The following is a 57,391-nucleotide window of genomic DNA, read 5'->3' on the forward strand; positions in this document are numbered from 1 at the left end:
CCCGGGCCTTGACGTCTCCTTCACCCTGCCCGTGATGCCCGAGGGCCTCACCCAGCCCGGGGTGGACCTGCTCGCCGACGCGCGGCGCAACGGCGTCAAGGTCGGCGCGGTCAACATCATGGCGATGGACTACGGGCCCGCGTACAGCGGTGACATGGGCCAGTACGCCATCCAGGCCGCGACCTCCACCCAGGCCCAGGTCAAGGGCGTGCTCGGCCTCTCCGACGCCGCCGCGTGGAAGGCCGTCGCGGTCACCCCGATGATCGGCGTCAACGACGTCAGCACGGAGATCTTCCGGGTCGACGACGCCACCCAGCTGGTCGACTTCGCCCGCGCCAAGGGCCTGGCCGGGCTGGCGATGTGGTCCTCCACCCGCGACAAGCAGTGCGCGGGCGGGGCGAAGAACACGGCCGACGCGTCGTGCAGCTCGATCGTCCAGCAGCCGCTGGCCTTCACGAAGGCGTTCGCCGCCTTCAAGTAGGCGACACCTGCAAGTACGCCTCGCCCCTGCGTAACCCCCCTCGACCATCCCCCAAGGCTGCCCCACCAGCCGCCCCGCGCGTCCCGGCCGGATCCCCGACACCCCCCCACCCGGCCGGGGCGCGCTGAGTTGTACCGCCCGGCCTTCTCTCTCCCCCCGAGCCCCCGCCCCCCCTCGTCAGCCCTTGACCGCGCCCTGCATGATCCCGCCCACGATCTGCCGGCCGAAGACCACGAACGCCAGCAGCAGCGGCAGGGTGCCGAGCAGCGCGCCCGCCATGATCACCGACTGGTCGGGGACGTAGCCGCGCCCGAGGCCCGTCAGCGCCACCTGCACGGTCGGGTTGCCGCTCTGGGTCAGCGCGATGATCGGCCAGAAGAAGTCGTTCCAGGCCATCACGAAGGTCAGCATCCCCAGCACCGCCATCGCGGGCCGCGCGGCCGGGAACACGACGTGCCACATCACACGCCAACTGCCCGCGCCGTCCACCCGCGCCGCTTCGATCAGCTCGGTGGGCAGCGCGCCCGTCAGGTACTGCCGCATGAAGAACACCCCGAACGCGCTGACCAGACCGGGCAGGACCACCGACTGGAGCCGGTCCGTCCAGGACAGTTCGGCGATCAGCAGGTAGAGCGGGACGACGCTGAGCTGCGGCGGCACCATCATCGTGCCGATCACCAGCGCCAGCAGCGCGTTCCGGAAGCGGAAGCGCAGCTTGGCGAAGGCGAACCCGGCCAGCGTCGAGAAGAACACCGTCCCCGCCGCGACGCTGCCCGCGACGACGGTCGTGTTGATCAGGGCCGTACCGAGGTTCGCGTCCGTCCAGGCGATCTCCAGGTTCTCGAGCAGATGCCCGCCGAACCAGAACGGGGGTGGCGTCCTCGCCAGCCGCCCACTGGTCCCGGAGGCCGCGACCGCCGTCCAGACGAGCGGGAAGAGCGAGCCGGCCGCGAAGAGGATCAGCACGGCGTGCGCGACCCGGCCGCCGGTCAACTGCCGCTTCCCCTCGGTCGTACGGCTCATCGTTCCCCGCCCCCTCCGGTCAACCGCCGCGCGACGAGCCAGTTCACCGCGCCGACCACCAGCAGGATCAGGAACATCGCCCAGGCGATCGCCGAGGCCCGGCCGAGGTGGAGGTTCACCCAGCCCTGCTCGTACAGGTAGAGCCCGAGGGTCTGGTACTGGTGGTTCACCCCGCCCGTCGCGCCCGCGCCGCCGTTGAAGAGCAGCGGCTCGCCGAACAACTGGGTGGCGCCGATCGTCGAGACCACACACGTGAAGAGGATGGTCGGCCGCAGCGACGGCACGGTGACGTGCACGAACTGCTGCCACCGCGACGCCCCGTCCAGGGCCGCCGACTCGTACAGGTCACCGGGGACGGACTGCATGGCCGCCAGGTAGATCAGCGCGTTGTAGCCGGTCCACCGCCAGACGACGATCGTGGAGACGGCGATACGGGAGGTCCAGTCGCCGTTCTGCCAGTCGACCGCGTCGAGACCGGCCAGCCCCAGCGCCCAGTTGATCAGCCCGTGGTCGCGGCCGAAGAGCAGCACGAAGACGAGGGTCGCGGCGGCGACCGAGGTGGCGTACGGCGTGAGCACGGCGACCCGGAAGAACGCGGAGCCGCGCAGGCGGTGATCGAGCAGGTGCGCGAGGCCGAGCGCGATCAGCAGTTGGGGGACGGTGGAGAGCAGCCCGATGGTGACGGTGTTGGCCAGCGCGTTCCAGAAGAAGTCGTCGTCGAGCAGCCGGGAGAAGTTGCGCAGCCCCACCCACTCCCGCCGGCCGGGCGCGGTGAGTTCGACGCGGTGGAGCGCGGCCCAGCCGGTGTAGAGCAGGGGGAAGAGGCCGAAGACGGCGAAGAAGGTGAAGAACGGGGCGACGAAGACGTACGGGCTCCAGCGCAGGTCGCGGCGGTGCCGACGGCTGCGGCGCGCGCGCCGCCGTTCGTCCCGGAGGGACGCGTACCCCGCCCCGGGGGGAGCGGCGACGGACACCTCCCCGGCCACCGGGGCCACGTCACCCGGCGCCCCACCGGCCACCGGCGCCTCGCTCGTCACAGGTCCAGCGCGTTGTCGATGGCCTTCACGGCGGCCTCCCAGCCGTCGTCCGGGGACGTGCCCTTCTGGTCGACCTGGAGCATCCCGACGTCGGACAGGTTCTGGGCGATGAGCAGATCCTTCGGTCCGACGATCTGTACGGGGACGTTCCGCGCGGCGTCGGCGAAGATCCGCCCGATGGGCGCGTCGCCGAAGTACGGGTGCCGGGCGCCGGACACCACGGGCAGCGCGTACGCGGCCCGCGCGCTCGGGAAACTGCCCCGTTCGGCGAAGAGCGTCGCCTGCTGGGCGGGGGCCGTCAGCCAGGCGGCCAGCGCCGCGGCCTCCTTCGTGTGGCGCCCGGTCCTCGGCACCACGAGGAACGAGCCGCCCCAGTTGCCGGGACGCGGCGCGGCGGCCACGTCCCACCGGTCCCGGCCCGCCGCCCCGGCCTTGTCCTGGATGTAGCCGAGCATCCAGGCGGGGCAGGAGACGGTGGCGAAGGACGCGTTGGCGAAGCCCTGGTCCCACGCGGGCGTGAACTGCTGGAGCTTGGCGGTCAGCCCCGAGGCCGCGAAACGGGCGGCGGTGCGCCAGGCGTTCCGTACCGTCGTACTCGTGCGGTAGACGACCTTGCCGCGCCGGTCGTAGAAGCGGTACCGCTCGCTGCCGGTCACCGCGGCCATCACACCGCTCGCCGAGTCCACGAAGGCCGTGCCCCGGGGCGCCTTCGCCCGGTAGCGCTTCCCCGCGGCCAGGTACTTCCCCCAGTCGCCCGCCCACAGCCGCCCCACGGCCGCGCGGTCGGTGGGCAGGCCGGCGCGGGCGAACAGGTCCTTGCGGTAGCAGATGGCCTGCGGCCCGATGTCGGTGCCGAGGCCGAGGGTCCTGCCGTCGCGGTCGGTGGCCTGCGCCCACTTCCACGGCAGGAAGGCGCCCCGGTCCACCCCGGGGGTGGCGCCGAGGTCGACCAGCTTGCCGGCCTGCGTGGCGGTGACCTCGGCGATGTTGCTGACCTCGACGGCCTGGACGTCGGCGAGTCCGCTGCCGCTGCCGAGGTGGGTGAGGAGTTGCGGGTAGTAGTTCTCGTTGCGCTGGATGGACGTCTGCCGGACGGCGATGTCCGGATGGAGCGTCATGTACCGCTCGTAGAGGCCGGCTTCCTCGAACCCGAAGGACCCGAAGACCCCGACGGTGAGGGTCGTCCGCCCGTCGGAGGCCCCGCTCCCGCAGCCGGCCGCCGCCCCGGCCCCGAGGACGCAGGTGATCCCGAGGGCCGCCGCCCGACGGGACGTACGGCTGATCCGGATGCCCTTGCCGAGCCGGCGCACACGATCCTCCCGCGGCCATGGAGGTACGGGTACGGGGGAGCCCGCACCTTGCGCGCAGCGTCGCGGCTGCCCACCGGCCAGTCAAGGAACCGGGCGGGGGCAGCCGCGAAGATCACCCCTGCCCCCGCGCCTACACGGGCGGCGTGCCCGGCGGGGACGGGGCCGGAGGCGGGCTGGGCAGGGCGGGCCCGGGGTTCGGCGGGGTCTGCGGGGTGCCGCCGCCGTGCTTGCCGTCGTTCATCCCGACCAGCCGGGTCGTCAGCTTGTAGACCCCGAACGGCGGGAACAGGTCGACGCGGCGCGGATAGCCGCCCTGCGCGCACGGCACGCACAGCAGGGCGCGGCCGTCGGCATCCGTACGGACGGCGCCGACGGGGGCCCGCCAGCAGGCCTCGCAGGTACGGACATCCGTCTCCGACAGGGACGCCGGTAACGCGACGGTGACAGTCATGGGTGGTGCCTCCCGTTCTCGTGGATGGTCTCGTGGGTGGGGGAGCGCGGTCACAGGTCGGCCTCACGGCCCGGATCGGCGTCACGCTCCCGCTCGGCCCCCCGACGCGGCTCGCCCCCGGCCTGAGCCCCGAGCCCGGCGGCCTCCGCCCCCTCCGCCGTCCTCTCCGCCCCCGCCGCGCCTTCGCTCGCCGCGGCCCCGGCCTCGTCCGCCGTAGAACCGCGCTCGCCCGCGGTCGCCGCCCCGGCCTCCCCCCGTCCGTCCAGCTCGGCCCAGACGGTGTCGCCCCGGTCGGTGTGGGTGTGTCCGTACCGGTCCGCCGTCGCGAGCGCGGTGAGGATCGCGTTCCGCGTGGTCGGGCTCACCTGCACGGGGAGGTCGGCCTCGATCCGTACGGCACCGCCCTCGGTGCCCGTGATCCGCGGCTCGCCGCCGGTCGCGGCGGCGAGCATGCCGACCAGCGCGGCCGCCAGGATGTCCACAGTGGGCACAGCCCTCCCCTCGTGAGCGCTCGATCACGCCTCGTAATGCTGAGTATTCAGCTTTACCTGATGGGTTAGCTTTGTCAATGTCGACGCACACCACCCGGAGCCGCCCAAATGCCACGTGAGACGCCGTACTTGCAGGTCGCCGACGCGCTGCGGACCCGCATCAGGGCCGGCGAGTGGGCGCTGGGCGAGAAGCTGCCCAGCCGGGCCCGCTTCGCCGAGGAGTACGGGGTCGGCCAGTCCGTCGCGCAGCGCGCCATGGAGCGCCTCATCATCGAGGGCCTCCTCGAAGGCCGCGCCGGATCGGGTACGTACGTCAGGCGCCCGCGCGAGCGCCTGCGCATGGTCCGCTCCCGCCGCCGCGAACGCCGCGGCGGCAGCCCCTTCCTCGCGGACATGGAGGAGCGGCGCCGGGCCGGGTCGTGGGAGTCCCGCAGCAACGCCCGCGTACCGGCGCCCGAGCACATCGCGGAACGCCTCGCCATCGAGCCCGGGGACCCCTGCGTCCACACCATGTACGAGTTCCTGGGCGACGGCCTGCCCGTCCAGCTGTCCCAGTCCTGGGAGCCGATGGCCATCACCGACGGAACGCCGATCGTGCTCCCCGAGATGGGCCCGCACGCGGGCGCCGGGGTCGTCGAGCGGATGCGCTCCATCGGCGTCGACATCGACACGGCCGTGGAACTCCCGCGCCCGGCCCGCGCGACCCAGGAGCAGGCCAACCTCCTCGGCATCTCGGTGGGCGACCTCATCACGGAGATCGAGCGCACCTACTACGACACCGAAGGCCGCCCGGTCGAAACCGCGGACATCACCGTCGCGGACGTCCGCTGGGAGATCGCCTACGAAATCCCCATCGACCCTGCCACCTGAGCCCCCACGGGCCCGGTGACGCCGGCGCCCCGAAAGCCGGAAACGGCGAAGGCCCGGCCTGTTCTCACAGGTCGGGCCTTCGTCTTACAAGGGTGAGTAACGGGACTCGAACCCGCGACATCCTGGACCACAACCAGGTGCTCTACCAGCTGAGCTATACCCACCACGCCCGGTCTTCTTCCCTGACCGGCCGAGAAAAAGTGTACAGGGTCCGCGAGGGTGCTCGCGCCCGCTTTTCCGCGAGGTCGGCGGTGGGGTCAGTCCGCCTTGAGGACGTGCTTCGCCGCGATGTGCTTGGCCGTTTCCGAGTCCGGGCCCGGCTGCGGGACGAAGACCGCCTCGCGGTAGTAGCGCAGCTCCGCGATGGACTCGCGGATGTCCGCCAGGGCGCGGTGGTTGCCGTTCTTCTCCGGGCTGTTGAAGTACGCCCGGGGGTACCAGCGCCGCGCCAGCTCCTTCACCGACGACACGTCCACGATCCGGTAGTGGAGGTAGCCCTCCAGCGTCGGCATGTCCCGCAGGAGGAACCCGCGGTCGGTGCCGACCGTGTTCCCGCACAGCGGCGCCTTGCCGGGCTCCTTGACCTGCTCGCGGACGTACGCCAGCACCTGTTCCTCGGCCGCCGCCAGCGTCGTACCCGCCGCCAGCTCGTCGAGCAGGCCCGAGGTGGTGTGCATCTGCCGCACCACCTCGGGCATGGTCTCCAGCGCCTCGTCCGGCGGGCGGATCACGATGTCCACGCCGTCGCCGAGCACGTTCAGTTCCGAGTCGGTGACCAGCGCGGCCACCTCGATGAGTGCGTCTTCCGTCAACGAGAGCCCGGTCATCTCGCAGTCGATCCACACCATGCGGTCGTTCATGGGCCTTACCCTACGGGGCGCTCCGCTGGCCGGGCAGACTCGGACGTGCCGGACCTGCCGCGTACAGGTCCGAACCGGGCTTCCCCGGGTCCGGCACCGGTGCCGACGCCGACGCGTGACCCGGTGCGCCGGCCGCCGCCGCGGTCCGCCGGGACTGCACGGACGCCTGCGCCGGTACGACCGTCTCCGTGACCCCGTGGGACACGGGTTCGCCCTGTGGGCGGCGCGCCCGGTAGGCGGAGCGGTAGGCCGCCGGGGAGGACCCCAGCTGCCGCCGGAAGTGGCCGCGCAGCGCGACGGGGGAGCGGAAGCCGCAGCGGCCCGCCACCTCGTCGACCGAGTAGTCCGAGGTCTCCAGCAGCCGCTGTGCCTGGAGCACCCGCTGGGTGATCAGCCACTGGAGCGGCGCGCTGCCGGTCAGCGAGCGGAACCGCCGGTCGAAGGTCCGCCGGCTCATGTACGCGCGGGCCGCGAGCGTCTCCACGTCGAACTGCTCGTGCAGATGCTCCAGCGCCCAGGCCACCACCTCGGCCAGCGGGTCCGAGCCGATCTCCTCCGGCAGCGACCGGTCGAGATAGCGCTCCTGGCCACCACTGCGCCGCGGCGGCACCACCAGCCGGCGGGCGAGCGCGCCCGCGGCCTCGGCGCCGTGGTCCGTCCGGACTATGTGCAGGCACAGATCGATTCCGGCCGCCGTGCCGGCGGACGTCAGCACGTCCCCGTCGTCGACGAACAGCTCGCGCGGATCCACATGGACGGACGGGTAGCGCTTCGCCAGCGTCGGCGCGTACATCCAGTGCGTGGTCGCCGGCCGGCCGTCCAGCAGGCCCGCCGCGGCGAGCACGAACGCGCCGGTGCACAAGCCCACGATCCGCGCGCCCTCCTCGTGCGCCCGGCGTAGCGCGTCGAGCGCTTCCGGGGGCGGCGGCGAGGTGATGGACCGCCACGCCGGTACGACGACCGTGCCGGCTCTGCTGATGGCCTCCAGGCCGTACGGCGCGCTCAGTTCGAGTCCGCCGGTGGTCCGCAGCGGTCCTTCCTCCCCGGCACAGACCAACAGGCGGTAGCGCGGAACCCCGGCGTCCTGGCGGTCGATTCCGAACACGGAGAGGGGGATGGAACTCTCGAAGATGGGCCCCCCGCTGAAAAGCAGCACGGCGACAACTTCCCGGCGCCTGCGCCCGGAAAGCTTCCGTGCCGACTCCGGCGCGGCAGTGGAGTCCTGGCTCATGTCGCTAAGCCCCCCTCGGTGTTCGCGTCTCCCCGTTCTTGTCGGGCCTCTCGCTCCTGCACGATTCCCCTCGGTTCTGCACGGGTCCCCAGCCTTGGATCCTCATGATCGAATCTACTGTGTCCCGTGGTGCCGGCGTGACAAGTTCTCCCACCGGCGCTATGTCGACAAGGCAACTTGGCGCGAAGCATTCGATCACGAAGCGTTCCACTCGTGGGCCGCCCAGGGAAGTGGGCGTCGCGCGCATGGCCCGTCCCCGTAGGGTGCGGAGGACCGGTTCAGTCCTTTCTTCCCAGGTGGCAAGGGGGTTGACAGGCCATTTCGCCAAGAGTTCGGTTCATGCGCAAAGTTGGCCGAAAAGCGATGGGTGTGTCTGTACGAAGACCATCAGTCTCCCGGCGCACTCCCCTCACGCCCGCGCGACCCCCGGTGCGCCCCCTGTCGGCCACGCGCTCGGCCGCACGACCGACCGTACGCCCGCCGGTTTCCGGCCGTTCCGTACATTCCGGGCGCATGTGCCGCGACCGCTTCCCGGACGGTACGGGCCTCCCCTCCCCGTACGGTTGCCGCCTCCCCGTCCCGTACACCCGCCGCCCGCGCCTCCTCGGCGCGCAGCCGCGCCGCCGTCCGCTCGGAGCGGCGCAGCAGGAGCCGGCACGCGGCGGTCACCGCGGCGAGGCCGAACGCCGCGGAGGCGGTCCCTCCGAACGACGTTCCGTACACGCCGAGCACGACAGGGACCAGGAGGCAACTGAACGCCGCCCAGCGGAGAAGATCGTCCGCCGGCTCGGCGGGCGGCCGGGCGGCGGCCCGGGAGCGCGGCGGGCGCACGGTGCGGTCGCGGGTCCCGGCGGACGGGTCGGCGCGGTCCGGCCCCGCGGTGCCGGCGGGCGCCCCGGCGGACACCCGGAGGGACTGCGTGACGGTCGACGGTGCGGGCACGGGGGCTCCTTGGGGGCGGCGGCGTGGCCGATGGCCAACGAGGAGCGCGCCCGTCCGGTCACTCCGCGGCGCCCTTCCGCGGAAGGCTGTAGATGCCATCCGGCGTTGCGATCCTGGGCGCCCTCGTGCATGCTCCCTGAAACGCCGCGTAAGGGGCGGTGGACTCTGGGCACGAGAGGAGTGTCGCCGTACCCTTGGGGGTATGGAGTTGGGAAGATGATTCCCGGACACAGGTCCACCCGGACATCGGTCCACCCGGACCCAGCACCCGTCACAGCTCCGCGCGCCACGCCACTTGTTGATCCTTTCCCAAGAGGACCTCTTTCGCCGAGACACCAATGGCCGGTCACGAAATCCCTGAACCCGCGGACCGCAAGCAGGTAGCCGACCCCGTGTCGGACCCGCTGGCGGTGGAACAGACGCGCGCCTCCTGCGATCCCGCCTTCCGGCACGGAGTGGTCGTCGGCTTCGACGGCTCCACCTCCAGCGAGCGGGCGCTCGCGTACGCCATCGGCATGGCCCGGCGGCTCGGCTCCGGACTGATCATCGTCCATGTCGCCAACAGGCTCCCGACCACGGTGTGGGCGGGCTGTGAGCCCCCTGTGTTCGTGGACGTCCCCGACCACCGCACCGAGGTGCTCGGCCTCGAACTGGCCTGCGCGGACTACCTCGCCGAGGTGCCCTGGATCCTGGTCGAGCGCGGCGGTGACATCTGCCACGAACTCGAAGAGGTCGGCCAGGAGTACTCCGCCGACGCGATCGTCGTCGGCTCGACCCACGGCATCGTCGGCCGCATCTTCGGCTCGGTGGCCGGCCGCCTCGCACGCCGCGCGCAGCGGCCCGTGGTGGTCATTCCGTAAGCCCGCCGCCCCTTCCCCTCCGGTGGCCCGCGGAAACGCTGATCGATCGTCAACTACCTTCCCCCCGCCGTGAATTAAGTCACGCCCGAAGGTGAATTGTGCCCTTGTGAAGGGTACATAAAGGTCGCTGGGACCACAGCACCCGCACTTCGTGAAGGGAGCCCGCCGTGGACAATGACGTCTCCGCGGGAAGCGCAACTTCGACTTCGGTTCTCGGCCATCTCGCGCTGGGACTGACCCTGCTGGCCTTCGGAATCGGCCTCACCGACGTGGTCGACGGGGTGACGGCGGCGGACGCCGTCACCCTCGCCCTGTACGTCGGCGGGGTCGCGCTCTTCGTCGCGGGTCTGCTCGCCTTCCGGGCGGGCGACTCGTTCACCGGTACGGCCTTCGCGGGCCTCGGCGCCTTCTGGTTCACCTGGGGCATCGGCTCCGGCACCCAGGTCTCCGCCGACGCGGCCGGACTCTTCCTGATCCTGTGGGCGCTCCTGGCCCTCAGCCTCACCATAGGGGCCGCGGGCTCGGGCCCCCTCGTCCAGGGCACGTACGGGCTGCTGACCCTCGCGCTGCTGCTGCTCGGGGTCGCCCAGTTCGCGGACAGCGGGGGCCTGGGCAAGGTCGGCGGCTGGGTCGCCGCCCTCGCGGGCCTGGCATCCTGGTACGGCGCGACGGCCGCGCTCGCCAAGTGGCCGACCGCTCTGCCGCGTCGACGCGCTGCCGGCCGCGGTGTGACGGCCGCGGGCTGACGACCTGACGGTCCTCGGGCAGCGTACGGGGGGCCGGCGCCGGGCGTCGCCGACCCCCCACTCCACCGCGACCTGGGACTCCGTACGTCACCGGAGACCCCGCAGGCGTGACCCCGCAACCGGGACCCGCGGGCGTGTCCCCCCGAGGCGCGACTACTCCACCGTCACCGACTTCGCCAGGTTCCGGGGCTTGTCGATGTCCCGGCCCAGCGCCAGCGCCGTGTGGTACGCCAGCAACTGGAGCGGGATGCCCAGCAGGATCGGGTCGAGCTCCGTCTCGTTCTTCGGTACGACGATCGTGTGGTCGGCCTTCTCCTGCGGCTGGTGCGCCACCGCCAGGATCCGCCCGTCGCGCGCCTTGATCTCCTCCAGCGCCGCGCGGTTCTTCTCCAGCAGGTCGTCGTCCGGGACCACCGCCACCGTCGGCATCGCCGGCTCGATCAGCGCGAGCGGACCGTGCTTGAGCTCGGAGGCCGGATACGCCTCGGCGTGGATGTACGACACCTCCTTGAGCTTCAGCGACGCCTCGCGCGCCACGGGATAGCCCCGTACCCGCCCGATGAACATCATCGACTTCGCGTGCGCGTACTCGCCCGCCAGCTTCTCGATGTCGCCCTCCGTCGCGAGGATCTCGGCGATCTGGGCGGGCAGCTTCCGCAGCCCCGCGATGATCCGCTTGCCGTCGGCCACCGACAGGTCGCGGATCCGGCCCAGGTGCAGCGCCAGCAGCGCGAAGGACACGACGGTGTTGGTGAAGCACTTGGTGGAGACGACGCAGACCTCGGGGCCCGCGTGCACGTACACCCCGCCGTCGGTCTCCCGGGCGATCGCGGAACCGACCACGTTCACGACCCCCAGCACCCGCGCGCCCTTGCGCTTCAGCTCCTGGACGGCGGCCAGTACGTCGTACGTCTCGCCGGACTGGGACACCGCGACGTAGAGGGTGTCGGGGTCCACGACCGGGTTGCGGTAGCGGAACTCGGACGCCGGCTCCGCGTCCGCCGGGATCCGGGCCAGCTCCTCGATCAACTGCGCCCCGATCATGCCCGCGTGGTACGACGTGCCGCAGCCCAGGATCTTGATCCGGCGCACCCCGCGCGCCTCACGGGCGTCGAGGTTGAGCCCGCCCAGGTGGACCGTGGAGAAGCGGTCGTCGATCCGCCCGCGCAGCACCCGGTCCACCGCCTCGGGCTGCTCCGAGATCTCCTTGTGCATGTACGTGTCGTGGCCGCCCATGTCGTACGACTCGGCCTCCCACTCCACGGTGGTCGGCGTCGCCGACGTACGGGAGCCCTCGGTCGTGTACGTACGGAAGTCGTCGGCCTTGAGGGTGGCCATCTCGCCGTCGTCGAGGGTGACGACCTGGCGGGTGTGGGAGACGAGCGCGGCGACGTCGGACGCGACGAACATCTCCTTCTCGCCGATGCCGAGGACGACGGGGGAGCCGTTGCGGGCGACCACGATGCGGTCCGGGAAGTCGGCGTGCAGCACGGCGATGCCGTACGTGCCCTCGATCAGCCGGAGAGCCTGGCGGACCTTCTCCTCCAGCGTCTCGGCCGGCGAGCGGGCGATCAGGTGCGTCAGCACCTCGGTGTCGGTCTCGGAGGCGAACACCACCCCGTCGGCCTCCAGCTTCACGCGCAGCTCGGAGGCGTTGTCGATGATGCCGTTGTGGACGAGCGCGACCTTGCCCTCGCCGTCCAGGTGGGGGTGCGCGTTGTGGTCGCTGGGGGCGCCGTGCGTGGCCCAGCGGGTGTGCGCGATGCCGGTCGTACCGGCGAACCGCTTGGGGACCCGGGCCTCCAGCTCGCGGACGCGGCCCTTGGCCTTGACCATCCTGAGCGTGGCGGCCTTGCCCGCGGCGGGCTTGCCGGTGATGACGATGCCGGCCGAGTCGTACCCCCGGTACTCCAGTCGCTGCAAGCCCTCCAGCAGCAGTGGCGCGACGTCCCGCTTTCCGATGTAACCGACGATTCCGCACATGACAGTCTCTGCCCCTCCTGATCGTGTGGTCCGCCCGGCCGCCGAGTCGTACCGGCCCGCCTCAGCCGTAGACGATGCGGCGCAGCTGGCGGAGCGACAGCTCCGGAGGTGCCACCGCGCGGTACGGCAGCTCGGCCGCGATCCGCTCGAAGATCTCCGTGTTCACCGCGCCGCCGGCCTGGAGCTCCCGGTGGCGGCGGCGGACGTAGTCCTCGGTCGTCTCGTCGAAGTAGGCCAGCACGTCGAGGATCACCCTGGCGGCCTCGCCGCGCTGGAGCGCGGTGCTGCGGATCAGGTGGTCGATGAGGTCGTCGTGCGACGGGCGTCGTTCGAGCACCCGTTGATACTGCTGGTGCGGGCCGCCGTACGCAACATTTCTGCCCGGAATCGGGCAGGATGAGGCCGGAGTCTCGCTGTGGGTGATCCCCGGGGTAGTGATTCCGGCGGCGATGATCCCCGGGGGCGGGGGTGGTGATCAGAGTCTCTTGAGGACGGCCTGCTTGGCGGTGGCGAACTCTTCGGCGGTGAGAATCCCGGCCTGGTGCAGATCGCCCAGCTCACGGAGCCGGCGCAGCAGGACGTCATGATCGTCGCCGGTCGTCTCCGCCGCTTCCCCGGCCGGTCCCCCCGGCCCGGTCGCGGCCGTCGCCGCCGTCGCCGCCAGGGGGAGACCCGTGGCCTCTGCGGGCGACGGCTCCCGCTCCGTCCCCTTCGCCCCCTCCAGGGTCTTCTTCGCCCCGGCCCCCGCCGGCCGGTTCGGGTGCGGCAGCCTCGCCACCACCGCGGCCCCGACCAGGGCCATCAGTGGGTCCTTCCGGAACCCCCACAGCTCCACCGCGTACGGGTCGTACTTGGGCGGGGTGGCCGGGGACGACCCGGCCGTACGGAACCGCAGGTAGCCGTTCTCCAGGCCGGCGCTCGGCCGCCACTCCACCGACTCGACCTCGCCCAGCGCGAGCGTGCGGGTGCCGCCGGACGACTTGGACTCCTCCGTCTTCCAGTTCCACTCCAGCCGGATCCGCTCGCCGTCGAAGGTGACCGTCGCGTCGCCCGCGCCGACGGTGATCGGCAGGGCGGGGCCCGGCAGGAGGTAGCGCTCGACGGGACCGGTGGGGACCTGGTCCAGGAGGAGGGCGTTGCGCACCTCGTCCACCAGGTACTCCGCGACACCCGCGCGGTCGCCCTCCACGCTCAGTTGGAACGGGTCGGCCGCGTCGCCCAGCTTGCCGCCGCCGATCCGCAGCAGCGGGTCCGCGCCGTCCCGCAGCCGCAGTCTCAACCGCCCCGACTTACGGCCCGCTTCGAACGACACACCGGCCAACGCCCCCAGCGGGACGGCGACTTCGCCGAGGGTCTTGCGGAGCAGACTCACGCCCTTGTCCGTGCCGGGCACGATGCGGACCGTGTCGCCGTCGAAGGTCCAGGTGCCGTCCTTCTGGATGATTTCCGCCATGCCGTGATTGTTCCATCACGGTCCGGCACGGGCACTACGTCTTGACCGCCGCCGTTATGGGCGGTTCCCATGGAGGAGTTCGGCCGTCCGCACCCCCACAGGTGAGTACCTCGTCGCCCTGTCGAAGGGACACCTTTGTGAGACAGCACAGAACGTTGCCCCGGTTGTTCGGATCGCTCCTCCTTGTCGTGGCCGCCGGGATCTCCTCCGTCGCCGCCGCGCCGGCGCCCTCCGAACGGTCCGCCACTCCTCCTCCCGCCCCCCGGGCTCCCACCATCCGCCCGCTGGGTGACGTCGTCCCCGTACCGGCGTCCGTCCGGCCGGGCGGCTCGCCGTACACCATCACCCCCTTCACCTGGATCGGGGTGGTCGCCTCCCCGGGGCAGGCCCGGGCGGCGCGCTCGGTCGGCACGTACCTGGCCGGTGTGCTGCGCCCCTCCACCGGATACGCGCTGCCGGTCGTCCCCGACCCGGGGATCGGCCCCGGAGGCGGCATCCGCCTGCGTCTGGCCACCGGCTCGGGACCCGACTCCCGCTCCGCTGACCGGGACCTCGGGGAGGAGGGCTACCGCCTGGAGTCCGGGCGCGGCGGCGTCACGATCACCGCGTACCGCCCCGCCGGCCTCTTCCACGGCGTGCAGACCCTGCGCCAACTGCTCCCCGCCGCCGTCGAGAAGAGCAGCCGGCAGAGCGGCCCGTGGAAGGTCGCGGGCGGCACGATCACGGACACCCCGCGGTACGCGTACCGCGGCGCGATGCTCGACGTCTCGCGGCACTTCTTCACAGTCGCCCAAGTGAAGCGCTACATCGACCAGTTGGCGCTCTACAAGGTCAACACCCTGCATCTGCACCTCTCCGACGACCAGGGGTGGCGCATCGCGATCGACTCCTGGCCGCGCCTGGCGACGTACGGCGGTTCCACCCAGGTCGGCGGCGGCCCGGGCGGCTACTACACCAAGGCGCAGTACCGGGAGTTGGTCTCCTACGCGGCCTCGCGCCACCTGGAGGTCGTCCCCGAGGTCGACATGCCGGGCCACACGAACGCGGCGCTCGCCTCGTACGCGCAACTGAACTGCGACGGCGTCGCCCCGCCGCTCTACACCGGCATCCAGGTCGGGTTCAGCTCGCTGTGCGTGCCGAAGGAGGTGACGTACGACTTCGTGGACGACGTGGTCCGCGAACTGGCCGCGCTCACGCCCGGCCGGTACCTCCACATCGGCGGCGACGAGACGCACGCCACCAGCCACGCGGACTACGTGACCTTCATGGAGCGGGCGCAGGCCGTCGTGGCGAAGTACGGGAAGACGGTGATGGGTTGGCACGAGCTGACCGGCGCCCACCCCGTCGAGGGGGCCGTCGCGCAGTACTGGGGCCGCGACCGTACGAGTGCCTCCGTGCGCGAACAGGTCGCGGCGGCGGCGAAGGCCGGCACGCGGCTGGTGCTCTCGCCGGCGGACCGGGTCTACCTGGACATGAAGTACGACCCGTCGACCGTGCTCGGCCAGACCTGGGCCGGGTACATCGAGGTGGACCGGGCGTACGACTGGGACCCGGCGACGTACCTCGCCGCCTCGGGGGTGCCGTCGGACGCGATCCTCGGTGTGGAGGCGCCCGTATGGACGGAGACGCTCTCGACGAGCGACCACCTGGAGACCATGACGTTCCCGAGGCTCCAGGGGGTGGCCGAACTGGGCTGGTCCCCGGCGTCCACGCACGACTGGTCGGCCTTCAAGGCCCGACTGGCGTCCCAGGGCCCCCGGATGGAGGCACTGGGCATCGACTACTACCGCTCCCCGCAGGTGCCGTGGTCGGCGGAGTGAGTTCCGCGTCCTGAGCTGAGGAGGAACAGGGTGACGGGGGCAAAGCGCCACACCCCCCGTCACCCACTCCGCCCCTCCACCACGAGCCGACCGGTGAACCCCGCACGACACAGCCGCTCGTACGCACCCGTCACCTCCCCGGGGACAACCTGAGGCGTCATGAACCCCCGCCCCGGATAGACCAACAACCGCTGCAACGCCCCGACGAGCATGTCGATCACCAACCGCTCGTCCCCGATCGAGGCCACGTACTCCTCGAAGGACAGAGGACTCGACGCACTCACGAGGTCCACCCCGGGCCACAACTTGCTCGCAGTGGCATACACGCGCCGCTCCTCGTACGGCTTGCTGACCAACAGCACGGACGAAACCTCAACGCCCGCCTCCTCCAACAGAGCCCGCGAGAAGCGGATGTTCTCCCCCGTGTTACGCGCACGGTTCTCCACCAACACGTCCGCCCCGGCCACCCCGAGCGCAAGCGCCCGCTCCCGATAGTGGACGGCTTCACCACGAGGCATGCGCTCCCGCGTGGTCGGACTCGTCGCACCGGTGAACACGATGAGCGGCGCCATCCCCCGCCGATAGAGCCCCACAGCGGCATCGGCCACCCCCAGGTCATGGCTCCCCAGCCCCACGACCACCGAACAGGCCCGCGGCTCATGCCCCATGAGGTGATAACCCCACACGCACCGCGCATCCGCCCAGTCCTGCGCCGAGATCAATTCGCCTCCTGACAGCGGGGGTTGCGTGCCATGATCGGGTGGGTACGGAGCCCGACCGACTGGAAGGACGCCATGCCCGCCTATGCCATAGCTCACCTGCAAGAGGCCGCACCCGTGCCTGAGATTCTCGAGTACATCGAGCGTGTCGCCGGCACCTTCGAGCCGTACGGTGGGCGATTCCTTGTGCACGCCGCGCAGCACGAGGTGAAGGAGGGGAGCTGGCCCGGGCACGTCGTGGTCATCGGCTTTCCCGGGATCGCGGAGGCGCGGGACTGGTGGGACTCGGCCGCGTACCAGGAGATCGCGCCCCTGCGCTCGCGGCACATCAAGGGCGACATCATCCTGGTCGAGGGCGTTCCCGAGGGGTACGACCCGGCTGTCACCGCCCGCGCCATGCGGGAAGCGTTGCCTGCCGAGTAGGTCGCGGGGATGGGGCCAGTTTGGGGTGCTCTAGTGGTGCCAGGCCTTGGCGCCCACGTTGTGGATCATGCGTTGGAGCACCTTGAGGGTGACCACGTACTCCTCGTTGGTGATGTCCTTGTGCACCCGTTCCCGCATCGACCTCTGGAACGACGCGCACTTCTGGAAGAGCTCGTCTCCCTCCGCCGTCAGGTGCAGGCGCCCCTCCGCGTCCGGGGTGATCAGGCCTCGGTCGAGGAGGGCGTCCATCTCCGGTACGAGGGCTTCGCCCACGTCCAGGTAGCCCCACAGGACCGACAGCACCTCGTCGCGGGAGCGGCCGTTCTCGCCGGTTGCCAGTTGGCCCAAGATCCACCACTGGGGCTGGGTGACGCCGAACGGCGCCAGGCCTTCGCGGATGGCGGTCACGACCGCGTTCCCGGCGGTCGTGCTCCAGTAGCCGATCGGTTGGGTGAGCAGCTCTTCGTCGCTGTGCGAGTACTCCATGGTCGTTCGTCCTCACCGTCGGAAGATCCGGATGCCGGTGACGTCCCGGCCGGTGAGGACGAACGTAGAACCTCAGCCTCGCTTGAGGTCAAGAGGACGTGGGGTCAGGACGGGAGGCCCAACTCCCGGGCGATCAGCATGCGCTGGACCTCGCTCGTGCCCTCGCCGATCTCCAGGATCTTGGAGTCGCGCCACATGCGGGCCACCGGGTACTCGTTCATGAAGCCGTACCCGCCGAAGATCTGCGTGGCATCCCGGGCGTTGTCGACGGCGACCGTCGAGGAGTAGAGCTTCGCCACCGCCGCCTCCTTCTTGAACGGCTCGCCCTGCACCAGGCGGGACGCCGCGTCGCGCCAGCCGATCCGCGCCATGTGCGCGCGTGTCTCCATGTCCGCGATCTTGAACTGGATGGCCTGGTTGGCGCCGATCGGGCGCCCGAAGGCGTGGCGCTCCTTCGCGTACGTCACCGACTCGTCCACGCAGCCCTGCGCCAGGCCCGTCGCGAGGGCCGAGATCGCGATCCGGCCCTCGTCGAGGATGCGGAGGAACTGCGCGTACCCCCGGCCCTCCTCGCCGAGCAGGTTCGCCACCGGGACCCGGACGTCCGCGAAGGACAGCTCGCGGGTGTCGGACGCGTTCCACCCGACCTTGGAGTAGGGGGCGGCGACCGTGAAGCCGGGGGTGCCGGACGGGACGATGATCGAGGAGATCAGCGGGCGGCCGTCCTCCTTGCGGCTGGTGACGGCCGTGACCGTGACCAGCCCGGTGATGTCCGTGCCGGAGTTGGTGATGAAGCACTTCGTGCCGTTGATCACCCACTCGTCGCCGTCCCGGACGGCCGTGGTGCGCGTCCCGCCCGCGTCCGACCCGCAGTCGGGCTCGGTCAGGCCGAACGCGCCGAGCAGCTCGCCCGAGCACAGCCGCGGCAGCCACTCCCGCTTCTGCTCGTCCGTGCCGAACCGGAAGACCGGCATCGCGCCGAGGGAGACGCCCGCCTCCAGGGTGATCGCCACGGAGGAGTCCACCCGGGCCAGCTCCTCCAGGGCGATGCCGAGGGCGAGGTAGTCGCCGCCCATGCCGCCGTACTCCTCCGGGAAGGGCAGCCCGAACAGGCCCATGCGCCCCATCTCGCGGACGATCTCGTACGGGAACTCGTGCCGCTCGTAGAAGTCGCCGATCTTGGGCGCGACGACGTCGTGCGCGAACTGCTCGACGGTGCGGCGCAGTTCCTCGTGTTCGGCGGAGAGCCGGTGGTCCAGGGACATCGGGGCAGTCACTCCTTGTGGGAGAGGGCGCGGACGGTACGGGAAGGGCTGGGGCGGCCCAGCCGTTCGGCCAGCCACACACTGGTGGCGGTGAGCCGGCCGAGATCGACGCCGGTTTCCACACCGAGGCCGTCGAGCATCCACACGAGGTCTTCGGTGGCGAGGTTTCCGGTGGCGCTCTTCGCGTACGGGCAGCCGCCCAGGCCGCCCGCCGAGGCGTCCACGGTGGTCACCCCGAGCTGGAGCGCGGCCAGGGTGTTCGAGAGCGCCTGGCCGTACGTGTCGTGGAAGTGCACCCCGATGGCGTCGGTCGGCACACCTTCCTCGTCGAGCTGGGCGAGGAGGGCCTGGACGTGGCCGGGCGTGGCGACGCCGATGGTGTCGCCGAGGCTCAGCTCGTCGCAGCCGAGGTCCATCAACGCCTTGGCCACGCGCACCACTTGGCGCACGGGGACGGGACCCTCCCAGGGGTCGCCGAAGCACATCGACAGATACCCGCGGACGTGGACCTTCTCCTCGCGGGCGCGGGCCACGACGGGGGCGAACATCGCCAGGGACTCGTCGACCGTGCGGTTGAGGTTGGCCCGGGCGAAGGATTCGGTGGCGCTGCCGAACACGGCGATCCGGCGGGCGCCGAGGGCGAGCGCGCGGTCGAGGCCGCGTTCGTTCGGTACGAGGACGGGGAGCGCGACGCCGTCGAGGTCGGCGAGCTGGGGGAACAGCTCCTCGGCGTCGGCCAGTTGGGGCACCCACTTGGGGTGCACGAAGCTGGTGGCCTCGATGGTGGTCAGCCCGGCGTCGGCGAGGCGGTGGACGAACTCCGCCTTGAGCGCGGTCGGGACGACCGTCTTCTCGTTCTGGAGGCCGTCGCGCGCGCCGACCTCGTGGATCCGGACCCGGGCCGGCAACCCCGGCGCGGGAACGGCCATGGGCAGTCCTTCGGTCATGACTCCTCCTGCGGGGTGGCACCGGACGTCGGGACGGCGCCGGACGTCGAGGTGGCACCGGACGGGACCTCGGGCGGAGCGGCCTCCGGCGGCGTCACCACCGCCAGCACCTGGTCCATCGCGACCGTCGCCCCCGGCGTCACGTCCAGCTCGGTGACCGTGCCGTCGTGCGGGGCGGAGATGACGTGCTCCATCTTCATCGCCTCGACCACCAGGAGGCTCTGCCCCGTGGTGACCTCGTCCCCGACCGCCACCTTCACCACCGTGACCGTCCCGGGCATCGGCGCCGTGAGCGAGTGCGTCCCGCCCGCCCCGGCGGCGCCCAGGAGCGCGGCCGTGACGGGGTCGTGGTCCGTCACGTTCCAGCTGTCGCCGTCGCGCCCGAGCCACGTACCCGCCCGGTGGAAGGTGTGGGTCACGCTGTCGACGGTGACCGTGACCCGGTCCGGCTCCACCCGGAAGCGGTCCGCGGGGAGCGCCTCGTGCAGCGCCGGTTCGAGCCCGGCGACCCGCAGCGGATGGACGACCGGGGCCGGTGTGCCGCCCAGGCGCCAGCCGCTCGGTACGGAGAAGGGGTCCACCCATCCTCCGGACGCGGGCGGTTCCAGCCCGGCCTGGCGTACGGCGGCCGCCGCCGCGTACACCTCCGCAGGGACCCCGGCCGGCAGCAGGCCCGCCACCTCCCGCTCCACCAGGCCCGTGTCCAGGTCGCCCGCCACCACCGACGGGTGGGCCAACAGGCGCCTGAGGAAACCGGCGTTGGTCGTCACACCCAGCGTGACCGTGTCGGCGAGGGCCGCGCGCAGCCGCCGCAGGGCCGTGGCCCGGTCGGGGCCGTACGCGATGACCTTGGAGAGCATCGGGTCGTACGCGCTGCCGACGTCCGTGCCCTCGCTCAGCCCCGAGTCCGTGCGGACGCCGTCGCCCGCCGGCTCGCGCAGCGACAGGACCGTACCCCCGGTGGGGAGGAAGCCGCGCGACGGGTCCTCGGCGCAGATACGGGCCTCCACCGCGTGCCCGGTGAGCGTGATGTCCTCCTGCGCGAAGGGCAGTGCCTCGCCGGCCGCGACCCGCAGTTGCCACTCCACCAGGTCCAGGCCCGTGACCAGCTCCGTCACCGGGTGCTCGACCTGGAGGCGGGTGTTCATCTCCATGAAGAAGTACGACCCCGGGTCGCCGCCCGGCACGATGAACTCGACCGTGCCCGCGCCCGCGTACCCGCACGAGCGGGCCGCCTGGACCGCCGCCTCGCCCATCGCCGCGCGCGTCCCCGCGTCCAGCAGGACCGAGGGCGCCTCCTCGATGACCTTCTGGTGGCGGCGCTGGAGCGAGCACTCGCGCTCGCCGAGATGGATCACGTTCCCGTGCCCGTCCGCGAGGACCTGGATCTCGATGTGGCGCGGGCGGTCCACCCACCGCTCCACCAGCAGCGTGTCGTCCCCGAAGGACGAGCGGGCCTCGCGCCGCGCCGCCGCGATCTCCTCCGCCAGCGCGGCTTCCGCCCGCACCAGCCGCATGCCCTTGCCGCCCCCGCCCGCCGAGGGCTTGAGCAGCACCGGCATGCCGATCTCAAGGGCGGCGGAGGCCAGCTCGTCGTCCGTCAGCCCGCTGCCCGACGACCCCGGAACGACCGGGACGCCCGCCGCCCGTACCGTCTCCTTCGCCCGGATCTTGTCGCCCATCAGCGCGATCGCGTCGGCGGGCGGCCCGATGAAGACCAGGCCCGCGGCCGTGCACGCCCGCGCGAACTCCGCGTTCTCCGCGAGGAAGCCGTATCCCGGGTGGACCGCCTGCGCGCCCGTGCGCGCCGCAGCCTCCAGCAGCCGGTCCACGGACAGGTAGCTCTCCGCGGCCGCGGCGGGGCCGATCCGGACGGCCGTGTCGGCCTCCCGCACATGCCGCGCGTCCGCGTCGGCGTCGCTGAACACCGCGACCGAGCGCACCCCGAGCCGGCGCAGCGTGCGGATGACGCGCACCGCGATCTCGCCGCGGTTGGCGATCAGAACCGTGTCGAACATTCCCACCCTCACATCCGGAAGACGCCGAAGCCGGGCTCACCCAGCGGGGCGTTGGCACACGCGGTCAGGGCAAGACCCACCACCTGGCGGGTCTCCATCGGGTCGATCACGCCGTCGTCCCAGAGGCGGGCCGTCGCGTAGTAGGCGCTGCCCTGGGTCTCGTACTGGGCGCGGATCGGGTCCTTGAAGGCCTCCTCCTCGGCGGCCGGCCACTCCTCGCCGCGGCCCTCCAGCTGGTCGCGCTTGACTGTCGCCAGCACGGAGGCCGCCTGCTCGCCGCCCATCACGGAGATCTTGGCGTTGGGCCACATCCACAGGAAGCGGGGGGAGTACGCCCGGCCGCACATCGAGTAGTTGCCCGCCCCGTACGACCCGCCGACCACGACCGTCAGCTTCGGCACGCGGGTGCTCGCCACGGCCGTGACCATCTTCGCGCCGTGCTTGGCGATGCCGCCGGCCTCGTACGCCCGGCCGACCATGAACCCCGAGATGTTCTGGAGGAAGAGCAGCGGGATGCCGCGCTGGTCGCACAGCTCGATGAAGTGCGCGCCCTTCTGGGCCGATTCGGAGAAGAGGATGCCGTTGTTGGCGACGATCCCGACCGGATGCCCGTGGATCCGCGCGAAGCCCGTCACCAGCGTCGTACCGAACTCGGCCTTGAACTCCGCGAACCGCGAGCCGTCCGTGATCCGCGCGATGACCTCGCGGACGTCGTAGGGCGTACGGGAGTCGACCGGCACCGCGCCGTACAGCCCCGCCGGGTCCACCTTGGGCTCCTCGACCGGCTCGACGTCCCAGGGGAACGCGCCGCGCGCGGGGAGCGTCGAGACGATCGTCCTGACGATGCGCAGCGCGTGCGCGTCGTCCTCCGCGAGATGGTCCGTGACCCCCGACGTACGGGAATGGACCTCGCCGCCGCCCAGCTCCTCGGCCGTCACGACCTCGCCCGTCGCCGCCTTCACCAGCGGGGGGCCGCCGAGGAAGATCGTGCCCTGGCCGCGGACGATGACCGCCTCGTCGCTCATCGCCGGTACGTACGCCCCGCCGGCCGTGCACGAGCCGAGCACGGCGGCGATCTGCGGGATCCCCGCGGCGGACATCCGCGCCTGGTTGTAGAAGATCCGCCCGAAGTGGTCCCGGTCGGGGAAGACCTCGTCCTGCATCGGGAGGAAGGCGCCGCCCGAATCCACCAGGTACAGGCACGGCAGCCGGTTCTCGAGCGCGATCTCCTGGGCGCGCAGGTGCTTCTTCACCGTCATCGGGTAGTACGTGCCGCCCTTGACCGTGGCGTCGTTGGCGACGATCACCGCCTCACGGCCGCTGACCCGCCCGATCCCGGCGATCACCCCGGCGGCCGGCGCCGCGCCCCCGTACATCCCCTCCGCCGCCAGCGGCGCCAGCTCCAGGAAGGGTGAACCGGGGTCCAGCAGCGTGTCCACGCGGTCGCGCGGCAGCAGCTTGCCGCGCGCCGTGTGCCGCGCGCGGGCCTTCTCGCCGCCGCCGAGCCGGGCCGCCGCCAGCCGGGCGCGCAGGCCGTCGGCCAGCTCTTCGTGGGCGCTCTCGTTGGCCCGCCAGGCCTCGGCGGACGGATCCGCCGTGCTCGCCAGCACAGGTGCCTGCCGCATCGCTCGTAGCTCCCTCGCTGGGTTAGTGAGCGTTAACGTTTTCGTCCAGGTTAACGACCGCTAACACGTCTGTCTAGAATGATTTCCCATGAGCACCAGGACCGCGGCCCCGACCCGCCGCGAGCAGATCCTCAAAGAGGCGGCCCGCCTCTTCGCCGAGCGTGGGTTCCACGGCGTCGGCGTGGACGAGATAGGGGCCGCCGTCGGCATCAGCGGACCGGGCCTGTACCGCCATTTCGCGGGCAAGGACGCCATGCTCGCCGAGCTGCTGGTCGGCATCAGCGGCCGGCTGCTGGAGGGCGGCAGGCAGCGGGTACGGGGCGCGGGGGCCGCCACCGGGCCGCTCGGGGCGCCCGGCGTGACACCCGTGCCCGCCGACCCCGCCGCCGTCCTGGCCTCGCTGATCGACGGCCACATCGACTTCGCCCTCGACGACCGCCCGCTGATCACCCTCCACGACCGCGAGCTGGACCGCCTCAGGGACAGCGACCGCAAGCTGGTGCGCCAGCTCCAGCGCCAGTACGTGGAGCTGTGGGTCGGAGTCGTACGGGAAGTCCACCCCGACGTCCCGGAGGCCCAGGCGCGCGGCGCCGTCCACGCCGTCTTCGGCCTGCTGAACTCCACCCCGCACCTCGGCTCGTACGGGACAGGCCTGCCGGGCCGCGCGGCGATGGAATCGCTGCTGCGCCGCCTGGCCCACGGCGCCTTCGCCGCGCTGGGCGAACCGGACGGCGACCTGTCCGACCTGTCCAGGAACCGGGACGAGGGGCACAGCCCGTACACCTGACGGCACAATGGGCTTATGCCGATACCGAGCCGCGCCGCCCTTGTCGACCACCTCGTCCGCACCCGGATCGCGGGAGACGTCGCCACGCCCCGCGACAACAACCTCTCGCACTACCGCAAGCTCGCCAACGGTGACCGCCACTACTGGCTCGGGCTGGAGCTGGGGGACCGCTGGACCGACGAGCAGGACGTGCTCGCCGTGATGGCCGAGCGGTGCGGCGTCAGCGACGACCCGGAGCACCGGGCGGGACAGGACACCATCGACCCCGAGCTGACCGTCGACGCCCTGGAGCGGATGGCGGCGCGCCTGCGCAAGGCGGCCTCGGGCCGGGAGAGCGTCCTCTTCGCCACCGGCCACCCCGGCGGCCTGCTGGACGTCCACCGGCAGACGGCCGACGCGCTGCGCGGCGCGGGGTGCGAGATCGTACGGATCCCCGGCGGCCTGACCGCCGACGAGGGCATGGTCTTCCAGTTCGCCGACGTGGCCGTGCTGGAGCGCGGCGCGACCCTGTGGCACACCCACTCGCCCGAGCCGATGCGGGCGATCCTGGACGGCCTGGAGCGCGAGGGGCGTCCGCTGCCGGACCTGGTCCTCGCGGACCACGGCTGGGCGGGGTGCGCGGGCCAGCGCGGGCTGGACTCGATCGGGTACGCGGACTGCAACGACCCGGCGCTGTTCATCGGCGAGGCCGAGGGCACGCTCCAGGTGACCGTCCCGCTGGACGACCACGTGACGGACCCGCGCTTCTACGACCCGATGACGGCGTACCTGCTCAACGAGGCCGGCCTGATCTGAGCCGGGGGAGGGGCGCCGGGCGCGGTCCTCCTCAGGAAGACGCGCGCTCAGTCACGCGGCGTGCGGATCAGGCCCTCCTGGATCACCGAGATCGCCAGGGCGCCGTCGCGGGTGTAGATCCGGGCCTGCCCCAGCCCCCGGCCGCCGGACGACGACGGCGACTCCTGGTCGTACAGCAGCCACTCGTCCGCGCGGAACGGGCGGTGGAACCACATCGCGTGGTCCAGGCTCGCGCCCACCACGTCCCCGACCGCCCAGCCGCCCCGCCCGTGGGCCAGCAGGATCGAGTCGAGCAGGGTCATGTCGGAGACGTACGTGGCCAGGCAGACGTGCAGCAGCGGGTCGTCGGAGAGCTTCCCGGCCGTACGGAACCACACCTGCGAGCGCGGCTCGCGCGGGGCGCCCACGGAGCCGTACGGAGGCGCGTCCACGTACCGCAGGTCGACCGCCCCCCGCGCCACCAGCAGCCGGTCCACGACGCTCGGGTCGACGAACCGGTCCGCGTACCGCGGCAGCATCTCGGCGGCCGTCGGGAGCGTCTCCGGGTCCGGCGCGTCCGGCATCCGCGCCTGGTGCTCCAAGCCCTCCTCGGCCAGCTGGAAGGAGGCCGAGAGGTGGAAGATCGGCTGCCCGTGCTGGACGGCGACGACCCGGCGCGTGGTGAAGGAGCGCCCGTCCCTGATGCGGTCGACGTTGTAGACGATAGGCGCGCCGGGGTCGCCGGGGCGCAGGAAGTACGCGTGCAGGGAGTGGGCGCCGCGGTCCTCGGGGACGGTACGGCCCGCCGCCACCAGCGCCTGGGCGGCCACCTGGCCGCCGAAGACGCGGGGGACGACGGCCGACCGGCTCACCCCGCGGAAGATGTCCCGCTCGATCCGCTCCAGGTCGAGCAGATCGAGCAGGTCCTCCAGAGCGCCGGGCTCCTCACTCATGGGACGTGTCCTGGGGACTCATGAGCCCTCTCTACAGACCCATCGACTTCGCGATGATCATCTTCATGACCTCGCTGGTGCCGCCGTAGATGCGGTTCACCCGGTTGTCGGCGTAGAGCCGGGCGATCGGGTACTCGTTCATGTACCCGTAGCCGCCGTGCAGCTGGAGGCACTTGTCGATCACGCGGTGGGCGACCTCGGTGGTGAAGAGCTTCGCCGACGCGGCCTCGGCGGCCGTCAGCTCGCCCAGGTCGTGGGCCTCCAGCGCGCGGTCGACGACGGCCTCCGCCGCGTCCACCTCGGCCTTGCAGGCGGCCAGTTCGAACTTGGTGTTCTGGAAGGACGCGACGGTCTTGCCGAACACGGTCCTGTCCTGGACGTACAACTGGGCGAACCGCACGGCCGCGGCGGCCTGCGCGTACGCGCCCACGGCGATGCCCAGGCGCTCCTGCGGGAGGTTCTGGCCGAGGTAGGAGAAGCCCTTGTTCTCCTCGCCGAGCAGGTCGTCCACCGGCACCTTGACGTCCGTGAAGGACAGTTCGGCGGTGTCGGACGTCCTCAGGCCCAGCTTGTCGAGCTTGCGGCCGACCGCGTACCCCTCCGACTTGGTGTCCACGACCAGCAGCGAGATGCCGAAGCGGCGGTCCTCGGGCGTCGCGGGGGCGGTACGGGCGCAGACGATGACCCGGTCGGCGTGCACGCCGCCGGTGATGAACGTCTTCGCGCCGTTGAGGACGTAGTGCGAGCCGTCCTCGGAGAGCCGGGCGGTCGTCTTCATGCCGGCCAGGTCGGAGCCCGTGCCCGGCTCGGTCATGGCGATCGCGTACATCGTCCGGCCGCTGACGAAGTCGGGCAGCCAGCGCTTCTTCTGCTCGTCGGTCGCGTACGCCTTCAAGTACGGCAGGCAGAGCGCGACATGGACGCCGGAGCCGCCGAAGGACACACCCGCGCGGGCGCACTCCTCGGAGATGACGGCCTGGAACTTGAACGACTCCTCGCCCGCGCCGCCGTACTCCTCGGGGACCTCGATCCCGAAGATGCCCAGCTCGCCGAGCTTGTAGTAGAAGTCGCGGGGAGCCTGGCCCGCCGCCAGCCACTCGTCGTGGACGGGAACGACCTCGGCCTCGACGAAGGCGCGGATGGTCTCCCGGAACGCCTCGTGGTCCTCGTTGTACACGGTACGGCGCACGGCGGGCCCTCCCTCTGCGGCTGCCGCCCCTCGGCGCGGCCCCGACTCAATTCCCTGAGCGCTCATGTCCGTTCCTAAGCGCTTGCTCAATTTAAGTTACCGGGGGGTTCGCGAGGGTGTCCAGGGCGGTCGGGCGCAACGCGCTCCGGGCCCGCGTGAGCCGTGTCACCACCCGGCCTGCTTAAGTGGGTGATAGGAGACATTCCACATCAGAGCGACCGAAAAGGACGTCCATGCTGAAGATCGCCGTCATCATCGGCAGCACCCGCCCCAACCGCGTCGGCGAGATCGTCGGGAAGTGGGTGATGGAGGTCGCGAACAAGCGCAGCGACGCCGCGTTCACCCTCATCGACCTCGCGGAGGTCGGGCTGCCCCTGCTGGACGAGGGCGCGCCCCCGGCCGTCGCCCAGTACGCCCAGCAGCACACCAAGGACTGGGCCGCGACGATCGCGGGCTTCGACGCGTTCGTCTTCGTCACCCCCGAGTACAACCACTCGGTCCCCGCCGGGCTGAAGAACGCCCTCGACTTCCTGTACGCCGAGTGGAACAACAAGGTCGCGGGATTCGTGAGTTACGGCGCCGCCGGCGGGATCCGCGCCGTCGAGCACCTGCGGCTGGCCCTCGCCGAGCTCCAGGTCGCGACGGTCCGCGCGCAGGTCGCCCTCGACTCGTACGCGGACTTCGAGAACTACTACGTCCTCAAGCCGTCGCCCCGCCGCGAGGAGGCCCTCAACACGGTCCTCGACCAGGTGATCGCCTGGGGCGGCGCGCTCAAGCCGCTGCGGACGCCGTAGTCCGCTCCGGATTGCGTGGTCCGTCCTTAGGAGGCGGTGCCGGTCGCTTGGTACGGTCGGCCGGCACCCCCCGATCGTACGAAGAAAGGCATTTCGGATGAGCAGCACCGAGCAGCCGCGCGGCCCCGTCGACTCGTCCCGCATCCCGCGGTACGCCGGGCCCGCCACGTTCGCCCGGCTGCCGCGGCTCGACGAGGTGGGCGGCCGGGCCGACGTCGCCGTCGTCGGCGTGCCCTTCGACTCCGGGGTCTCCTACCGCCCCGGCGCCCGCTTCGGCGGCAACGCCATCCGCGAGGCCTCCCGGCTCCTGCGCCCCTACAACCCCGCGCAGGACGCCTCACCGTTCGCGCTCGCGCAGGTCGCCGACGCCGGCGACATCGCCGCGAACCCCTTCCACATCGACGAGGCCGTGGACACGATCGAGGCGGCGGCCGACGACCTGCTCGGGACCGGCGCCCGGCTGATGACGCTCGGCGGCGACCACACCATCGCCCTGCCGCTGCTGCGGGCCGTCGCCAGGAAGCACGGGCCCGTCGCGCTGCTCCACTTCGACGCCCACCTCGACACCTGGGACACGTACTTCGGCGCCGCCTACACCCACGGCACCCCGTTCCGCCGCGCGGTCGAGGAGGGCATCCTCGACACGGAGGCGCTCTCCCACGTCGGCACCCGCGGCCCCCTGTACGGCAAGAAGGACCTGGACGACGACACCAAGATGGGCTTCGGGATCGTCACCTCGGCCGACGTCATGCGGCGCGGCGTCGACGAGATCACCGACCAGCTGCGGCAGCGCGTCGGGGACCGCCCGCTCTACATCTCCGTGGACATCGACGTGCTGGACCCGGCGCACGCCCCCGGCACCGGCACCCCCGAGGCCGGCGGGCTCACCTCCCGCGAACTGCTGGAGATCGTGCGCGGGCTCGCCTCCTGCCGGCTGGTCTCCGCGGACGTCGTGGAGGTCGCGCCCGCGTACGACCACGCCGAGATCACGTCCGTCGCCGCCTCGCACACGGCGTACGAATTGACGACGATCATGTCCCGCCAGATCGCGGAGGCCCGCGACCCGGGCGCGGGCGCGCTCTGATGCACGACCACGACCACGAGACCCCCCGCCTCACCCCCGCCCAGCTCGCCGCCGCGCTCTCCCCGCCCGCCGGCCGCACCGGCGGCGACCTGGTGACCGAGACGCTGTACGGGCTCGGCGCGACCACCGTCTTCGGTCTGCCGGGACAGCACGCCCTCGCCGTGTTCGACGCCCTGCGCCGCTCCCCGCTGGCCTACGTCGGCCTGCGGGTCGAGAACAACGCGGGCTTCGCCGCCGACGCCTACGGCCGTACCACCGGCGAGGTCGCCCCGCTCCTGCTCTCCACCGGCCCCGGCGCCCTCACCTCCCTCGCCGCGCTCCAGGAGGCCGCCGCCGCGTCCGCGCCCGTCCTGGCGATCTCCGGCCAGGTGCCGCGCGCCGGCCTCGGCGGCGGACGCCACGGCTACCTCCACGAACTGCGCGACCAGCAGGCGTCGTTCCGCGACGTCGTGAAGTCCGTACACCTCGTCCGTACGGCTTCGCAGATCCCGTCCGCGATCGCCGCCGCCTGGGAGTCCGCGCTCACCGCCCCGCACGGCCCCGTCTGGGTGGAGATCCCGGCGGACGTGCTGGCCGCGCCCACGACCCTGCCGCCCGTCACCGCCGTCGACGCCACCCCGCGCGAGCTCGTACCGCGCCCCGAACTGACCGCCGTCGCGGCCCACCTGCTGGCCGGCGCGGCCCGCCCGGTGATCGTCGCGGGCGGCGGGGTCGTCAGGGCCGACGCGGCGGGCAAGCTGCGCGCGCTCGCGGAGAGGCTGGCCGCGCCGGTCGTCACGACGTACGGGGGCAAGGGCGCGTTCCCCTGGGAGCACCCGCTGTCCCTGCGGTCCTGGATCGAGGACCGGCACACGACGGACTTCCTGGAGGACGCGGACGTCCTGCTCGTCGTCGGCTCGGGCCTCGGCGAACTGTCCTCGAACTATCACACGTTCGCCCCGCGCGGCCGGGTGATCCAGATCGAGGCGGACCTCGGCAAGCTGGAGGCCAACCACCCCGCGCTGGGCATCCACGCCGACGCGAGGGCCGCGCTGTCGGCGCTTCTGGAGTCCGAACAACTGGAGCCCGCGACCCCGGGGACCGCGCCCCTGGGGACCGCTTCCCGGCGCGACCCCACCGAGGCGGCCGCGGCGGTCCGCGCGGTCCTCGCCGCGGTGGAGGAGCGGATCGCCGGCCAGCACCTCGAACCGGAGCGCGCGATCCTCGCGGCGGTACGGGACGCCCTGCCCGCGCGCGCCGCCAGCTTCTGGGACATGACGATCCTCACGTACTGGGCCTGGGCGGCCTGGCCGGGACCGATGCACTCGGCGCAGGGCTCGGGCGGCCTCGGTTACGCCTTCCCCGCGGCGCTCGGCGCGGCGGCGGCCGACCCCGGGCAACCCGTCCTCGCGGTCTCGGGCGACGGCGGCGCGATGTACTCGATCGCCGAGCTGGCCACCGCCCGCCAGTACGGGCTGCCGGTCACCTGGCTGATCGTGGACGACGGCGGCTACGGCATCCTGCGGGAGTACCTGACCGACGCGTACGGCGAGACCATGGGGACGGACCTCACGGGACCCGACTTCGTGGCGCTCGCGGAGTCCTTCGGCGTCCCGGCGGTCCGTACGACCCCGGAATCCCTGCGCGAGGACCTGGCCAAGGCCCTGGCGGCGCCCGGCCCCTCGGTGGTGGTGCTCCCGGCCCGCCTGAGGATGTTCGCCCCCACGCACACCGACACGGCCCGATGACCTACCTCGGTACGGCCCGGTGACGCCCCCCGGCACGGTTCGGTAAAGGGCTCGGGCTTCGTACAACCATTCGCCCCCGTCCGGCTGTCATGTCTGCGAGTGCGCCGCACAGCGCGCTCGTACCACGTACAGACGGGGGCGGAACTCTCTCATGACCACCAACCATCCAATATCCCGGCGTGCCCGTGCCGCGCTCTCCGTGGCCCTGGCCGCGGGCGTGCTCGTGCCGGTGGCCGCCGCCGCGGCGCCCGCCGCGGCCGCGACTCCCACGGTCGCCTGCACCTCGGGCAAGGCGGGCCTCGCCGCCAAGCTCTCCAAGGACATCACCGCGGCCCTCAAGGGCCGGAAGTCGACGACCGCCATCGCGGTGTACGACCGCACGACCAACACGCGCTGCGACCTCCGCGCGACGCAGAAGTTCGACTCCGCCAGCGTGGTCAAGGTGACCGTCCTCGCGACCCTGCTCTGGGACGCGAAGAAGACGAACCGCCTCCTCACGAAGAAGGAGGTCGACCTCACCACGGCGATGATCACCAAGTCGGACAACGCGGCGACCAGCACCCTGTGGAAGCAGCTCGGCCTGACGAAGATCAAGGGCTTCCTCAAGGCCGCGGGCATGACCCAGACCACACCGGGCGCCGACGGCTACTGGGGGCTCACGCAGATCACCGCCCGCGACGAGCAGCAGCTGCTGACGCTGATCACCGCGAAGAACGCGGTCCTGAGCGACAACTCGCGCAGCTACATCCTGGGCAAGATGAACAAGGTCGTCGCGTCCCAGCGCTGGGGCGTCCCGGCCGGGGCCCCGGCCACCGCCACCGTCCAGCTCAAGAACGGCTGGCTGTCCCGCTCCACCCACGGGTGGCGCGTGCACAGCATCGGCGCCTTCACCGGCAAGGGCCACAACTACATGATCACCGTGCTCACGCACGACAACAAGACGATGAACGACGGCGTGAACACCATCCAGGCGGTGGCCAAGGCGGTCCACAAGGACCTCAACCCGGCCACCACCACCGCCAAGACCGCGCTCCACTCGGTGCCCTCGACACCGTACGAGGCGGTCCCGGCCACCCCGGAGAAGGCGGCCCGCGAGGCGGTCCCCGCCACCCGCTGACCCGGACGTGAGGGGCCGCGCGTCCTAGGACGCGCGGCCCATTTCTCTGTTCGAAGGCCGGCGGATTGTTGCGGAGGGATGAAATCCGCGACCGCGCGCGTTGGGCACTCCGGCAGATCAGGTCGGTCGGCCGAACGGGAGGCATCAGTGGCGGCGGCAGTGGCGGCGGAGCGGAGCTGGGCACGGCGGCTCACCGGATACGCGTGGCGGTACCGCCGCAACGTGGTCCTGGCCCTGGGATCGTCGCTCCTCGGCATGGCCGTGATGGCCTTCGTCCCGCTGATCACCAAGGTCGTCATCGACGACGTCATCGGCGGCGGCCACCGCTCCCTCGGCGTCTGGACCGGCCTGCTGATCCTGGCCGCGCTCCTCGTCTACGTCTCCGCCTACGTACGGCGCTTCTACGGAGGGCGCCTCGCGCTCGACGTCCAGCACGACCTCCGTACGGAGATGTACGCCACGATCTCCCGGCTCGACGGGCGGCGGCAGGACAAGCTCTCCACCGGCCAGGTCATCGGCCGCGCCACCAGCGACCTCCAGCTCATCCAGGGCCTGCTCTTCATGCTGCCGATGACCATCGGCAACGTCCTGCTGTTCCTGATCTCCCTCGGGATCATGGCCTGGCTCTCGCTGCCCCTCACCTTCATCGCCCTCGCCGTCGCCCCCGCCATCTGGTTCATCGCCCGCCGCAGCCGCACCCGCCTCCACCCCGCCACCTGGTACGCCCAGGCCCAGGCCGCCGCCGTCGCCGGGGTCGTGGACGGCGCAGTCTCCGGCGTCCGGGTCGTCAAGGGCTTCGGGCAGGAGGACCAGGAGACCGGCAAGCTCCGCGAGGTCGGCCGCAAGCTCTTCGCCGGCCGCCTCCGTACGATCCGCCTCAACGCCCGCTACACCCCCGCCCTCCAGGCCGTCCCCGCCCTCGGGCAGGTCGCGATGCTCGCCTTCGGCGGCTGGCTCGCCACCCGGGGACAGATCACCCTCGGCACCTTCGTCGCCTTCTCCACGTACCTCGCCCAGCTCGTCGGCCCCGTCCGGATGCTCGCCGTCGTCCTGACCATCGGCCAGCAGGCCCGCGCCGGTGTGGAACGCGTCCTGGAGCTCATCGACACCGAGCCCACGATGGAGGACGGCACCAAGGAGCTGCCGGCGGACGCCGAGGCCTCCGTCGAGTTCGACGACGTGTCCTTCTCGTACGACGACGGCAGGACCGTCCTCGACGGCTTCTCGCTGGAGATGAGCCCCGGCGAGACCGTCGCCGTCGTCGGCTCCTCCGGCAGCGGCAAGTCCACGCTCTCGCTGCTCGTCCCGCGCTTCTACGACGTGAACCACGGCGCGGTCCTCGTCGGCGGCCACGACGTCCGCGAGCTGACCTTCCACTCCCTGCGCGCCGCCATCGGGCTCGTCCCCGAGGACAGCTTCCTGTTCTCCGACACCGTCCGCGCCAACGTCGCGTACGGGAAGCCCGACGCCACCGACGAGGAGATCTTCCGGGCCACCCGCGCCGCCCAGGCCCACGACTTCATCTCCGACCTGCCCAACGGATACGACACCAAGGTGGGGGAGCAGGGCCTCACCCTCTCCGGCGGCCAGCGCCAGCGCGTCGCCCTCGCGCGCGCGATCCTCACCGACCCCCGGCTGCTGCTCCTGGACGACGCGACCTCCGCCGTCGACGCCCGCGTCGAGCACGAGATCCACGAGGCGCTGCGCGGCGTGATGGCCGGGCGTACGACCCTCCTCATCGCCCACCGCCGCTCCACCCTGAACCTCGCCGACCGGATCGCCGTGCTGGACGGCGGCCGGCTCGCCGACGTCGGCACGCACGACGAGCTCCAGCGGCGCTCCGCCCTCTACCGGAAGCTGCTCACCGACCCGGACGAGTTGGGCGAGGTCTCCCCGGGGCACGTGCCCGTCCCCGCGGCGGAGGTGCCCGAGGACCGCTCCGTACAGGAGGAGATCGACGCCGAGTTCGACGCGGAGCGCGGCATCACGCCCGCCCTGTGGGAACGCGACGAGATCGCCGAGGAGTCCGCCGCCCCCGGCGCGACCCCCGAACTCCTCGCGCAGGTCGAGGCGTTGCCGCCGGCCACCGACCTCCCGGAGATCGACGAGGCGCGCGCGGTGGCCGCCGAGGAGTCGTACGGACTGCGCAGGCTGCTGCGTGGCTTCGGGCTGCCGCTGCTGGTCAGCCTCTCGCTCGTCGCGGTCGACGCGGCGATGAGCCTGGCCCTGCCCGTCCTCATCCGGCACGGCATCGACCAGGGCGTCGAGCGCCTGGCCCTCGGCGCGGTGTGGGTCGCCGCCGGCCTCGGCCTGCTGGTCGTCGCCGTCCAGTGGCTCGCGCAGATCGGCGAGACGCGCAAGACCGGGCGTACCGGTGAACGGGTCCTCTACTCCCTGCGGTTGAAGATCTTCGCCCAGCTCCAGCGGCTCGGACTCGACTACTACGAGCGCGAGTTGACCGGCCGGATCATGACCAGGATGACCACGGACGTGGACGCGCTGTCCACGTTCCTCCAGACCGGGCTGGTCACCGCGTTCGTCTCCGTCGTCACCTTCTTCGGCATCCTCGTCGTGCTCCTCGCGATCGACCTGGAGCTGGCGTTGGTGGTCTTCGCGACCCTGCCGGTCCTGTTCGTCGCCACGGTCTTCTTCCGGCGCAAGAGCGTGAAGGCGTACGAACTGGCCCGTGAGCGCATCAGCGCCGTCAACGCCGACCTCCAGGAGTCCGTCTCCGGGCTCCGGATCGTCCAGGCGTTCCGGCGCGAGCAGGACGGCGCCGAGCGCTTCGCCGCCCGCAGCGACCACTACCGCGAGGCCCGGGTGCGCGGGCAGTGGCTGATCTCGGTGTACTTCCCGTTCGTCCAGCTGCTGTCGTCCGTCGCGGCGGCGGCCGTGCTGATCGTCGGCGCGGGGCGGGTGGAGGCCGGCACGCTGACGACCGGCGCGCTGGTCGCGTACCTCCTCTACATCGACCTGTTCTTCGCCCCCGTCCAGCAGCTCTCCCAGGTCTTCGACGGCTACCAGCAGGCGAGCGTCTCGCTGGGCCGCATCCAGGAGCTGCTGCGGGAGCCCACCACGACGGCGGCGTCCGAGGCACCGCTCGACGTGCTGTCGCTGCGCGGCGAGATCGCGTTCGAGGACGTGAGCTTCGCGTACACCGACGAGAGCGGTGAACTGGCCGACGAGGCCGCCCTGATGGGGGTCGACCTGCGGATCCCGGCGGGCCAGACCGTCGCGTTCGTCGGCGAGACCGGCGCGGGCAAGTCGACGCTGGTGAAGCTGGTCGCGCGGTTCTACGACCCGACGGGCGGCCGGGTCACGGCGGACGGTACGGACCTGCGCGACCTGGACCTGACGGCGTACCGCCACCGGCTCGGCGTGGTCCCGCAGGAGGCGTACCTCTTCGCGGGGACGATCCGCGACGCGATCGCGTACGGCCGCCCCGAGGCGACCGACGCGCAGGTGGAGGCGGCGGCCCGGGCGGTCGGCGCCCACGAGATGATCGCCACGCTGGAGGGCGGTTACGTGCACGAGGTGGCCGAGCGCGGCCGTAACCTCTCCGCGGGCCAGCGCCAGCTGATCGCCCTCGCGCGTGCCGAACTGGTCGACCCCGACGTCCTGTTGCTGGACGAGGCGACGGCGGCGCTGGACCTGGCGAGCGAGGCGCTGGTCAACCAGGCCACCGACCGCCTCACCGGCCGCCGTACGACGCTGGTGGTCGCCCACCGGCTGACCACCGCGGCCCGCGCGGACCGGGTGGTCGTGATGGACCACGGGCAGGTGGTGGAGGACGGCACGCACGGCGAACTGCTCGCGCTGAACGGCCGGTACGCCAAGCTGTGGCGCAGCTTCATCGGCGAGGAGGAGGAGACGGCGGCGGTGGTGTGAGGCGGCGGTGGTGTGACGCGGCGGCCCGCGAGGGCCATGGCCTCGCCGGTCCGCCGGGAGCTCACCGGCCCGTGATCAGCAAAGGATCCACCCGGTCGACGCCGACTTGCCGGCGATGGCCCCGGACGCCCGTACGCACCGGTTCAGCGCGTGGACGGTCACCGGCCCCGCGTGCTGCGTGAAGTCCCCGCTGTCCACCACCGGGCCGGCGCCGCGCGCCTGGAGGCTCACCCGCATCGCCCGCCTGGCACCGGGGTGGTCGGCGACGGTGAGCGCGCACGCGTACCCCCGCGACTTGTAGATCCGCAGCTCACCGCTGTCGAAGGGCACCGTCTTCTGCGGCTGCCCCGAGCACACCGAGAGCGCCTCGGCGCGGGCCGCGGCGGGACCGGCCAGAGCGAGCGCCGCCAGCGCGACCACGGCTGTCAGCGCCGCGAGACAGCGCGGCAGCGCGCCCTTTCCATAACCGGTCCCAGCGAACACGCATGCCCCTGTCGTCAGTCGGGTGTACATGCGTACGACGCGCGAGGGCCCGGGAAGGTTGCGTCCGCGTTGTCGTCGGCGGGAGCGGCGGCGGGTGCCGCGGCGGGGGAGGCGGGGCCGGCGGGGCTGGCGGTGCGGGATGAGCACCGCTAGGTTCACCAGGTCTGTCATGAACACAAGGAGAGTGCATGCGCAAGACGCTGAGATGGCTGTTGTCGCTGTCGCTGATCATAGGGACGGTGGCAACGGCGGGTGCGGCCACCGCCGCGGACCAGAAGTCCCCGAGCGGTACGGCCGTCGCGGACACCAAGGACGCCTCGGACACCACCGACATCAAGGACCGTGTCCTGGCGATCCCCGGGATGAGCCTGATCCAGGAGAAGCCGTACGCGGGTTACCGCTACTTCGTCCTCAACTACACCCAGCCGGTGGACCACCGGCACCCGTCCAAGGGCACTTTCCAGCAGCGCATCACGCTGCTGCACAAGGACACCAGCCGTCCCACGGTCTTCTTCACCGGCGGCTACAACGTCTCCACCAACCCGAGCCGCAGTGAGCCGACGCGCATCGTCGACGGCAACCAGGTCTCGATGGAGTACCGCTTCTTCACCCCGTCGCGCCCGCAGCCGGCCGACTGGACGAAGCTGGACATCTGGCAGGCGGCCAGCGACCAGCACCGCATCTTCACGGCGTTGAAGAAGATCTACACCAAGAACTGGCTCTCCACGGGCGGTTCGAAGGGCGGCATGACCGCCACCTACTTCGAGCGGTACTACCCGCGCGACATGGACGGCGTCGTCGCGTACGTCGCGCCCAACGACGTGGTGAACAAGGAGGATTCGGCCTACGACCGGTTCTTCGAGAAGGTCGGCACCAAGGAGTGCCGCGACAAGCTCAACGCCGTGCAGCGCCAGGCGCTGATCCGGCGGGAGCCGCTGGAGAAGACGTACGCGGAGTGGGCGGCGGCCAACGGCGCCACCTTCACGACCGTCGGCTCGCTCGACAAGGCCTACGAGGCCGTCGTCATGGACTTCGTCTGGGCGTTCTGGCAGTACAGCCTGCTGGCGGACTGCGAGAGCATCCCCGCGGCCACCGCCTCCGACCAGGAGATCTACGACGTCATCGACGCGATCTCCGGCTTCTCCGCCTACACGGACCAGGGCCTCGCGACGTACACGCCGTACTACTACCAGGCCGGTACGCAGCTGGGCTCGCCGGACATCAAGCAGCCGCACCTGGGCAAGCTCAGCCGGTACGGCTACCAGCCGCCGCGCAACTTCGTGCCGCGCGACATCGCGATGAAGTTCGACCCGCGCGTGATGCCGGACGTCGACAACTGGGTCCAGCACCACGCGGACCGGATGCTCTTCGTGTACGGGCAGAACGACCCGTGGGGCGCCGAGCAGTTCCGCGTGGGCCGGGGTGCGCGTGACAGCTTCGTGTACGTCGCGCCGGGCGCCAACCACGGCGCCAACGTGGCCGCCCTGAGCCCCGAGCAGTCGGCGAAGGCCACGGCCAGGATCCTCGACTGGGCGGGCGTCGCGCCGGCGGCCGTACAGCAGGACGCGGCGAAGGCGAAGCCGCTCGCGCCGTTCGACGCGAAGCTCGACCACCAGAAGGTCGACCGCCGCCAGGCGCTGCGGCCGTAAGCCCCCTCCGCCGGGCCGCCCTTGAGGGGGCCGCCCGGCGGACCGCTACCCCTCGGCCGAGCCCGGCACGGCGGCCACCTCGGGCCAGTGGCGCCGCAGCGCGGCCACGGTGGCGGTGACGGCGGGCCGCCGCGCCGCCCCGGCCCGCCACAGGGCGTACAGCCGGCGCGAGGGTACGGGATCGAGCGCCTTGGCCCGTACGCCCGGGGGCAGCGGGCCGCGCCCCAGCCGGGGAACCATCGCGACGCCCAACCCGGCGGCCACCAGGGCGATCTGGGTGTGGTTCTCCTCGGCCTGGTGGGCGAGCTCGGGCTCGCAGCCGGCGGCGCGCAGGGTGCGTACGAGCCAGTCGTGGCAGACCGTGCCGGGCGGCTGGCAGATCCACCTGAGCCCGCGCAGATCCGCCCGGCGGACGACGGCCCGCGCGGCGAGCGGGTGCCCGTCCGGCACGAGCAGATCGCACAGGTCGTCACCGATGACGGCCCGCTCCACCCCCTCGGGGGTGGGCAGCCGGGCGATGTCCCAGTCGTGGGTGACGGCGAGGTCGATCAGGCCGCGGGCCACGAGGTCGGAGGACAGGTGCGGGTCGATCTCCCGCAGCCGGACGTCCAGGGTGGGGTGGAGCAGGGCGAGTTCGGCGAGCGCGGGAGGCAGCAGCCCGCGGGCGGAGGAGGCGAACGCCGCGACGACGAGCTGCCCGGTGGGCTGCCCCCGCCGCTCCTCCAGCGTGGTCTCGGCCCGCTCGACGATGGCGAACAACTCCTCGGCGGTGGCGGCGAGATGCCGCGCCTCGTCGGTGAGCACAACACCGCGCCCGCGCCGTTCGAGGAGTGTGGTACGGGTCTCCCGCTCCAGCTTGGTGATCTGCTGGGAGACGGCGGAGGGGCTGTACCCGAGGGCGGAGGCGGCAGCACCGACGGAACCATGCACGGACACGGCATGGAGGGCGCGGAGGCGGGCTAGGTCGAGGATGGCGTTTCCCTCGGTGGGTGGGTGGCTGAGCTTGGGCTGGATGTGCGGGTTCAGACGAAGACGTAGTCGGGGTCGGCGTTCTTGTGTTGTTTGACGTGGGGGCCGCCCCTTGCTGTTGAGTGTCGCGGTTTCGGGTCGGGCGTCAAGGGCGCTCCTTCGTCGCGTCGGCAAGCCGATGACCTTCGGTCACCCTTGACTCCCGCCCCGAAACCGCAAGTGAAGGCGAGGGGGGGGCGGCCCGGGGAGGGGTCCCCCGGGACACTCCGGGGGCGGTTGCGGCTTGCTCCCGGGCTGCGGCTCCGGTTGGGGGTTTGCGCACCACTTGAATGGGGCGGCAGGCCCCGGCTTGGCGGCTAGCCGGCCGTCCGTTGGCGGGTGCGCAAGCACCGTGTCTGAGATCCGTGGTCAGCTGCGGGGTGGCGTGGCCTTGTGTCCTGCGGTGCGTTGGGCGGTTCTGGGAGGACACATTCGCTTGTTTCGCGCCTGTTGGGCTACTGGGTGGGGAGTGGGCCGGTGATGTTGGTGATCCAGGGGCGGTATGCGGCGACCCGGGTGAAGACGTCGGGGTAGGCCGAGGCGCAGCCCTGTCCGTAGGAGATGATGCCTACGAGGTTCGTTTTGTTGTTGGCCAGCTGTTGTGCGAGGGGGCCGCCGGTGTCGTGCTGGCAGGGGCCCTTGTCGGGGGTGTGAGTGCACAACTGCTGACTGCCGTCCACGGTGCCGTAGTAGGCATTGCACTGGCTCGTGGTGATGACGCCGACCTGTGCGCGCTGGAGTTGGGTCGGCTGCTGGCCTCCGTAGGAGAGAGTGCCCCAGCCCATGGCCACGGCGGTTTGGCCTGCGTAGGCGTTGGGCTGGGTGTTCGCGTCCACCAGGGCCGGGCGCACTCCGACGTTCAGGGTTGCCTTCTTGGCGAGCTGAACGACGGCAATGTCGTTGCGGCTGGTGGTGGGTGTGTAGGACGGGTGGATGATCCATCGTCCGACCGCATAGAGCGCGGCGAAGTTGGTGTCGGAACCGCTCGCGGTGTCGCGATCACCGAGAAGGACAGCGGTGGTGCCCGTTGCCTTTCCCCGTACGCAGGATGCGGCCGTCAGTACGTACGTGTCGCTGATCAGCGTCGCCCCGCAGAAGACCTGCCCGGAGTTCGTATCGACGAGACCGGCCATGCTGTGCGCGATCGGGGCCGTGGGGCTGTTGCTCACGGCGGTGCCTCCGACGATCGCCTGAGCCGGGGCAATCCCCGGGCCAACCACCGCCACCGCAGCGGCCGACACCGCAACCACAAGCTTCCTTAACCACTTCATGGGGGACCTTTCGGAGAAGGGCTCGACAGACACCGTCACTGCCGCAGTTCCCTCCTGCCGGCCTTCCTCAACCATGGGTCTTGTGTGTGGTGTTCCGTTAGTGCGTACCGAGGACCCGTCACCGGCCGGAAGGGGGCGAACTGCCCGCCCTTCCCCTTCCACCCACCCAGCTCAGACACGGTGCTTGTACGCCCGCAGGCAGACGGCCTTCCAGCCGCTGAGCCGAGTGGCACAGCCCCATTCAAGTGGTGCGCAAACCCCCGTCCGGAGCCGCAGCCCGGAAAGAGACCGCAACCGCTTCCCTACCGTCCCGGGGACCCCTCCCCCGGGCCGCCCCCCTCGGCCTTCACTTGCGGTTTCGGGGCGGGAGTCAAGGGTGACCGAAGGTCATCGGCTTGCCGACGCGACGAAGGAGCGCCCTTGACGCCCGACCCGAAACCGCGACACTCAACAGCAAGGGGCGGCCCCCACGTCAACCAACACAACAACGCCGACCCCAACTACGTCCCCGCCTGAACCCCCACCCCCACGTTCCACTCAGCCGGCAACGCACCCCCGCAAAACACACAGAAGAAGTCGTCCTCCCGAACCACGTTGACCTCTCGGCAGTCCGGATCCGTGCCCCCGCCCTCACCCACGCAGCGGCGGAACACCACCTCATGAGTGAACCCCCGCAAACGCACCACCCCAGCCCGATCCACCCCGGCCCGCTCCAACGCCGCTGCCACCCACTGCCAGGAGCTGACGTCCGGGCAATAGCCCGTCGACTGGTTGCTCACCTCGCCGACCACCCACCGGTCGTCCTCCCGCGCCAAGGACATCTCGCCGGCGCTCAGCACCGCCCCGCCGCCCGCGCAGGCCACGTGTTCGCTGGAGGAACGGATCTCCGTTCCCTCACCACCCGCCCGCACCGACGCGGCTCTGATGTCAACCGGGCCGACGTACTCGTACACGTACACCCTCCGCACACACCCCCTGCCCCCTACCCGCCTGCCCCCCTCCCCCTACGTCAGCCCCTCCAGATACCCCCGCCCCGCCTCCAACAGCCCCGGCAGCTCCGCTGCCTTCGGGTACCAGCGCTTCTCGTACTCCCAGCACACCCACCCGTCGTCCCCCTCGCCCGCCAGCAGCGCCACGCACTCCGCCAGCGGCAGCACCCCCGCGCCCAGGGCCAGCGGAGTGGTGTCCTCGGCCGACGCGATGTCCTTGACCTGTACGTATCCCAGGTACGGCGCCAGTACCGCATGCGACGTGATCGGGTCCTCCCCGCCCAGCCAGGTGTGCATCACGTCCCACAACACCCCCACCTGCGGGTGCCCCACCGTCCCGACCACCCGCGCCGCGTCCACGCCCGTACGGTGCGAGTCGTGGGTCTCCAGCAGGATCCGTACGCCGAAGTCGGCGGCCACCTCCGCCGCCGCGCCCAGCCGCCGCGCGGCCGTCGCGTCGGCCTCCGCGGGGTCCCCGTCCCCGCCGCCGGGGAAGACGCGGATGTTCGCGGCGCCCAGGTCCCGGGCGAGCCGGAGGAGGTCGTCGAGTTCCTGGCGTACGGCGTCCTCGTCGGTGGTCGTGTCGGCGACCCGTACGTACCCGGCCAGGGTCAGGATCTCGACGCCCGCCCGCTTGAAGTCGTCGACCACCGAGGCGCGTTCGGCCTCTCCGATGCCGGGGTGGACGGGCTCCTCCGGGTGGGCACGCAGCTCCACGCCCTGGTAGCCGGTGGCGGTGGCGAGTCCGACGACCTCGGGGACGGGCAGCCCCGGCACTCCGAGGGTGGAGAAGGCGAACTTCACGATGGTTCCTTTCCGAACGAGACTCCGAGCAAGACTGCGCACAGGGCATTCCCGGGCATCAAGCCATCCCACCCCAGTACCCCGTCACCCCCGGGCACACCCCCCACCCGCCCCGGGCACACCCCCACCCGCCCCAGGCCACCCCTCACCCCCTCCCCCCGGAGGGACCCCCCACCCGAGCCGCCCCCGTGGACCCCCGCACCATCAGCTCCGCCCCGATCGTCGCGATCCCGCCCGGCGGCGGCGCCTCCGTGCCCATCGCCAGCCGCCCCGCCCGCGCCCCCGCCTCGTACAGCGGCAGCCGTACCGTCGTCAGCGCGGGCATCGCGTCCACCGAGAACGGCAGGTCGTCGAAGCCCGCCACCGAGATGTCCTCCGGGATGCGCAACCCCTGGTCCCGGACCGCCGCGCACGCCCCCAGCGCCACCGTGTCGTTCGCGCCGATCACCGCGGTCAGGTCCGGCGCCCGGCGCAGCAGCTCCAGCGTCGCTTCGTACCCCGACCGCCGCGTGTACGCGCCGTGCACGGTCAGCACCTCCAGATCACCGAAACCCTCCCCACCAGCTCCACCAGCTCCACCAGCTCCACCCGCACCTCCCACTCCACCAGCCCCACCAGCCACCAACCCCTCCAACGCCCCGAACCCCTCCAACGCCCCCCGGTGCCCCTCCAGCCGATGCCGCGTAGTCGTCCGTTCCGCCGGCCCCGCCACGTACCCGATCTTCCGGTGTCCCAGCGCCAGCAGGTGTTCCGTCAGCCGCCGCCCACCCCCGCGGTTGTCGAACGCCAGCGCCGCCACTATCGCCTCGCTGTCCGGCAGCGGCGGCCGCCCGCACAGCACCACACGCGTGCCCGCGTCGGCGAGTTTCGACAGTTTCGTGGCCATCGCGGCGATATGGTCCGGGTCTTCGAGGGCCCCGCCCGTCAGGATCACGGCCGCCGCCCGCTGGCGCTGGAGGAGAGTCAGATAGGTCAGTTCGCGTTCCGGCGAGCCCCCCGTGTTGCACACGACGGCCAGCTTCTCGCCGCCCCCGCGCCCCGTCCCCTCCTGGCCGCCGATCTCCGTCTGGGCCGCCCCGGCCATGATCCCGAAGAAGGGGTCGGCGATGTCGTTGACGAGGATGCCGACCAGGTCGGACGTGGCGGCGGCGAGCGAGCTGGCCGGGCCGTTCAGTACGTAGTCCAGCTCGTCCACCGCCCGCAGCACCCGCTCCCGGGTGGTCGCGGCGACCGGGTAGTTGCCGTTCAGCACGCGCGACACGGTGGCGGGCGACACCCGCGCGCGGGCCGCCACATCCGCCAGGGTGACTGTCATCGCTTTCCTCCGAGGAGTACGAGGGTGGGTACGGAGCCGGGCGCCAGGCAAGCGCCGCGCAAGCCCCAGGCCGAGCGCCCACGGGACCACGACCGAAGATCCCGGCCCAGCTCTTGTCCGTCCCGGAATCGCAGGCTAGCTTCATACCCTATAGAAAGCGCTTGCTACGGCCGTATGGAGGGAACTTCGTGACACGCAGGACAGTGCGGATCGCCATGAACGGCGTCACGGGGCGGATGGGGTACCGGCAGCACCTGCTGCGCTCCGTCCTCGCGATCCGCGAAGAGGGCGGACTCGATCTGGGCGGCGGCGAGGTGCTCTGGCCGGAGCCGGTCCTCGTCGGGCGCCGCGAACACGCCCTGAAGGAGATCGCGGAACGCCACGGTCTCACCGAGTGGTCGACGGACCTCGACGCCGTCCTCGCGGACGACACGATCTCCCTGTACTTCGACGCGCAGGTCACCTCGGCCCGGGTCGAGGCGATCAAGAAGGCCATCGCGGCCGGCAAGCACATCTACACGGAGAAGCCGACCGCCGCCGATCTCGCCGGCGCCCTCGACCTGGCCAGGCTCGCCCGGAGCGCCGGGATCAAGCACGGCGTCGTCCAGGACAAGATCTTCCTGCCGGGCCTGCTCAAGCTCAAGCGCCTCATCGACGGCGGCTTCTTCGGCCAGATCCTGTCCGTACGGGGGGAGTTCGGCTACTGGGTCTTCGAGGGCGACTGGCAGGACCCCCAGCGCCCCTCCTGGAACTACCGCGCCGAGGACGGCGGCGGCATCACCGTCGACATGTTCCCGCACTGGGAGTACGTCCTCCACGAGCTCTTCGGCCGCGTCACCACCGTCCAGGCCCACATCACCACCCACATCCCCGAGCGCTGGGACGAGCGCGGCAAGCCGTACGCCGCGACCGCCGACGACGCCGCGTACGGCATCTTCCAGCTGGAGGGCGGCGTGGTCGCGCAGATCAACTCGGCCTGGTCGGTACGGGTCAACCGCGACGAGCTGGTCGAGTTCCAGGTCGACGGCACCCACGGCTCGGCGGTCGCCGGGCTGCGCCGCTGCCGCGTGCAGCACCGCAGCGCCACGCCCAAGCCGGTGTGGAACCCGGACCTCCCCGTCACCGAGTCCTTCCGCGACCAGTGGCAAGAGGTCCCGGACAACGGAGAGTTCGGCAACGGCTTCAAGGCGCAGTGGGAACTGTTCCTGCGCCACCTCGCGCTCGACGAGCCGTACCGCTGGGACCTCCTCGCGGGCGCGCGCGGGGTGCAACTCGCCGAGCTGGGGCTGCGGTCCTCGGCCGAGGGTCGCCGCTTCGACGTACCGGAGCTGAGCCTGTGACCCTCCGACTGCCCTCACCCGGCGGTGAGTTGCGTACGTACACACCGCGCGCCGAACCGGCCCCCTTCCTCGCCGCGCCACCCCGTCCCGTCCCTCTCACCTCCCGTACGGTCCTCTCGGCGGCGCACGTCGTCGCCGACCCCTACGCCGACACCAGCCCCGACGCGCCCGCCGCCGTCGACTGGGACGCCACCCTCGCCTTCCGCCGCCACCTCTGGTCGCACGGCCTCGGCGTCGCGGAGGCCATGGACACCGCGCAGCGCGGCATGGGCCTGGACTGGGCCGGCGCCGCCGAGCTGATCCGGCGCTCCGCCGCCGAGGCGAAGGCGGTCGGGGGCCGGATCGCCTGCGGGGTCGGCACCGACCAACTGCCGCCCGGTACGCACACCTTGGGCGAGGTCAGGGCCGCGTACGAGGAGCAGCTCGCACTGGTCGAGGAGACCGGTTCGCAGGCCATTCTCATGGCGTCGCGCGCGCTCGCGGCGGCCGCGGCCGGCCCCGAGGACTACCTCGACGTCTACGCGCACCTGCTGCGCCAGGCCGCCGAGCCCGTCGTACTGCACTGGCTCGGACCGATGTTCGACCCCGCACTCGACGGCTACTGGGGCAGCGCCGACCTCGACACCGCGACCGAGACGTTCCTCCAGGTCATCGCCGCGCATCCCGACAAGGTCGACGGCATCAAGGTCTCCCTGCTGGACGCCCGGCGGGAGGTCGAGCTGCGCCGCAGGCTGCCCCGGGGCGTCCGCTGCTACACGGGCGACGACTTCAACTACCCCGAGCTGATCGCCGGTGACGAACAGGGCTTCAGCCACGCCCTGTTGGGGATCTTCGACCCGCTGGGACCGGTGGCGGCCGAGGCGGTACGGGTGCTGGACACCGGTGACACGAAGGGGTTCCGCGAACTGCTCGACCCCACGGTGGAGTTGTCCCGCCACCTGTTCCGGGCGCCGACCCGCTTCTACAAGACCGGCGTGGTGTTCCTGGCCTGGCTGGCGGGCCACCAGGACCACTTCGCGATGGTCGGCGGACTCCAGTCGGCGCGCTCGCTGCCGCATCTGGCGCGGGCGTACGAACTGGCCGACGGGCTGGGCCTGTTCCCGGACCCGAAGGCGGCGGAGGCCCGGATGGGGTCGCTGCTCGACGTGTACGGAGTGAGCCGGTGACCCGAGACAGTGCCCCCGGCCTCGGCCGCTTCAGCATCAACCAGATGACCGTCAAACAGCTGTCCCTGCCGGAGCTGACCGAGGCCTGCGTACGGCTCGGGATCCCCGGCGTCGGCCTGTGGCGCGCGCCGGTCCAGGAGTACGGGGTCGAGGCCGCCGCCAAGCTCGTACGGGAGGCCGGGCTCGGCGTCACCACGCTCTGCCGGGGCGGCTTCCTCACCGCGGCCGACCCCGCCGGACGCGCGGAGGCGTTGGCCGACAACCGGGCGGCGATCGACGAGGCGGTGACGCTCGGCACCGACACGCTGGTCCTCGTCTCCGGCGGACTGCCGTCCGGCGACCAGGACTTGGCCGGGGCGCGGGAGCGGATCGCCGACGCGCTGGGGGAGCTGGCCCCGTACGCCGGCGAACGCGGCATCCGGCTGGCGATCGAGCCGCTGCACCCCATGTTCGCCTCGGACCGGTGTGTGGTCTCCACGCTGGACCAGGCCCTCGAACTGGCCGAGCGCTTCCCGGCGGACCAGGTGGGCGTGGTCGTGGACACGTACCACGTCTGGTGGGACGACCGGGCGCCCGCGGCCGTCGCCCGCGCCGCGGGCCGTGTCTTCTCCTTCCAACTGGCCGATTGGACGACGCCCCTTCCGGCCGGGGTCCTGAACGGCCGCGGCCAGCTCGGCGACGGAGCGGTCGACCTGCGGGCGTGGCGCGCGCGGGTGGACGCGGCCGGTTACGACGGGCCGGTCGAGGTGGAGCTGTTCAACGACGAGCTGTGGGCGCGGGACGGCGTGGAGCTGCTGGAGGAGGTCGTGGAGCGGTATGTGGCGCACGCGCTCCCGCGATGACGGAAGCGCGAGAAAATTACTCTGCGGAATCGTGCAACCATCCCAGCGTGAGATGAGTCGTACAGGTCGGCAAGGTTTTCGGGGGACTGATCCGGGGGGATCACGAAGCCTTGCCGATGGGGGGAGCGCATGGGGCCCGGTCCTTGGACCGGGCCCCTGGTAGCGCGCCAGGGGCCCAGGGGGAGTTGTCCCCAGGGAAGTTATCCACAGGCCCGGCACGATGTCGGAGGCCGACGGTAGCGTCGGATCATGTCCAACCGGTCCGCCCAAGACACCCCGACCCCGACCCCGACCCACACCCCCGCTCCCGCACTCGCCGTCCTCGAAGCCGTCCTCGAACGGATCACGTACGCCAACGAGGAGAACGGCTACACGGTCGCCCGGGTCGACACCGGCCGGGGCGGCGATCTCCTCACCGTCGTCGGCGCGCTGCTCGGCGCGCAGCCCGGCGAGTCGCTGCGGATGGAGGGCCGCTGGGCCTCGCACCCCCAGTACGGCAAGCAGTTCACGGTGGAGAACTACACGACGGTCCTGCCCGCCACGATCCAGGGCATCCGCCGCTACCTCGGCTCGGGCCTGATCAAGGGCATCGGCCCGCGCATCGCGGACCGGATCGTGGAGCACTTCGGGCTGGACACCCTGGACATCGTCGAGCGGGAGCCGAAGCGGCTCGTGGAGGTCCCCGGCCTGGGGCCCAAGCGGACGAAGATGATCGCCGCCGCCTGGGAGGAGCAGAAGGCCATCAAGGAGGTCATGATCTTCCTCCAGGGCGTCGGTGTCTCCACCTCCATCGCGGTGCGGATCTACAAGAAGTACGGGGACGCCTCGATCTCGGTCGTCAGGAACGAGCCGTACCGGCTGGCCGCCGACGTCTGGGGCATCGGCTTCCTCACCGCGGACCGGATCGCGCAGGCCGTCGGCATCCCGCACGACAGCCCGGAGCGGGTCAAGGCGGGCCTCCAGTACGCGCTGTCGCAGTCCACCGACCAGGGCCACTGCTTCCTGCCCGAGGAGCGGCTCATCGCGGACGCCGTGAAGCTGCTCCAGGTCGACACGGGCCTGGTCATCGAGTGCCTGGCCGTGCTGACCACGGAGGACGAGGGGGCGGTGCGCGAGCGCGTGCCGGGGCCGGAGGGCGGGGAGCCGGTGAACGGGATCTATCTGGTCCCCTTCCACCGCGCGGAGCTCTCCCTCTCCGCCCAGGTGCTCCGGCTGCTGCGGACCGGCGAGGACCGGATGCCGGCGTTCCGGGACGTGGCGTGGGACAAGGCGCTGGCGTGGCTCGCGGATCGTACGGGCGCGGCGCTGGCGCCCGAGCAGCAGCAGGCGGTCAGGCTGGCGCTGACCGAGAAGGTCGCGGTGCTGACCGGTGGCCCCGGCTGTGGGAAGTCCTTCACGGTCCGCTCGATCGTGGAGCTGGCGCGCGCGAAGAAGGCCAAGGTCGTGCTGGCCGCCCCGACCGGGCGCGCGGCGAAGCGGCTGGCCGAGCTGACGGGGGCCGAGGCGTCGACGGTGCACCGGCTGCTGGAGCTGAAGCCGGGCGGGGACGCGGCGTACGACAGGGACCGGCCGCTGGACGCGGACCTGGTGGTGGTGGACGAGGCCTCGATGCTGGACCTGCTGCTGGCCAACAAGCTGGTGAAGGCGGTGGCGCCGGGGGCGCATCTGCTGCTGGTGGGGGATGTCGACCAGTTGCCGTCGGTCGGGGCGGGGGAGGTGTTGCGGGATCTGCTGGCGGAGGGCGGTCCCGTGCCGCAGGTCCGGCTCACCCGGATCTTCCGGCAGGCGCAGCGGTCGGGGGTGGTCACCAACGCCCACCGGATCAACTCGGGGGTGCATCCGATCACGCAGGGCCTCTCCGACTTCTTCCTCTTCGTGGAGGACGAGACGGAGGACGCCGGCCGCGTCACGGTGGAGGTCGCGGCCCGCCGTATCCCCGCGAAGTTCGGCCTGGACCCGCGGCGGGACGTGCAGGTGCTGGCGCCGATGCACCGCGGGCCGGCGGGCGCGGGGGCGCTGAACGGCTTGCTCCAGCAGGCCATCACGCCGGGCCGGCCCGACCTGCCGGAGAAGCGGCTCGGCGGGCGGGTGTTCCGGGTGGGGGACAAGGTCACCCAGATCCGCAACAACTACGAGAAGGGCGAGAACGGGGTCTTCAACGGCACGGTCGGGGTGGTCACCTCGCTGAACCTGGAGGACCAGCGGCTGACGGTCCTGACGGACGAGGACGAGGAGGTGCCGTACGACTTCGACGAGCTGGACGAGCTGGCGCACGCGTACGCGATGACGATCCACCGCTCCCAGGGCAGCGAGTACCCGGCCGTGGTCATCCCGGTCACGACGGGGGCCTGGATGATGCTCCAGCGGAATCTTCTCTACACGGCGGTGACCCGCGCCAAGAAGCTGGTGGTGCTGGTGGGCTCGCGCAAGGCCATAGGGCAGGCGGTGCGGACGGTCTCGGCGGGCAGACGCTTCACCGCCCTGGACCACCGGCTGTCGGGCCTTCCGCTCCCCGACGACCGGCCCGCCGTACGCAACTGAGCGCGTGGACTTTCAGAACGGGTGCGAAGAGGGCAGGATGAACAGGTTCGCGGCACTGAGTGCCGCGGATAGGCCTAATGGCCGACCCCGAGTGCACTCTCCTGAGCCAAATGGGGGATGGTAGAGACAGTCAGGGCACCTCGAAGAAGAGGCACTACGTCGGTGAGGGATGACGTGAGCGAGAAACGCGACAACGACGCGAACGACGCGGTAGTACTGCGGTACGGCGACGGCGAGTACACCTATCCGGTGATCAACAGCACCGTCGGCGATTCGGGCTTCGACATCGGAAAGCTCCGTGCTCAGACCGGCCTGGTGACACTGGACAGCGGGTACGGCAACACCGCCGCCTACAAGTCCGGGATCACCTACCTCGACGGCGAGCAGGGCATCCTCCGCTATCGCGGTTACCCCATCGAGCAGCTGGCCGAGCGGTCCAGCTTCGTCGAGGTGGCGTACCTGCTGATCAACGGTGAACTCCCGACCGTCGACGAGCTGGCCTCGTTCAAGAACGAGATCACCCAGCACACGCTGCTGCACGAGGACGTCAAGCGGTTCTACGACGGATTCCCGCGCGACGCGCACCCGATGGCGATGCTGTCCTCCGTGGTCAGCGCGCTGTCGACGTTCTACCAGGACAGTCACAATCCGTTCGACGAGAAGCAGCGCCACCTCTCGACGATCCGGCTGCTCGCCAAGCTTCCGACGATCGCGGCGTACGCGTACAAGAAGTCGATCGGCCACCCCTTCGTCTACCCGCGCAACGACCTCGGGTACGTCGAGAACTTCCTGCGCATGACGTTCTCCGTCCCCGCGCAGGAGTACGTGCCGGACCCGGTCGTGGTCGCCGCGCTCGACAAGCTCCTCATCCTGCACGCGGACCACGAGCAGAACTGTTCGACGTCCACCGTGCGGCTCGTCGGCTCGTCGCAGGCGAACATGTTCGCCTCGATCTCCGCGGGCATCAGCGCCCTGTGGGGCCCGTTGCACGGCGGCGCCAACGCCTCCGTCCTGGAGATGCTCGAAGGCATCCAGGCGGCCGGTGGTGACGTCGACGCCTTCATCCGCAAGGTGAAGAACAAGGAAGACGGCGTCAAGCTCATGGGCTTCGGACACCGTGTGTACAAGAACTTCGACCCCCGGGCGAAGATCATCAAGGCGGCGGCGCACGACGTCCTGTCGGCGCTCGGCAAGTCCGACGAGCTGCTCGACATCGCGCTCAAGCTGGAGGAGCACGCGCTGGCCGACGAGTACTTCGTCGAGCGCAAGCTCTACCCGAACGTGGACTTCTACACCGGCCTGATCTACCGGGCCATGGGCTTCCCCACCGAGATGTTCACCGTGCTCTTCGCGATCGGCCGGCTGCCCGGCTGGATCGCCCAGTGGCACGAGATGATCAAGGAGCCGGGATCCCGCATCGGCCGCCCGCGCCAGATCTACACGGGCGAGGTCCTGCGCGACTTCGTGCCGGTCGAGGGCCGCTGACCCCAGCGGGTCCCCGCCGGGTCCCCCCGGCAAGGTTGTGGAGACAGAAAAGCGCCCCGCCGCCGATCCCCCCACGGGTCGACGAGCGGGGCGCTTCCCATATCCCCGGTGCGGATTCCCCCCACGGGATCCGGCCCGGGCGTCTACGGAAACCACTACGGGCTTCTCGCGCGCTCTGACCGGGGTACGTACCTGCGGGAGGGCCGCTCAAAGCTCCCCGCGGTGCACGTGCCCCGGTCGATCGCGCCTGTCCGGAACGTCCCCCAAGACGTCCCATGACATGCCGTCGAACGTCCCCCAAGACGTTCTTCAGCATCGCCTTCTAAGACACGCGAGCTGCCCGAATGGTTACCCCTCAATCTATGTGATCTAGATCTCTTTGTGAAGGTCTTGTGGCTCACATGTAGAGCTCAAGGCGATCGGGATCCGAAACCACCGAAACGAGGGTCGTAGGGCGTCTGAACCTACGATTATGTGACTGCTGGCGGTCAGGCCTGTTCGACCAGTTCGTATCCCGCCTCGTCCACGGCGGCCCGGACGGCGCTCTCGTCGAGTACCGATTCGGACACGACGGTCACCTGGCCGGTCGCGGCGGTGGCCTGGACGGACGTGACGCCCTCGATCGTGGAGATCTCGCCCGAGACGGCGCCCTCGCAATGGCCGCAGCTCATGCCCTTGACCTGGTAGACGGTGGTGACTGCGCCGGAGGTCCCGGTCGGGCCGGTCGTCGTCTCGGTGGTCATGGCGTTCTCCTCTTCGAGGGCTTGACGGACATCGATCTCCTCGAACTTTACCCCTAGGGGGTATGAAAGCGAAGTCGGGCCCCCGCGCCGCGAACGGCGCGAGGGCCCGACCGGTGCGTCGCCCCCTCTGTCTGTTCCTGTCCGTGTGTCAGCCCGTCAGGTCCGGTGCCCCGGGATCATCTCGACCCTCTGTTTCCGGGCCGGTTGGCCACCCAGGTGCGGACGGTGTCCGCGTACCAGTACGGCTTGCCGTTCTCCACGTGGTCCGGTGGTGGGAGCAGTCCGTGTTTCCGGTACGAGCGGACGGTGTCCGGCTGCACCCGGATGTGCGCGGCGATCTCCTTGTACGACCAGAGCCCTTTGTCCGTCATCAGTGGCACCTCCTTGCGTCCGCCGCAGGGGCGGCCTGTGGGGCCGTCGGGGGAGCTGCGGCAAAGACGCTGGCGATCACTCAGCCTGTGCCCGATGAACGACGCAGAGTGATGAGGAGAGTGGGTCTGTCGTCCCCCTGTGACGGAAGACCCGCGTAATGGAGATATGTGTGACGGAAAGGGGATTCTTGTGACACGGCCGGAACATGATCGCCGTGCCTGTCAGACCCCGCAGCTCCGCAGGAAGCGCCGGGTGCGGGCGGCGATCGGGAAGGGCTTGTCCGGCGGGCACGGGTACATGTCCTGCTCGACGATCGCGAAGAGGTCGACGTCCAGCCCCCGCGCCGCCGCCAGCACCGGTTCCAGCGCCGGGACGCCGGCCGGCGGCTCGCACATGACGCCCCGTCCGACGGCCGGGCCGAACGGCACCTCCTGCGCCACGACCTCGGCGAGGATCGCCGGGTCGACCTGCTTGAGGTGGAGATAGCCGATGCGCTCGCCGTACGTCTCGATCAGCTTCACGCTGTCGCCGCCGCAGTAGGCGTAGTGCCCGGTGTCCAGACACAGCGAGACCAGCTCCGGGTCGGTGGCGTCCAGGAAGCGGTTGACGTTCTCCTCGGTGTCGACGTGGGTGTCGGCGTGCGGGTGGACGACGATCCGCAGGCCGTAACGGTCCCGTACCTCCCGGCCCAGGCGTTCGGTCTGCTCGGTCAGGTCGCGCCACTGCGCCGGGGTGAGGGTCCGGTCCTCCAGCACCTCGCCCGTCTTGTCGTCGCGCCAGAAGGACGGGATGACCACGAGGTGGTCGGCGCCCATCGCCCGCGTGAGCGCCGCGATGTCCGACACGTGCTCCCAGGTCTTCTCCCAGACCGAGGGGCCGTGGTGCAGCCCGGTGAAGACCGTGCCGGCCGAGACCTTCAGCCCGCGCTTCGCGGTCTCCTCGCCCAACTGGGCGGGGTCGGTCGGCAGATAGCCGTACGGGCCGAGCTCGATCCACTCGTAGCCGGCCTCGGCCACCTCGTCGAGGAAGCGCCGCCAGGGCACCTGACCCGGGTCGTCGGGAAACCACACCCCCCACGAATCGGGGGCCGACCCGACGCGGATGCGGTTCAGTGGGGGTACGGATGAAGTCATAACGGTCAGCTTTCCGGCCATTCGGAAAGAGTGTCAAGCCTTCGTCCGAATGTCAGGACAAAACATTGACAGGGCTCGGGGCTGAGCACTACACCTGGGGTGGTCGAGACCGGAGGAACACACATGCCCGAGCCGTACGAGCCGTACGACGTCATCACCATGGGGCGGATCGGGGTGGACCTCTACCCCCTGCGGACCGGGGTCCCGCTGGCCCAGGTCGACACGTTCGGGAAGTTTCTGGGCGGCTCCGCGACCAACGTGGCCGTCGCCTCCGCGCGCCTGGGCCGCCGTACCGCCGTCATCACCCGCACCGGCCGGGACGCCTTCGGGGACTATCTCCACCAGGCGCTCGGCGAGTTCGCGGTGGACGACCGCTGGGTGACCCCGGTCGACCGGTACCCGACCCCGGTCACCTTCTGCGAGATCTTCCCCCCGGACGACTTCCCGCTGTACTTCTACCGGCAGCCCAAGGCCCCCGACCTGGAGATCCACCCGCACGAGCTGGACCTGGACGCCATCAGGGCCGCCCGGATCTTCTGGATGACCGGCACCGGCCTGTGCGCGGAGCCCAGCCGCTCGGCCACCCTCGCGGCGCTGGAGGCGCGCGCCCGGGGCGGGATCACCGTCTTCGACCTCGACTGGCGGCCGATGTTCTGGCCTGATGAGGACGGGGAGCCGGGACCGGGGCAGGTCGCCGCCGCCCGCGAGGTGTACGCCCGGGCCCTGGCCCACGCCACCGTCGCCGTCGGCAACCTGGACGAGTGCGAGGTGGCCGTCGGCGAGCGCGAACCGCACGCCGCCGCCCGCGCGCTGCTCGCCGCGGGCGTCGAGCTGGCCGTCGTCAAACAGGGCCCCAAGGGCGTCCTCGCCGTCCACCGCGACGGCACCACCGCCGAAGTACCGCCCGTCCCCGTCGACGTGGTCAACGGACTCGGCGCCGGGGACGCGTTCGGCGGCGCCCTCTGCCACGGCCTGCTGGCCGGCTGGGATCTGGAGCACACCATGAGATACGCGAACGCGGCGGGCGCGATCGTCGCCGGCCGCCTCGCCTGTTCGTCCGCCATGCCGTACGACGGCGAGGTCGCCCAGGTCCTGGCCGGCGGCCCGATGCCCGCGCAGCCGGAGCCGGTCGTTCCGACGTCCGCCGACCCGATGCCCGCCGACCCGATGCCCGCCGACCCGAAGCCAGGCGGACCGACGTCCGCCGGCCCGACGTCCACCGACCCCGAAAGGGACGCCTCATGACCCGCGTCGACGTGTCGGAGCTGGTCCGGCTGCGCACCCACCATCCCGAGGCCGTCGCCGAGGCCACCGTCCGGCGGGTCAGGCGCCCCCTGATCCGCTCCACCGGCCGGCTGATGATCATCGCCGCCGATCACCCCGCCCGGGGCGCCCTCGCCGTCGGCGACGACCGGCTCGCCATGGCCAACCGCGCCGACCTGCTGGAGCGGCTCTGCCTGGCCCTCTCCCGCCCCGGCGTGGACGGCGTCCTGGCCACCGCCGACATCCTGGACGACCTGCTGCTCCTCGGCGCCCTGGAGGACCGGGTCGTCATCGGCTCGATGAACCGCGGCGGCCTGGCCGGCGCCGCCTTCGAACTGGACGACCGGTTCACCGGCCACCGCCCCGAGGACCTGGCCCGCTCCGGCTTCGACGCCGGCAAGCTGCTGCTGCGGATCGACTACGAGGACAGGGCGTCGGTCGACACGCTCCACTCCGCCGCGCGCGCCGTGGACGCCATGGCCGAGCGCAAACTGCCCCTCTTCGTCGAGCCGTTCATCTGCCGCCGCGAGGACGGCCGCCTCCGTACGGACCTGTCCGCGGAAGCCGTGACGCGCTCGATAGCCATCGCCTCGGGACTCGGCGGTACCTCCGCGTACACCTGGCTGAAGCTTCCCGTTACCCAGGACCCGGACGATATGGCCCGGGTCATGGAGACCTCGACGCTCCCCGCCGTCCTGCTGGGCGGTGAGATCGGCGACGACCAGGAGGGCGCGTACGAGAAGTGGCGCAAGGCGCTGCAACTGCCCACCGTGCAGGGCCTGGTGGTGGGCCGCTCACTGCTCTATCCGGTCGACGGCGACGTGGCCGCGGCGGTCGACACCGCTGTCGGACTGCTCTAGGAGGGTACGGACACCCCATGACGAACCATCACGACCGGTTGTCCGACCGCCACGTGAGGGCGGGCGGTGCGGCGCGCGGACCCTACGCGCTGGACATCGACCCCGAGCGGGCCGGCTGGACCCACAGCGCGCTGCGGATCCTGGAGCTGCCCCCGGGCGGTTCCCACACCCTGGCCACGGGGGACAGCGAATGGATCGTGCTTCCGCTCACCGGCGGTTGTACGGTGCACACGCAGGGCGAGTTTTTTGAACTGCTGGGCAGGGAAAGCGTGTTCGGCGGGGTCACCGACTTCGCGTACGTACCGCGCGATGCCCATGCGCAGATCGCCTCCGGTGCGGGAGGCCGCTTCGCCCTGGCAGGAGCGAAGTGCGAGCGACGACTCCCCGCTCGCTACGGCCCCGCGCCGGAGGTTCCGGTCGAGCTGCGCGGCGCGGGGAACTGCTCCCGCCAGGTGAACAACTTCGCCGCCGCCGGCGTCTTCGAGTGCGACCGGCTCATCGCGGTCGAGGTGCTCACCCCGGGCGGCAACTGGTCGTCGTACCCGCCGCACAAGCACGACGAGCACACCCCCGGCGTCGAATCCGAGCTGGAGGAGATCTACTACTTCGAGATCGACCCGGGCGGGAGCACCGGGAGCACCGGGAGCACCGAGGCCGGCACCGACGGGCTCGGGTACCACCGCGTCTCGCCCTCCCGCCCCGGCGGTACGGACGTCCTCGCCGAGGTCCGTACGGGTGACACCGTCCTCATCCCGGACGGCTGGCACGGCCCGTCCATCGCCGCGCCCGGCCGGGACATGTACTACCTCAACGTGATGGCGGGGCCCGGCGCGTCCCGGGAGTGGCTGATCCGGGACCATCCCGAGCACGGCTGGATCCGCGGGACCTGGCCGGACCAGCCCGTCGACCCCCGCCTGCCGCTGTACGAGGCCCCCGCCGCGCCGAGCGGCGAACCGCACGCCACCGCGCCCCGCGCGACCCCCGCCGGAAACCGAGTCGAGGAGGACCCCCGATGAGCACGCGCCGTCTCACCGTCGCCCAAGCGCTGGTCACGTTCCTCGCCCGGCAGTACAGCGAGCGGGACGGCCACCGGCAGCGGCTGATCCCTGCCACCTGGGGCATCTTCGGGCACGGCAACGTGGCGGGTATCGGCCAAGCCCTTGTCGAGTCCCGCGCCGACATGAGGTACTTGCAGGGACGAAACGAACAGGCCATGGTGCACGCCGCGGTGGGGTATGCCCGCCAGAGCAACCGCCTGTCCGCGCACGCCGTGACCACCTCCATCGGCCCCGGCGCCACCAACCTCGTCACCGGCGCCGCCCTCGCCACCATCAACCGCCTGCCCGTGTTGCTGCTCCCCGGCGACACCTTCGCCACCCGCCCCGCCGACCCCGTCCTCCAGCAGCTCGAAGCCCCCTCCTCGGGGGACGTCACCGTCAACGACGCCCTGCGGCCCGTCTCCCGCTACTTCGACCGCGTCAGCCGCCCCGAGGCGCTGATCCCGGCCGCGCTCGCCGCGATGCGCGTGCTCACCGACCCGGCCGAGACCGGCGCGGTCACGCTCGCGCTGCCGCAGGACGTCCAGGCGGAGGCGTTCGACTGGCCGGAGGAGTTCTTCGCCGAGCGCGTCTGGCGCGTGCGCCGCCAGGCGCCCGATCCGTACGAACTGGCCGAGGCCGTCCGGCTCGTACGGGAAGCGCGCCGTCCGCTGCTCGTCGCGGGCGGCGGGGTCCACCACAGCCGCGCCGAGGACGCGCTCGCCGCGTTCGCCGACGCGACCGGGGTGCCCGTCGCCTCCACCCAGGCCGGCAAGGGCTCCCTGCGCTTCGACCACCCCGCCGACGTCGGCGGCATCGGCCACACCGGCACCGCCACCGCCGACGAACTGGCCAGGACCGCTGACCTGGTGATCGGCGTCGGCACCCGCTGGTCGGACTTCTCGACCGCGTCCGCCACCCTGTTCGCCCACCCCGGCGTCCGCTTCCTCAACATCAACGTCACCGGCTTCGACGCCCACAAGCTGGCCGCCGACCCGCTGGTCGCGGATGCCCGTACGGCCCTGGAAGAGCTGACCGCGGGCCTCGCCGGCCACCGCGTCGACCCCGCCTACGCGGTGGAGTACGGCGAGGACAAGGAGCGCTGGGAGCACCGCGTCGACGCCGCCCTGTCCACCGACGAGGAGCTGACCCGGCCCACCCAGGCCCAGGTCCTCGGCGCGCTGGACGCGCTGGTGACGGACGAGGACATCGTGATCAACGCGGCCGGTTCGCTCCCCGGCGACCTCCACAAGCTGTGGCGGGCCCGCTCCCGCGACCAGTACCACGTCGAGTACGGCTACTCCTGCATGGGATACGAGATCCCGGCGGCCATCGGCGTCCAACTCGCCGCCCCCGGACGGCCCGTCTGGGCGCTGGTCGGCGACGGTACGTACCTGATGAACCCGACCGAGATCGTCACGGCCGTCCAGGAGCGGCTGCCCCTCAAGGTCGTCCTCGTCCAGAACCACGGGTACGCCTCGATCGGCGGCCTCTCGGAGTCGGTCGGCGCGGAGCGGTTCGGTACGGCGTACCGCTTCCGGGCCGCGGACGACACGTTCACCGGGTCCCCGCTGCCCGTCGACCTCGCCGCCAACGCGGCCTCGCTGGGGATGCGGGTGATCCGCGCCAAGACCGTACGTGACCTGCGCGAAGCACTCGCGGAGGCGCGGGCCGCCGAGGGCCCCACATGTGTCTACGTGGAGACCGAAACCGCAGACACTGTGTCGGGCGTGCCA

51 protein-coding genes and 1 tRNA gene (2 of these 52 running past the window's edge) are annotated in these 57,391 nt (G+C 71.5%); 23 read left to right on the top strand and 29 right to left on the bottom strand.

What is annotated here, in order from left to right; genetic code table 11:
• A protein-coding gene (locus tag HA039_RS22665) for a glycoside hydrolase family 18 protein (RefSeq protein ID WP_167032835.1) crosses the window boundary here: on the top strand, positions 1–481 show its 3' end. The gene continues 1,034 nt to the left of window position 1, outside the view; 481 of the gene's 1,515 nt are visible here — the last part of the coding sequence; its start codon lies off the left edge, out of view; its stop codon occupies positions 479–481.
• A gap of 177 nt (positions 482–658) precedes the next feature.
• Here the strand turns inward: HA039_RS22665 and HA039_RS22670 are convergent, their stop codons facing one another.
• The 5 genes from HA039_RS22670 to HA039_RS22690 all read right to left on the bottom strand — a co-directional run bounded on the left by HA039_RS22670 (position 659) and on the right by HA039_RS22690 (position 4,793).
• Positions 659–1,504, bottom strand: coding sequence for a carbohydrate ABC transporter permease (locus HA039_RS22670; RefSeq protein WP_167032837.1), 846 nt, complete (start codon positions 1,502–1,504; stop codon positions 659–661).
• On the bottom strand, positions 1,501–2,499 hold the full coding sequence (locus tag HA039_RS22675; RefSeq protein WP_425086423.1) for a carbohydrate ABC transporter permease: 999 nt from the start codon (positions 2,497–2,499) through the stop codon (positions 1,501–1,503). Before HA039_RS22675 ends, HA039_RS22670 begins: the two co-directional genes overlap by 4 nt.
• A 38-nt stretch (positions 2,500–2,537) precedes the next feature.
• Positions 2,538–3,851 (bottom strand): ABC transporter substrate-binding protein, encoded by a 1,314-nt coding sequence (locus HA039_RS22680; protein WP_425086373.1) that lies wholly within the window; start codon positions 3,849–3,851, stop codon positions 2,538–2,540.
• Between the two features lie 130 nt (positions 3,852–3,981).
• Positions 3,982–4,302, bottom strand: coding sequence for a hypothetical protein (locus HA039_RS22685; RefSeq protein WP_167032839.1), 321 nt, complete (start codon positions 4,300–4,302; stop codon positions 3,982–3,984).
• A 50-nt stretch (positions 4,303–4,352) separates the two neighbouring features.
• Positions 4,353–4,793 (bottom strand): hypothetical protein, encoded by a 441-nt coding sequence (locus HA039_RS22690; RefSeq protein ID WP_167032841.1) that lies wholly within the window; start codon positions 4,791–4,793, stop codon positions 4,353–4,355.
• Positions 4,794–4,901: 108 nt separating this feature from the next.
• On the opposite strand from HA039_RS22690, the gene HA039_RS22695 reads away from it, so the two are divergent.
• A complete protein-coding gene (locus HA039_RS22695; RefSeq protein ID WP_167032843.1) occupies positions 4,902–5,663 on the top strand; it encodes a GntR family transcriptional regulator in 762 nt (253 codons plus the stop codon).
• A 91-nt stretch (positions 5,664–5,754) separates the two neighbouring features.
• Here the strand turns inward: HA039_RS22695 and HA039_RS22700 are convergent.
• The 4 genes from HA039_RS22700 to HA039_RS22715 all read right to left on the bottom strand — a co-directional run bounded on the left by HA039_RS22700 (position 5,755) and on the right by HA039_RS22715 (position 8,696).
• Positions 5,755–5,827, bottom strand: a tRNA-His gene (locus HA039_RS22700).
• 93 nt (positions 5,828–5,920) lie between these two features.
• Positions 5,921–6,523, bottom strand: coding sequence for an oligoribonuclease (gene orn, locus HA039_RS22705; RefSeq protein WP_167032845.1), 603 nt, complete (start codon positions 6,521–6,523; stop codon positions 5,921–5,923).
• Positions 6,524–6,533: 10 nt separating this feature from the next.
• Positions 6,534–7,754 carry a GlxA family transcriptional regulator gene (locus HA039_RS22710; RefSeq protein WP_167032847.1) on the bottom strand — a complete coding sequence of 407 codons (1,221 nt, stop codon included), beginning with the start codon at positions 7,752–7,754 and terminating at the stop codon, positions 6,534–6,536.
• A 387-nt stretch (positions 7,755–8,141) separates the two neighbouring features.
• A complete protein-coding gene (locus tag HA039_RS22715) occupies positions 8,142–8,696 on the bottom strand; it encodes a hypothetical protein (RefSeq protein WP_341830033.1) in 555 nt (184 codons plus the stop codon).
• 338 nt (positions 8,697–9,034) lie between these two features.
• Between HA039_RS22715 and HA039_RS22720 the strand changes: the two genes are divergently transcribed.
• Entirely contained in the window at positions 9,035–9,556 is a 522-nt protein-coding gene (locus HA039_RS22720) for a universal stress protein (RefSeq protein WP_161306639.1), read from the top strand.
• A 167-nt stretch (positions 9,557–9,723) separates the two neighbouring features.
• Positions 9,724–10,302, top strand: coding sequence for an acetate uptake transporter (locus tag HA039_RS22725; protein ID WP_167032849.1), 579 nt, complete (start codon positions 9,724–9,726; stop codon positions 10,300–10,302).
• A gap of 153 nt (positions 10,303–10,455) precedes the next feature.
• Here HA039_RS22725 and glmS read toward each other — a convergent pair whose 3' ends face one another.
• From glmS to HA039_RS22740, 3 genes are all read right to left on the bottom strand, one after another.
• Positions 10,456–12,285, bottom strand: coding sequence for a glutamine--fructose-6-phosphate transaminase (isomerizing) (gene glmS / locus HA039_RS22730; RefSeq protein ID WP_167032851.1), 1,830 nt, complete (start codon positions 12,283–12,285; stop codon positions 10,456–10,458).
• 61 nt (positions 12,286–12,346) lie between these two features.
• Positions 12,347–12,622 (bottom strand): hypothetical protein, encoded by a 276-nt coding sequence (locus tag HA039_RS22735; protein WP_167032853.1) that lies wholly within the window; start codon positions 12,620–12,622, stop codon positions 12,347–12,349.
• Between the two features lie 138 nt (positions 12,623–12,760).
• Positions 12,761–13,738, bottom strand: coding sequence for a DUF4429 domain-containing protein (locus tag HA039_RS22740; protein ID WP_167032863.1), 978 nt, complete (start codon positions 13,736–13,738; stop codon positions 12,761–12,763).
• 137 nt (positions 13,739–13,875) lie between these two features.
• Between HA039_RS22740 and HA039_RS22745 the strand changes: the two genes are divergently transcribed.
• Positions 13,876–15,558 (top strand): beta-N-acetylhexosaminidase, encoded by a 1,683-nt coding sequence (locus HA039_RS22745; RefSeq protein ID WP_243869668.1) that lies wholly within the window; start codon positions 13,876–13,878, stop codon positions 15,556–15,558.
• Between the two features lie 59 nt (positions 15,559–15,617).
• Here the strand turns inward: HA039_RS22745 and HA039_RS22750 are convergent, their stop codons facing one another.
• A complete protein-coding gene (locus tag HA039_RS22750) occupies positions 15,618–16,280 on the bottom strand; it encodes a YdcF family protein (RefSeq protein WP_167032867.1) in 663 nt (220 codons plus the stop codon).
• A 72-nt stretch (positions 16,281–16,352) separates the two neighbouring features.
• Between HA039_RS22750 and HA039_RS22755 the strand changes: the two genes are divergently transcribed.
• A complete protein-coding gene (locus HA039_RS22755) occupies positions 16,353–16,700 on the top strand; it encodes a DUF1330 domain-containing protein (protein ID WP_167032869.1) in 348 nt (115 codons plus the stop codon).
• A 30-nt stretch (positions 16,701–16,730) separates the two neighbouring features.
• Here HA039_RS22755 and HA039_RS22760 read toward each other — a convergent pair whose 3' ends face one another.
• The 5 genes from HA039_RS22760 to HA039_RS22780 form a co-directional block, all read right to left on the bottom strand.
• Positions 16,731–17,186: a MarR family winged helix-turn-helix transcriptional regulator gene (locus HA039_RS22760; protein ID WP_167032871.1), complete on the bottom strand. Its 456-nt coding sequence runs from the start codon at positions 17,184–17,186 to the stop codon at positions 16,731–16,733.
• Between the two features lie 104 nt (positions 17,187–17,290).
• Positions 17,291–18,451 (bottom strand): acyl-CoA dehydrogenase family protein, encoded by a 1,161-nt coding sequence (locus HA039_RS22765; protein ID WP_167032873.1) that lies wholly within the window; start codon positions 18,449–18,451, stop codon positions 17,291–17,293.
• A gap of 8 nt (positions 18,452–18,459) precedes the next feature.
• Positions 18,460–19,398 (bottom strand): hydroxymethylglutaryl-CoA lyase, encoded by a 939-nt coding sequence (locus HA039_RS22770; RefSeq protein WP_167032875.1) that lies wholly within the window; start codon positions 19,396–19,398, stop codon positions 18,460–18,462.
• The gene (locus HA039_RS22775) at positions 19,395–21,416 is read right to left on the bottom strand and encodes an acetyl/propionyl/methylcrotonyl-CoA carboxylase subunit alpha (protein ID WP_167032877.1); all 2,022 of its coding nucleotides are present in this window, start codon (positions 21,414–21,416) and stop codon (positions 19,395–19,397) included. Before HA039_RS22775 ends, HA039_RS22770 begins: the two co-directional genes overlap by 4 nt.
• A gap of 8 nt (positions 21,417–21,424) precedes the next feature.
• Positions 21,425–23,041: a carboxyl transferase domain-containing protein gene (locus HA039_RS22780; protein WP_167032879.1), complete on the bottom strand. Its 1,617-nt coding sequence runs from the start codon at positions 23,039–23,041 to the stop codon at positions 21,425–21,427.
• Positions 23,042–23,129: 88 nt separating this feature from the next.
• Here HA039_RS22780 and HA039_RS22785 point away from each other — a divergent pair, with 88 nt between their 5' ends.
• The gene (locus HA039_RS22785) at positions 23,130–23,828 is read left to right on the top strand and encodes an SACE_7040 family transcriptional regulator (RefSeq protein ID WP_167032881.1); all 699 of its coding nucleotides are present in this window, start codon (positions 23,130–23,132) and stop codon (positions 23,826–23,828) included.
• A 15-nt stretch (positions 23,829–23,843) separates the two neighbouring features.
• Positions 23,844–24,623 (top strand): phosphatase, encoded by a 780-nt coding sequence (locus HA039_RS22790; protein WP_167032883.1) that lies wholly within the window; start codon positions 23,844–23,846, stop codon positions 24,621–24,623.
• 47 nt (positions 24,624–24,670) lie between these two features.
• On the opposite strand, the gene HA039_RS22795 is transcribed toward HA039_RS22790, so the two are convergent.
• Both HA039_RS22795 and HA039_RS22800 read right to left on the bottom strand, forming a co-directional pair.
• On the bottom strand, positions 24,671–25,555 hold the full coding sequence (locus HA039_RS22795) for an acyl-CoA thioesterase (protein ID WP_167032885.1): 885 nt from the start codon (positions 25,553–25,555) through the stop codon (positions 24,671–24,673).
• 31 nt (positions 25,556–25,586) lie between these two features.
• Positions 25,587–26,744 (bottom strand): acyl-CoA dehydrogenase family protein, encoded by a 1,158-nt coding sequence (locus HA039_RS22800; protein WP_167032887.1) that lies wholly within the window; start codon positions 26,742–26,744, stop codon positions 25,587–25,589.
• A gap of 233 nt (positions 26,745–26,977) precedes the next feature.
• Here HA039_RS22800 and HA039_RS22805 point away from each other — a divergent pair, with 233 nt between their 5' ends.
• From HA039_RS22805 to HA039_RS22825, 5 genes are all read left to right on the top strand, one after another.
• Entirely contained in the window at positions 26,978–27,538 is a 561-nt protein-coding gene (locus tag HA039_RS22805; protein WP_167032889.1) for an NADPH-dependent FMN reductase, read from the top strand.
• 97 nt (positions 27,539–27,635) lie between these two features.
• Positions 27,636–28,622: an agmatinase gene (gene speB, locus HA039_RS22810; protein WP_167032891.1), complete on the top strand. Its 987-nt coding sequence runs from the start codon at positions 27,636–27,638 to the stop codon at positions 28,620–28,622.
• On the top strand, positions 28,619–30,349 hold the full coding sequence (locus HA039_RS22815; RefSeq protein ID WP_167037421.1) for a thiamine pyrophosphate-binding protein: 1,731 nt from the start codon (positions 28,619–28,621) through the stop codon (positions 30,347–30,349). Before speB ends, HA039_RS22815 begins: the two co-directional genes overlap by 4 nt.
• 151 nt (positions 30,350–30,500) lie before the next feature.
• On the top strand, positions 30,501–31,466 hold the full coding sequence (locus HA039_RS22820) for a serine hydrolase (RefSeq protein WP_167032893.1): 966 nt from the start codon (positions 30,501–30,503) through the stop codon (positions 31,464–31,466).
• A gap of 147 nt (positions 31,467–31,613) precedes the next feature.
• Positions 31,614–35,354, top strand: a complete 3,741-nt coding sequence (locus tag HA039_RS22825) for an ABC transporter ATP-binding protein (protein WP_243869670.1) — start codon at positions 31,614–31,616, stop codon at positions 35,352–35,354.
• 75 nt (positions 35,355–35,429) lie between these two features.
• Here the strand turns inward: HA039_RS22825 and HA039_RS22830 are convergent, their stop codons facing one another.
• Positions 35,430–35,837 carry a hypothetical protein gene (locus tag HA039_RS22830; protein WP_425086374.1) on the bottom strand — a complete coding sequence of 136 codons (408 nt, stop codon included), beginning with the start codon at positions 35,835–35,837 and terminating at the stop codon, positions 35,430–35,432.
• Between the two features lie 188 nt (positions 35,838–36,025).
• Between HA039_RS22830 and HA039_RS22835 the strand changes: the two genes are divergently transcribed.
• Positions 36,026–37,486: a S28 family serine protease gene (locus tag HA039_RS22835; protein WP_167032897.1), complete on the top strand. Its 1,461-nt coding sequence runs from the start codon at positions 36,026–36,028 to the stop codon at positions 37,484–37,486.
• Between the two features lie 45 nt (positions 37,487–37,531).
• On the opposite strand, the gene HA039_RS22840 is transcribed toward HA039_RS22835, so the two are convergent.
• The 5 genes from HA039_RS22840 to HA039_RS22860 form a co-directional block, all read right to left on the bottom strand.
• A complete protein-coding gene (locus tag HA039_RS22840) occupies positions 37,532–38,458 on the bottom strand; it encodes a LysR family transcriptional regulator (protein ID WP_167037427.1) in 927 nt (308 codons plus the stop codon).
• A gap of 491 nt (positions 38,459–38,949) precedes the next feature.
• Positions 38,950–39,744, bottom strand: a complete 795-nt coding sequence (locus HA039_RS22845) for a serine protease (protein ID WP_167032899.1) — start codon at positions 39,742–39,744, stop codon at positions 38,950–38,952.
• Between the two features lie 521 nt (positions 39,745–40,265).
• Entirely contained in the window at positions 40,266–40,718 is a 453-nt protein-coding gene (locus HA039_RS22850; RefSeq protein WP_425086375.1) for a hypothetical protein, read from the bottom strand.
• Between the two features lie 51 nt (positions 40,719–40,769).
• A complete protein-coding gene (locus HA039_RS22855) occupies positions 40,770–41,558 on the bottom strand; it encodes a sugar phosphate isomerase/epimerase family protein (RefSeq protein WP_167032903.1) in 789 nt (262 codons plus the stop codon).
• Between the two features lie 145 nt (positions 41,559–41,703).
• Positions 41,704–42,873, bottom strand: a complete 1,170-nt coding sequence (locus HA039_RS22860) for a LacI family DNA-binding transcriptional regulator (protein WP_167032905.1) — start codon at positions 42,871–42,873, stop codon at positions 41,704–41,706.
• Between the two features lie 188 nt (positions 42,874–43,061).
• On the opposite strand from HA039_RS22860, the gene HA039_RS22865 reads away from it, so the two are divergent.
• From HA039_RS22865 to HA039_RS22885, 5 genes are all read left to right on the top strand, one after another.
• Positions 43,062–44,213 (top strand): Gfo/Idh/MocA family protein, encoded by a 1,152-nt coding sequence (locus HA039_RS22865; RefSeq protein WP_167032907.1) that lies wholly within the window; start codon positions 43,062–43,064, stop codon positions 44,211–44,213.
• The gene (locus HA039_RS22870) at positions 44,210–45,379 is read left to right on the top strand and encodes a dihydrodipicolinate synthase family protein (protein ID WP_167032909.1); all 1,170 of its coding nucleotides are present in this window, start codon (positions 44,210–44,212) and stop codon (positions 45,377–45,379) included. Before HA039_RS22865 ends, HA039_RS22870 begins: the two co-directional genes overlap by 4 nt.
• Before the next feature lie 44 nt (positions 45,380–45,423).
• Entirely contained in the window at positions 45,424–46,221 is a 798-nt protein-coding gene (locus HA039_RS22875; RefSeq protein WP_167037430.1) for a sugar phosphate isomerase/epimerase family protein, read from the top strand.
• 249 nt (positions 46,222–46,470) lie between these two features.
• The gene (recD2, locus tag HA039_RS22880; RefSeq protein ID WP_208298690.1) at positions 46,471–48,762 is read left to right on the top strand and encodes an SF1B family DNA helicase RecD2; all 2,292 of its coding nucleotides are present in this window, start codon (positions 46,471–46,473) and stop codon (positions 48,760–48,762) included.
• Between the two features lie 162 nt (positions 48,763–48,924).
• Complete coding sequence (locus HA039_RS22885) at positions 48,925–50,247, top strand: citrate synthase (protein ID WP_167032919.1); 1,323 nt, start codon at positions 48,925–48,927, stop codon at positions 50,245–50,247.
• Between the two features lie 488 nt (positions 50,248–50,735).
• On the opposite strand, the gene HA039_RS22890 is transcribed toward HA039_RS22885, so the two are convergent.
• The 3 genes from HA039_RS22890 to HA039_RS22900 all read right to left on the bottom strand — a co-directional run bounded on the left by HA039_RS22890 (position 50,736) and on the right by HA039_RS22900 (position 52,495).
• Complete coding sequence (locus tag HA039_RS22890) at positions 50,736–50,990, bottom strand: heavy-metal-associated domain-containing protein (protein ID WP_167032922.1); 255 nt, start codon at positions 50,988–50,990, stop codon at positions 50,736–50,738.
• A gap of 176 nt (positions 50,991–51,166) precedes the next feature.
• Positions 51,167–51,361 carry a helix-turn-helix transcriptional regulator gene (locus HA039_RS22895; RefSeq protein ID WP_161307998.1) on the bottom strand — a complete coding sequence of 65 codons (195 nt, stop codon included), beginning with the start codon at positions 51,359–51,361 and terminating at the stop codon, positions 51,167–51,169.
• Positions 51,362–51,583: 222 nt separating this feature from the next.
• On the bottom strand, positions 51,584–52,495 hold the full coding sequence (locus tag HA039_RS22900; protein ID WP_167032924.1) for a sugar phosphate isomerase/epimerase family protein: 912 nt from the start codon (positions 52,493–52,495) through the stop codon (positions 51,584–51,586).
• A gap of 123 nt (positions 52,496–52,618) precedes the next feature.
• Between HA039_RS22900 and iolC the strand changes: the two genes are divergently transcribed.
• The 4 genes in view from iolC to iolD are tightly spaced (at most 17 nt apart) and all read left to right on the top strand, a layout consistent with a single transcriptional unit that may run on beyond the window.
• Entirely contained in the window at positions 52,619–53,740 is a 1,122-nt protein-coding gene (gene iolC / locus HA039_RS22905) for a 5-dehydro-2-deoxygluconokinase (RefSeq protein ID WP_167032927.1), read from the top strand.
• Positions 53,737–54,618: a Cgl0159 family (beta/alpha)8-fold protein gene (locus HA039_RS22910; protein ID WP_167032929.1), complete on the top strand. Its 882-nt coding sequence runs from the start codon at positions 53,737–53,739 to the stop codon at positions 54,616–54,618. Before iolC ends, HA039_RS22910 begins: the two co-directional genes overlap by 4 nt.
• Before the next feature lie 17 nt (positions 54,619–54,635).
• Positions 54,636–55,634 carry a 5-deoxy-glucuronate isomerase gene (gene iolB, locus HA039_RS22915; protein ID WP_167032931.1) on the top strand — a complete coding sequence of 333 codons (999 nt, stop codon included), beginning with the start codon at positions 54,636–54,638 and terminating at the stop codon, positions 55,632–55,634.
• Positions 55,631–57,391, top strand: the 5' portion of a protein-coding gene (gene iolD / locus HA039_RS22920; RefSeq protein ID WP_167032933.1) for a 3D-(3,5/4)-trihydroxycyclohexane-1,2-dione acylhydrolase (decyclizing). It continues 114 nt past the right edge of the window; only the first 1,761 of its 1,875 coding nucleotides appear in the window; its start codon is at positions 55,631–55,633; the stop codon falls past the right edge of the window. The genes iolB and iolD overlap by 4 nt, the downstream gene beginning before the upstream one ends.

The sequence above is a fragment of the Streptomyces liangshanensis genome, assembly GCF_011694815.1.
Lineage (GTDB): Bacteria > Actinomycetota > Actinomycetes > Streptomycetales > Streptomycetaceae > Streptomyces > Streptomyces liangshanensis.

Bases quoted from the DNA above. Each gene is read 5' to 3' on its own strand.
- HA039_RS22860 (WP_167032905.1), bottom strand. From the start codon at position 42,873: ATGACAGTCACCCTGGCGGATGTGGCGGCCCGCGCGCGGGTGTCGCCC.
- HA039_RS22720 (WP_161306639.1), top strand. From the start codon at position 9,035: ATGGCCGGTCACGAAATCCCTGAACCCGCGGACCGCAAGCAGGTAGCC.
- HA039_RS22835 (WP_167032897.1), top strand. From the start codon at position 36,026: ATGCGCAAGACGCTGAGATGGCTGTTGTCGCTGTCGCTGATCATAGGG.
- HA039_RS22875 (WP_167037430.1), top strand. From the start codon at position 45,424: ATGACCGTCAAACAGCTGTCCCTGCCGGAGCTGACCGAGGCCTGCGTA.
- iolB (WP_167032931.1), top strand. From the start codon at position 54,636: ATGACGAACCATCACGACCGGTTGTCCGACCGCCACGTGAGGGCGGGC.
- HA039_RS22740 (WP_167032863.1), bottom strand. From the start codon at position 13,738: ATGGCGGAAATCATCCAGAAGGACGGCACCTGGACCTTCGACGGCGAC.
- HA039_RS22755 (WP_167032869.1), top strand. From the start codon at position 16,353: ATGCCCGCCTATGCCATAGCTCACCTGCAAGAGGCCGCACCCGTGCCT.
- HA039_RS22805 (WP_167032889.1), top strand. From the start codon at position 26,978: ATGCTGAAGATCGCCGTCATCATCGGCAGCACCCGCCCCAACCGCGTC.
- HA039_RS22795 (WP_167032885.1), bottom strand. From the start codon at position 25,555: ATGAGTGAGGAGCCCGGCGCTCTGGAGGACCTGCTCGATCTGCTCGAC.
- HA039_RS22790 (WP_167032883.1), top strand. From the start codon at position 23,844: ATGCCGATACCGAGCCGCGCCGCCCTTGTCGACCACCTCGTCCGCACC.
- HA039_RS22910 (WP_167032929.1), top strand. From the start codon at position 53,737: ATGACCCGCGTCGACGTGTCGGAGCTGGTCCGGCTGCGCACCCACCAT.
- HA039_RS22780 (WP_167032879.1), bottom strand. From the start codon at position 23,041: ATGCGGCAGGCACCTGTGCTGGCGAGCACGGCGGATCCGTCCGCCGAG.
- HA039_RS22775 (WP_167032877.1), bottom strand. From the start codon at position 21,416: ATGTTCGACACGGTTCTGATCGCCAACCGCGGCGAGATCGCGGTGCGC.
- HA039_RS22890 (WP_167032922.1), bottom strand. From the start codon at position 50,990: ATGACCACCGAGACGACGACCGGCCCGACCGGGACCTCCGGCGCAGTC.
- iolC (WP_167032927.1), top strand. From the start codon at position 52,619: ATGCCCGAGCCGTACGAGCCGTACGACGTCATCACCATGGGGCGGATC.
- HA039_RS22785 (WP_167032881.1), top strand. From the start codon at position 23,130: ATGAGCACCAGGACCGCGGCCCCGACCCGCCGCGAGCAGATCCTCAAA.
- HA039_RS22895 (WP_161307998.1), bottom strand. From the start codon at position 51,361: ATGACGGACAAAGGGCTCTGGTCGTACAAGGAGATCGCCGCGCACATC.
- recD2 (WP_208298690.1), top strand. From the start codon at position 46,471: ATGTCCAACCGGTCCGCCCAAGACACCCCGACCCCGACCCCGACCCAC.
- HA039_RS22695 (WP_167032843.1), top strand. From the start codon at position 4,902: ATGCCACGTGAGACGCCGTACTTGCAGGTCGCCGACGCGCTGCGGACC.
- HA039_RS22820 (WP_167032893.1), top strand. From the start codon at position 30,501: ATGACCACCAACCATCCAATATCCCGGCGTGCCCGTGCCGCGCTCTCC.
- HA039_RS22900 (WP_167032924.1), bottom strand. From the start codon at position 52,495: ATGACTTCATCCGTACCCCCACTGAACCGCATCCGCGTCGGGTCGGCC.
- HA039_RS22685 (WP_167032839.1), bottom strand. From the start codon at position 4,302: ATGACTGTCACCGTCGCGTTACCGGCGTCCCTGTCGGAGACGGATGTC.
- HA039_RS22670 (WP_167032837.1), bottom strand. From the start codon at position 1,504: ATGAGCCGTACGACCGAGGGGAAGCGGCAGTTGACCGGCGGCCGGGTC.
- HA039_RS22760 (WP_167032871.1), bottom strand. From the start codon at position 17,186: ATGGAGTACTCGCACAGCGACGAAGAGCTGCTCACCCAACCGATCGGC.
- HA039_RS22770 (WP_167032875.1), bottom strand. From the start codon at position 19,398: ATGACCGAAGGACTGCCCATGGCCGTTCCCGCGCCGGGGTTGCCGGCC.
- HA039_RS22710 (WP_167032847.1), bottom strand. From the start codon at position 7,754: ATGAGCCAGGACTCCACTGCCGCGCCGGAGTCGGCACGGAAGCTTTCC.
- speB (WP_167032891.1), top strand. From the start codon at position 27,636: ATGAGCAGCACCGAGCAGCCGCGCGGCCCCGTCGACTCGTCCCGCATC.
- glmS (WP_167032851.1), bottom strand. From the start codon at position 12,285: ATGTGCGGAATCGTCGGTTACATCGGAAAGCGGGACGTCGCGCCACTG.
- HA039_RS22765 (WP_167032873.1), bottom strand. From the start codon at position 18,451: ATGTCCCTGGACCACCGGCTCTCCGCCGAACACGAGGAACTGCGCCGC.
- orn (WP_167032845.1), bottom strand. From the start codon at position 6,523: ATGAACGACCGCATGGTGTGGATCGACTGCGAGATGACCGGGCTCTCG.